General features: G+C 69.4%; 56 protein-coding genes (2 of these 56 running past the window's edge). 27 read left to right on the top strand and 29 right to left on the bottom strand.

Features of this window, described 5'->3' with window-relative positions; translation table 11 throughout:
• On the top strand, positions 1 to 1,354 hold the 3' portion of the coding sequence (locus ABEA43_RS53860; RefSeq protein WP_345574623.1) for a SpoIIE family protein phosphatase. The gene continues 707 nt to the left of window position 1, outside the view; the window shows 1,354 of its 2,061 coding nt (coding positions 708-2,061); its start codon lies off the left edge, out of view; the stop codon is at positions 1,352 to 1,354.
• A 492-nt stretch (positions 1,355 to 1,846) separates the two neighbouring features.
• Here the strand turns inward: ABEA43_RS53860 and ABEA43_RS53855 are convergent, their stop codons facing one another.
• Complete coding sequence (locus ABEA43_RS53855; RefSeq protein ID WP_345574621.1) at positions 1,847 to 2,248, bottom strand: STAS domain-containing protein; 402 nt, start codon at positions 2,246 to 2,248, stop codon at positions 1,847 to 1,849.
• Between the two features lie 638 nt (positions 2,249 to 2,886).
• Between ABEA43_RS53855 and ABEA43_RS53850 the strand changes: the two genes are divergently transcribed.
• Positions 2,887 to 3,312, top strand: a complete 426-nt coding sequence (locus ABEA43_RS53850) for an STAS domain-containing protein (RefSeq protein WP_345574619.1) — start codon at positions 2,887 to 2,889, stop codon at positions 3,310 to 3,312.
• Positions 3,313 to 3,319: 7 nt separating this feature from the next.
• Complete coding sequence (locus ABEA43_RS53845) at positions 3,320 to 3,679, top strand: STAS domain-containing protein (RefSeq protein ID WP_345574655.1); 360 nt, start codon at positions 3,320 to 3,322, stop codon at positions 3,677 to 3,679.
• 63 nt (positions 3,680 to 3,742) lie between these two features.
• On the opposite strand, the gene ABEA43_RS53840 is transcribed toward ABEA43_RS53845, so the two are convergent.
• The 4 genes from ABEA43_RS53840 to ABEA43_RS53825 form a co-directional block, all read right to left on the bottom strand.
• Complete coding sequence (locus ABEA43_RS53840) at positions 3,743 to 5,326, bottom strand: ATP-binding protein (RefSeq protein ID WP_345574617.1); 1,584 nt, start codon at positions 5,324 to 5,326, stop codon at positions 3,743 to 3,745.
• 208 nt (positions 5,327 to 5,534) lie between these two features.
• The gene (locus tag ABEA43_RS53835) at positions 5,535 to 5,978 is read right to left on the bottom strand and encodes a hypothetical protein (RefSeq protein WP_345574615.1); all 444 of its coding nucleotides are present in this window, start codon (positions 5,976 to 5,978) and stop codon (positions 5,535 to 5,537) included.
• A gap of 101 nt (positions 5,979 to 6,079) precedes the next feature.
• Complete coding sequence (locus ABEA43_RS53830; protein ID WP_345574613.1) at positions 6,080 to 6,487, bottom strand: hypothetical protein; 408 nt, start codon at positions 6,485 to 6,487, stop codon at positions 6,080 to 6,082.
• A 172-nt stretch (positions 6,488 to 6,659) separates the two neighbouring features.
• The gene (locus ABEA43_RS53825) at positions 6,660 to 6,785 is read right to left on the bottom strand and encodes a hypothetical protein (protein ID WP_345574610.1); all 126 of its coding nucleotides are present in this window, start codon (positions 6,783 to 6,785) and stop codon (positions 6,660 to 6,662) included.
• 421 nt (positions 6,786 to 7,206) lie between these two features.
• Between ABEA43_RS53825 and ABEA43_RS53820 the strand changes: the two genes are divergently transcribed.
• Complete coding sequence (locus ABEA43_RS53820; protein ID WP_345574608.1) at positions 7,207 to 8,094, top strand: hypothetical protein; 888 nt, start codon at positions 7,207 to 7,209, stop codon at positions 8,092 to 8,094.
• Between the two features lie 169 nt (positions 8,095 to 8,263).
• On the opposite strand, the gene ABEA43_RS53815 is transcribed toward ABEA43_RS53820, so the two are convergent.
• Entirely contained in the window at positions 8,264 to 8,815 is a 552-nt protein-coding gene (locus ABEA43_RS53815) for a TetR/AcrR family transcriptional regulator (RefSeq protein ID WP_345574606.1), read from the bottom strand.
• Between the two features lie 96 nt (positions 8,816 to 8,911).
• On the opposite strand from ABEA43_RS53815, the gene ABEA43_RS53810 reads away from it, so the two are divergent.
• A complete protein-coding gene (locus ABEA43_RS53810; RefSeq protein ID WP_345574604.1) occupies positions 8,912 to 9,619 on the top strand; it encodes an MBL fold metallo-hydrolase in 708 nt (235 codons plus the stop codon).
• A 205-nt stretch (positions 9,620 to 9,824) separates the two neighbouring features.
• On the opposite strand, the gene ABEA43_RS53800 is transcribed toward ABEA43_RS53810, so the two are convergent.
• Positions 9,825 to 10,532, bottom strand: a complete 708-nt coding sequence (locus ABEA43_RS53800; protein WP_345574602.1) for an STAS domain-containing protein — start codon at positions 10,530 to 10,532, stop codon at positions 9,825 to 9,827.
• Between the two features lie 779 nt (positions 10,533 to 11,311).
• On the bottom strand, positions 11,312 to 11,446 hold the full coding sequence (locus ABEA43_RS68415; RefSeq protein ID WP_425570603.1) for an RICIN domain-containing protein: 135 nt from the start codon (positions 11,444 to 11,446) through the stop codon (positions 11,312 to 11,314).
• A gap of 52 nt (positions 11,447 to 11,498) precedes the next feature.
• On the opposite strand from ABEA43_RS68415, the gene ABEA43_RS53795 reads away from it, so the two are divergent.
• The 3 genes from ABEA43_RS53795 (at position 11,499) to ABEA43_RS53785 (ending at position 12,879) form a co-directional block, all read left to right on the top strand.
• Complete coding sequence (locus tag ABEA43_RS53795; protein ID WP_345574600.1) at positions 11,499 to 11,633, top strand: hypothetical protein; 135 nt, start codon at positions 11,499 to 11,501, stop codon at positions 11,631 to 11,633.
• An 82-nt stretch (positions 11,634 to 11,715) separates the two neighbouring features.
• Entirely contained in the window at positions 11,716 to 12,306 is a 591-nt protein-coding gene (locus ABEA43_RS53790) for a TetR/AcrR family transcriptional regulator (protein ID WP_345574598.1), read from the top strand.
• Between the two features lie 9 nt (positions 12,307 to 12,315).
• Positions 12,316 to 12,879, top strand: coding sequence for a carboxymuconolactone decarboxylase family protein (locus tag ABEA43_RS53785; protein WP_345574596.1), 564 nt, complete (start codon positions 12,316 to 12,318; stop codon positions 12,877 to 12,879).
• A gap of 722 nt (positions 12,880 to 13,601) precedes the next feature.
• Here ABEA43_RS53785 and ABEA43_RS53780 read toward each other — a convergent pair.
• The 5 genes from ABEA43_RS53780 to ABEA43_RS53760 all read right to left on the bottom strand — a co-directional run bounded on the left by ABEA43_RS53780 (position 13,602) and on the right by ABEA43_RS53760 (position 17,241).
• Positions 13,602 to 13,988, bottom strand: coding sequence for a VOC family protein (locus tag ABEA43_RS53780; RefSeq protein WP_345574594.1), 387 nt, complete (start codon positions 13,986 to 13,988; stop codon positions 13,602 to 13,604).
• A gap of 347 nt (positions 13,989 to 14,335) precedes the next feature.
• Positions 14,336 to 14,989 (bottom strand): enoyl-CoA hydratase-related protein, encoded by a 654-nt coding sequence (locus ABEA43_RS53775; protein ID WP_345574592.1) that lies wholly within the window; start codon positions 14,987 to 14,989, stop codon positions 14,336 to 14,338.
• A gap of 185 nt (positions 14,990 to 15,174) precedes the next feature.
• Positions 15,175 to 16,215 (bottom strand): patatin-like phospholipase family protein, encoded by a 1,041-nt coding sequence (locus ABEA43_RS53770; RefSeq protein WP_345574590.1) that lies wholly within the window; start codon positions 16,213 to 16,215, stop codon positions 15,175 to 15,177.
• Between the two features lie 34 nt (positions 16,216 to 16,249).
• A complete protein-coding gene (locus ABEA43_RS53765; RefSeq protein ID WP_345574588.1) occupies positions 16,250 to 16,645 on the bottom strand; it encodes a hypothetical protein in 396 nt (131 codons plus the stop codon).
• The gene (locus ABEA43_RS53760; protein WP_345574586.1) at positions 16,639 to 17,241 is read right to left on the bottom strand and encodes a TIGR03086 family metal-binding protein; all 603 of its coding nucleotides are present in this window, start codon (positions 17,239 to 17,241) and stop codon (positions 16,639 to 16,641) included. Before ABEA43_RS53760 ends, ABEA43_RS53765 begins: the two co-directional genes overlap by 7 nt.
• A gap of 105 nt (positions 17,242 to 17,346) precedes the next feature.
• Here ABEA43_RS53760 and ABEA43_RS53755 point away from each other — a divergent pair, with 105 nt between their 5' ends.
• Positions 17,347 to 17,952, top strand: coding sequence for a TetR/AcrR family transcriptional regulator (locus tag ABEA43_RS53755; protein WP_345574584.1), 606 nt, complete (start codon positions 17,347 to 17,349; stop codon positions 17,950 to 17,952).
• A 12-nt stretch (positions 17,953 to 17,964) separates the two neighbouring features.
• On the opposite strand, the gene ABEA43_RS53750 is transcribed toward ABEA43_RS53755, so the two are convergent.
• From ABEA43_RS53750 to ABEA43_RS53720, 7 genes are read right to left on the bottom strand one after another with little or no spacing between them, the layout of a single operon-like run.
• Complete coding sequence (locus ABEA43_RS53750; protein ID WP_345574582.1) at positions 17,965 to 18,123, bottom strand: hypothetical protein; 159 nt, start codon at positions 18,121 to 18,123, stop codon at positions 17,965 to 17,967.
• Positions 18,124 to 18,166: 43 nt separating this feature from the next.
• Positions 18,167 to 19,018, bottom strand: coding sequence for a sugar phosphate isomerase/epimerase family protein (locus ABEA43_RS53745; RefSeq protein ID WP_345574580.1), 852 nt, complete (start codon positions 19,016 to 19,018; stop codon positions 18,167 to 18,169).
• A gap of 2 nt (positions 19,019 to 19,020) precedes the next feature.
• Entirely contained in the window at positions 19,021 to 19,941 is a 921-nt protein-coding gene (locus ABEA43_RS53740; RefSeq protein ID WP_345574578.1) for a nucleoside hydrolase, read from the bottom strand.
• Positions 19,942 to 19,990: 49 nt separating this feature from the next.
• Positions 19,991 to 21,172, bottom strand: a complete 1,182-nt coding sequence (locus tag ABEA43_RS53735) for an ABC transporter permease (protein ID WP_345574576.1) — start codon at positions 21,170 to 21,172, stop codon at positions 19,991 to 19,993.
• Positions 21,169 to 22,290 (bottom strand): ABC transporter permease, encoded by a 1,122-nt coding sequence (locus ABEA43_RS53730; protein WP_345574574.1) that lies wholly within the window; start codon positions 22,288 to 22,290, stop codon positions 21,169 to 21,171. Before ABEA43_RS53730 ends, ABEA43_RS53735 begins: the two co-directional genes overlap by 4 nt.
• Complete coding sequence (locus ABEA43_RS53725; protein WP_345574572.1) at positions 22,287 to 23,834, bottom strand: ABC transporter ATP-binding protein; 1,548 nt, start codon at positions 23,832 to 23,834, stop codon at positions 22,287 to 22,289. Before ABEA43_RS53725 ends, ABEA43_RS53730 begins: the two co-directional genes overlap by 4 nt.
• Complete coding sequence (locus ABEA43_RS53720; RefSeq protein WP_345574570.1) at positions 23,831 to 24,868, bottom strand: BMP family lipoprotein; 1,038 nt, start codon at positions 24,866 to 24,868, stop codon at positions 23,831 to 23,833. Before ABEA43_RS53720 ends, ABEA43_RS53725 begins: the two co-directional genes overlap by 4 nt.
• A 203-nt stretch (positions 24,869 to 25,071) precedes the next feature.
• On the opposite strand from ABEA43_RS53720, the gene ABEA43_RS53715 reads away from it, so the two are divergent.
• Positions 25,072 to 26,340, top strand: coding sequence for an amidohydrolase (locus ABEA43_RS53715; RefSeq protein ID WP_345574568.1), 1,269 nt, complete (start codon positions 25,072 to 25,074; stop codon positions 26,338 to 26,340).
• Here ABEA43_RS53715 and ABEA43_RS53710 read toward each other — a convergent pair.
• Complete coding sequence (locus tag ABEA43_RS53710) at positions 26,242 to 26,859, bottom strand: TetR/AcrR family transcriptional regulator (RefSeq protein ID WP_345574566.1); 618 nt, start codon at positions 26,857 to 26,859, stop codon at positions 26,242 to 26,244. The two genes, ABEA43_RS53715 and ABEA43_RS53710, sit on opposite strands and share 99 nt — an antisense overlap.
• Before the next feature lie 155 nt (positions 26,860 to 27,014).
• Here ABEA43_RS53710 and ABEA43_RS53705 point away from each other — a divergent pair, with 155 nt between their 5' ends.
• The 6 genes from ABEA43_RS53705 (at position 27,015) to ABEA43_RS53680 (ending at position 34,582) form a co-directional block, all read left to right on the top strand.
• Positions 27,015 to 27,932, top strand: a complete 918-nt coding sequence (locus ABEA43_RS53705; RefSeq protein ID WP_345574564.1) for a PfkB family carbohydrate kinase — start codon at positions 27,015 to 27,017, stop codon at positions 27,930 to 27,932.
• A 205-nt stretch (positions 27,933 to 28,137) separates the two neighbouring features.
• The gene (locus ABEA43_RS53700; protein ID WP_345574562.1) at positions 28,138 to 28,845 is read left to right on the top strand and encodes an ABC transporter ATP-binding protein; all 708 of its coding nucleotides are present in this window, start codon (positions 28,138 to 28,140) and stop codon (positions 28,843 to 28,845) included.
• A gap of 68 nt (positions 28,846 to 28,913) precedes the next feature.
• The gene (locus ABEA43_RS53695) at positions 28,914 to 31,181 is read left to right on the top strand and encodes an ABC transporter permease (protein ID WP_345574560.1); all 2,268 of its coding nucleotides are present in this window, start codon (positions 28,914 to 28,916) and stop codon (positions 31,179 to 31,181) included.
• 197 nt (positions 31,182 to 31,378) lie between these two features.
• Positions 31,379 to 32,293 carry an NAD-dependent epimerase/dehydratase family protein gene (locus tag ABEA43_RS53690; RefSeq protein WP_345574558.1) on the top strand — a complete coding sequence of 305 codons (915 nt, stop codon included), beginning with the start codon at positions 31,379 to 31,381 and terminating at the stop codon, positions 32,291 to 32,293.
• A gap of 610 nt (positions 32,294 to 32,903) precedes the next feature.
• Positions 32,904 to 33,443, top strand: a complete 540-nt coding sequence (locus ABEA43_RS53685) for a SigE family RNA polymerase sigma factor (RefSeq protein WP_345574556.1) — start codon at positions 32,904 to 32,906, stop codon at positions 33,441 to 33,443.
• Between the two features lie 128 nt (positions 33,444 to 33,571).
• On the top strand, positions 33,572 to 34,582 hold the full coding sequence (locus tag ABEA43_RS53680) for a hypothetical protein (protein WP_345574554.1): 1,011 nt from the start codon (positions 33,572 to 33,574) through the stop codon (positions 34,580 to 34,582).
• A gap of 239 nt (positions 34,583 to 34,821) precedes the next feature.
• Here the strand turns inward: ABEA43_RS53680 and ABEA43_RS53675 are convergent, their stop codons facing one another.
• Together ABEA43_RS53675 and ABEA43_RS53670 are read right to left on the bottom strand one after the other, a co-directional pair.
• Positions 34,822 to 36,018 (bottom strand): hypothetical protein, encoded by a 1,197-nt coding sequence (locus tag ABEA43_RS53675; protein WP_345574552.1) that lies wholly within the window; start codon positions 36,016 to 36,018, stop codon positions 34,822 to 34,824.
• A gap of 150 nt (positions 36,019 to 36,168) precedes the next feature.
• Positions 36,169 to 37,266 carry a HesA/MoeB/ThiF family protein gene (locus tag ABEA43_RS53670; protein WP_345574550.1) on the bottom strand — a complete coding sequence of 366 codons (1,098 nt, stop codon included), beginning with the start codon at positions 37,264 to 37,266 and terminating at the stop codon, positions 36,169 to 36,171.
• 123 nt (positions 37,267 to 37,389) lie between these two features.
• Between ABEA43_RS53670 and ABEA43_RS53665 the strand changes: the two genes are divergently transcribed.
• From ABEA43_RS53665 to ABEA43_RS53640, 6 genes are all read left to right on the top strand, one after another.
• Complete coding sequence (locus tag ABEA43_RS53665; RefSeq protein WP_345574547.1) at positions 37,390 to 40,614, top strand: AfsR/SARP family transcriptional regulator; 3,225 nt, start codon at positions 37,390 to 37,392, stop codon at positions 40,612 to 40,614.
• A gap of 140 nt (positions 40,615 to 40,754) precedes the next feature.
• A complete protein-coding gene (locus tag ABEA43_RS53660) occupies positions 40,755 to 40,904 on the top strand; it encodes a hypothetical protein (RefSeq protein ID WP_345574545.1) in 150 nt (49 codons plus the stop codon).
• A gap of 50 nt (positions 40,905 to 40,954) precedes the next feature.
• Positions 40,955 to 41,914, top strand: coding sequence for an MvdC/MvdD family ATP grasp protein (locus ABEA43_RS53655; protein WP_345574543.1), 960 nt, complete (start codon positions 40,955 to 40,957; stop codon positions 41,912 to 41,914).
• Complete coding sequence (locus ABEA43_RS53650; RefSeq protein WP_345574541.1) at positions 41,911 to 42,909, top strand: TIGR04500 family putative peptide maturation system protein; 999 nt, start codon at positions 41,911 to 41,913, stop codon at positions 42,907 to 42,909. The genes ABEA43_RS53655 and ABEA43_RS53650 overlap by 4 nt, the downstream gene beginning before the upstream one ends.
• Positions 42,906 to 43,091 carry a hypothetical protein gene (locus ABEA43_RS53645; protein ID WP_345574539.1) on the top strand — a complete coding sequence of 62 codons (186 nt, stop codon included), beginning with the start codon at positions 42,906 to 42,908 and terminating at the stop codon, positions 43,089 to 43,091. Before ABEA43_RS53650 ends, ABEA43_RS53645 begins: the two co-directional genes overlap by 4 nt.
• Complete coding sequence (locus ABEA43_RS53640) at positions 43,091 to 45,397, top strand: peptidase domain-containing ABC transporter (protein WP_345574537.1); 2,307 nt, start codon at positions 43,091 to 43,093, stop codon at positions 45,395 to 45,397. The genes ABEA43_RS53645 and ABEA43_RS53640 overlap by 1 nt, the downstream gene beginning before the upstream one ends.
• Positions 45,398 to 46,443: 1,046 nt before the next feature.
• Here the strand turns inward: ABEA43_RS53640 and ABEA43_RS53635 are convergent.
• The 3 genes from ABEA43_RS53635 to ABEA43_RS53625 all read right to left on the bottom strand — a co-directional run bounded on the left by ABEA43_RS53635 (position 46,444) and on the right by ABEA43_RS53625 (position 48,294).
• Positions 46,444 to 47,055, bottom strand: coding sequence for a hypothetical protein (locus ABEA43_RS53635; protein WP_345574535.1), 612 nt, complete (start codon positions 47,053 to 47,055; stop codon positions 46,444 to 46,446).
• 93 nt (positions 47,056 to 47,148) lie between these two features.
• Positions 47,149 to 47,460: a hypothetical protein gene (locus tag ABEA43_RS53630; protein ID WP_345574533.1), complete on the bottom strand. Its 312-nt coding sequence runs from the start codon at positions 47,458 to 47,460 to the stop codon at positions 47,149 to 47,151.
• Between the two features lie 348 nt (positions 47,461 to 47,808).
• On the bottom strand, positions 47,809 to 48,294 hold the full coding sequence (locus ABEA43_RS53625) for an endonuclease/exonuclease/phosphatase family protein (protein WP_345574530.1): 486 nt from the start codon (positions 48,292 to 48,294) through the stop codon (positions 47,809 to 47,811).
• 190 nt (positions 48,295 to 48,484) lie between these two features.
• Between ABEA43_RS53625 and ABEA43_RS53620 the strand changes: the two genes are divergently transcribed.
• Positions 48,485 to 49,771: a hypothetical protein gene (locus tag ABEA43_RS53620; protein WP_345574528.1), complete on the top strand. Its 1,287-nt coding sequence runs from the start codon at positions 48,485 to 48,487 to the stop codon at positions 49,769 to 49,771.
• A 70-nt stretch (positions 49,772 to 49,841) separates the two neighbouring features.
• Positions 49,842 to 50,201, top strand: coding sequence for a hypothetical protein (locus ABEA43_RS53615; RefSeq protein WP_345574526.1), 360 nt, complete (start codon positions 49,842 to 49,844; stop codon positions 50,199 to 50,201).
• Positions 50,202 to 50,310: 109 nt separating this feature from the next.
• On the opposite strand, the gene ABEA43_RS53610 is transcribed toward ABEA43_RS53615, so the two are convergent.
• Both ABEA43_RS53610 and ABEA43_RS53605 read right to left on the bottom strand, forming a co-directional pair.
• Positions 50,311 to 50,685 (bottom strand): DUF1801 domain-containing protein, encoded by a 375-nt coding sequence (locus ABEA43_RS53610; RefSeq protein ID WP_345574524.1) that lies wholly within the window; start codon positions 50,683 to 50,685, stop codon positions 50,311 to 50,313.
• Positions 50,686 to 50,716: 31 nt separating this feature from the next.
• On the bottom strand, positions 50,717 to 51,253 hold the full coding sequence (locus ABEA43_RS53605; RefSeq protein WP_345574522.1) for a dihydrofolate reductase family protein: 537 nt from the start codon (positions 51,251 to 51,253) through the stop codon (positions 50,717 to 50,719).
• 138 nt (positions 51,254 to 51,391) lie between these two features.
• Between ABEA43_RS53605 and ABEA43_RS53600 the strand changes: the two genes are divergently transcribed.
• Together ABEA43_RS53600 and ABEA43_RS53595 are read left to right on the top strand one after the other, a co-directional pair.
• Positions 51,392 to 51,721 carry a YciI family protein gene (locus ABEA43_RS53600; protein WP_345574520.1) on the top strand — a complete coding sequence of 110 codons (330 nt, stop codon included), beginning with the start codon at positions 51,392 to 51,394 and terminating at the stop codon, positions 51,719 to 51,721.
• A 13-nt stretch (positions 51,722 to 51,734) separates the two neighbouring features.
• Positions 51,735 to 53,033, top strand: coding sequence for an RNA polymerase sigma factor (locus ABEA43_RS53595; protein ID WP_345574518.1), 1,299 nt, complete (start codon positions 51,735 to 51,737; stop codon positions 53,031 to 53,033).
• Between the two features lie 196 nt (positions 53,034 to 53,229).
• Here the strand turns inward: ABEA43_RS53595 and ABEA43_RS53590 are convergent, their stop codons facing one another.
• Complete coding sequence (locus ABEA43_RS53590; RefSeq protein WP_345574516.1) at positions 53,230 to 54,690, bottom strand: endo-1,4-beta-xylanase; 1,461 nt, start codon at positions 54,688 to 54,690, stop codon at positions 53,230 to 53,232.
• A 480-nt stretch (positions 54,691 to 55,170) separates the two neighbouring features.
• Between ABEA43_RS53590 and ABEA43_RS53585 the strand changes: the two genes are divergently transcribed.
• Positions 55,171 to 55,293 carry the 5' portion of an extracellular catalytic domain type 1 short-chain-length polyhydroxyalkanoate depolymerase gene (locus ABEA43_RS53585; protein WP_345574514.1) on the top strand. 1,191 nt of this gene lie beyond the right edge of the window, so 123 of the gene's 1,314 nt are visible here — the first part of the coding sequence; the start codon lies at positions 55,171 to 55,173; its stop codon lies beyond the right edge, outside the window.

Raw genomic sequence — 55,293 nt, 5'->3', positions numbered from 1 at the left:
CGCGGTGCCGATCTGCGAGAACGATCAGGTGGTGGAGTGGGTCGGCACCTGCACCGACATCGAGCAGCTATGGCAGGAGCAGCGGCGCCAGGGCCTGCTCGACCGCGCGGCCAGAGCCACGGCCCAGCTGCGCAGCCTGGAGGAGATGCTCGGCGCGTTGGCCGACGTCATCGTGCCGGAGCTCGCCGACGGCTGCGGCGTCTACCTCGTCACCGACCTGACCGGCGAACGGCATGGCGGCGCCCCGTTCGTCATCGAACGGCTGGCCACCGCCGCACGTCCCGGCGTGAAGCGGCTGCCCCCCTACAGCGAGGAGCAGCTTCCCGCCGGCAACGCGTTCGTCAAAGCCGTACGGAGCCGGCGGCCTCTGCTGATGACGTTCCCCGCCGGCTCGCCGCCGCCGCAGGCCGCCCCCGCGGGCACACTGCCGTGGCTGGTGGCGAACGACGCCAACAGTGTGCTGATCCTCCCGGTTGTGGTCGACGGGTCGGTTCCCGCCGTGGTCTGCGTGGTGGCGTGTGGCGATCGCCCGGTGATCAGCCGCGACGACATCAGCATGCTGAGCCGCATGTTCGACCATGCGCATGACGCCTTGAGCAGGGCCATCCGCTTCCAGCGCTCGCAGCAGATCTCGCTCGCCCTGCAGTACAGCCTGCTCGCCGAGCCGCCACACCTGTCCGAGCTGCGGATCGTCGCCCGCTACCGGGCCAGCCCGTCCGCGGCGGAGGTGGGCGGCGACTGGTACGACTCCTTCGTCCTGCCCGACGGGGTCACCGCGCTGGTGATCGGCGACGTGTCCGGCCACGATCTGAACGCCGCCGTCGCGATGAGCCAACTGCGGAACATGCTGCGCGCGCTGGCGATGGACCGTTGCGAACCGCCAGGCGAAATCCTCACCCGGCTGAACGTCGCGATGGAGTCGCTGTCGGACGACGTCACCGCCACGTGCGTGTACTCCCGCGTGGAGGAGCTCGACGGCCATTATCGGCTGTGGTACGCGTCGGCGGGGCATCCGCCGCCGCTGCTGGTCTCGCCCGAGGGCGGGGCCCGTTTCCTTGAGGGCGGCGTCAGCCCGCTGCTCGGCTTCCCCCATACCGGGCCGCGCGTCTCGCAGGCGGAGCCGCTGCCGCCGGGCAGCACACTCCTGCTGTACACCGACGGTCTCGTCGAACGACCGGGCGAACATCTCGACCTCGGCCTGGAGCGGCTGCGCCGCCTGGCGGAGTCGGTCGCCGATGAGCCGGTGGACAGGTTCTGCGACTCGGTGGTCAGCGGGCTACCGACGAGCGGGCTGGACGACATCGCCGTGATAGCGCTCCGCCTGCCGCCGGCGTCCACCTCCGGCGGCCGCTGAGGAGCTCACAAGAGCGGGTTGGCCGCGCACAAACGATGAACCGGAACTGTCAGGCTGACGCACTCCCTTGCGCGGCGCGAACATGTTCATATCGTGTGACACGGCTTTCACCGTGGCGCTCGGTCGCCCGGCTGGTACGGGGACAAGCTGGAGTACATGCCCGTCCACCGGGTCGCAGGCCGGGAGCAGGCGCCTGCCGAGCGCGGTGTGCCCGTGGTGCCGGCAACAGCTCGTCACGCAGGTCGCGACCGATGACATGACCCGCGTGACACATCTGTTCGAACGCCTGCCCTCACGCGCCGGCCCGCGAACGATCCCGCCCCGTCTCGGCTTGGCCCGACGTTTCCGTGCTTGCCTCACCGATCTTGCGATGCGTCTCCTCCATCCGCAACGCGATCCCCATGGCGAAGAACGTGGCGCCCACTCGACGACGAAATTCCCCCAGCGATCGGCCCGCTCGATCGACACACCCCGAAGACTCAGCGCTTGGTGTCATTCGGCGAGGGCCGCTTCAGCGGCAGCCACACTGGGATACAACTCGAAGGCGGCGGTCAGACCGGTGCGCGTCAAAAGCTGGGTGAGACTGGCGGGGGCGTCGGCCAGCGCCAGCTGGCCGCCGCCGGCTCGTAGGCTCTGGCAGACGGTGACCAGCGTGCTGAGGCCGGAGGAGTCACAGAAGGTCAGCCGTGCGGCGTCCATGATGAGGTGGGGCGGGCTGGGCACGGCCGTGAGCCGAAGGAGCGTCCTGGTCAGCTGTGCCGCCGAGGTGTGGTCCAACGGGCCTGACAGGATCACCAGGAGGGTTGGCCGCGCGTGCGGCAGGCGCTGGACATGGACCTCCAGCTGTGGCGGGTCCTCGATCTTGCCGTCCGGATGCTGACAATCGTCTGGCACGCAGTTCTCCTGCCCGGGCCGCCTCCTACGATGCCTCGGCGGCCTGTATGGAAGTGGCAAAACGATGGGGATGCCGGCTGAGCCGCTGATGACGCTCCCGAGCGAGGTCAGTACGGAGATTTGGAGGCCGCTGATGGACAGCACAGAGCGATCTCCGCGGACCTGCGCTTTGTCAAGGCACGCTGGTCCTCGTGGGGCTGCACGTCGCACTCGCCGATAGCCGACGTTTTTTAAGCAATCGCCAGGGATATCGATGAGGTCCCCCCTGCAGGTGGTTCCGGGATCTTTGATAGACACGCGTCCATGAACCCGCTCACCTCTGGACTCAGGGCACGGTGATCGGTTTTACGGTGGTGCCACAGCCCACGGCTCGGACGTTCCCAGGATGCTGTCGGCGACCATCAAGCCGCTGACAGAGCCAGCGACCTCCGTGTTCGTGGCCTCGACTTCCCATGCCGACTTGGTTCTAGTTCCCCAGCAGAGAAGCCGGCAGGCCGTCACCTCCTGGAGGAAGCGGGACGCCAAACCTTTCTGGCCACAGCCATGGGCGTTCCATCCCGTGGGATTGGGGTACGCGACTGGCGGGTGGCGTGCCGGCGGGGGCCATCCCACCCGTTGCTTGCCGTCAAAGGAGCCCGATGTCACCGCTTCATCTGCATCATGAGCATCACGCCGGGGCAACCGTGATCACGCTGGCCGGAGAGATTGACCTGGCCAGCGCCCCTGCTTTGCGCCAGTTCATCGCTGATGTCCGCCAGAGGCCTGCTGATCAGCTGATTTTCGACATGGCCAACGTCAGTTTCGTCGACAGCAGCGGGCTGCGCGTGCTGCTGGACGCCTTCGCCGTTGCCCAGCAGCACGGCGGCGGCGTCCACCTGACCGCGCTGGCCGGCGCGCCGGCCCGTCTGATCGAGACCACTCAGCTCGGTGAACATTTGCGCCTGCACACCTCGACCGCGATCGCGCTGGCGGCCATTTTGACGGCGCCCGATCTGCCCGCCTCAGGGGACATCTCCACCGCCGAGATCTACCCTGAACAGAGTCCTGCCCAGTCAGTACGATGACCGTGTGATGATGCCGGACGGCCAAGCCCCGCCTCCTGCGGCGTTGCGCCTGACATCGTCATCCGTGGATGGCATCACCGTGACGGCCGTCGACGGATTGCTGGACGCCACCACGCGTGAGCAATTTGCCGACCATCTCTCCCACGCGAGCCCGTCCCTCATTCTGGATCTGGGCGAGGTGACGTTCATGGATTCACGGGCACTGGGGTTGATCGTCCACCACTGGAAGGCCAGTTGCGCGGCAGGTGGCAAGTTCGCCCTGGTCGGAGTCGAATACTCCCGGCTCCAGGTCATGTGGATCACCGGCCTCGTACAGATCTTGCCTCTGTACGGCACCCTTGATGAGGCGCTGGCTTCTTTAGCGTGAAGCTTGTCGCCTGTCCACCACCCCTACCACCCGGTGGGAGCGCCGCAGGAATGATGCGCGCCTTCAGCGGCCTGTGGGGCCGGTGCTCAACTTATGCTCTCGGCGAGAGCCGCGTCGGTCCAGGTACTCCTCCATGGTCCAGGGCACCTGCCATGCGTACGTGTGACGTCCCGTTTCGGCCGCCAGGCGGACGGTTGCCATGAGGGTCGCGTGTTCGGTCTCGAACCAGGAGATGGCGCCGGCATAGCCCGGGATCTCCGCGAGCACGACCCTGGGAGGCGGGTGGTCGGGGATGTCGATGAGCGGGCCGGCGCGCGGGTGGAGGAGCACCGCGGCTCTGAAGGCGCTGTGCAGATAGTGCGCGAGCAGCCGGTCGATCGCGCCCGTACGATCGTCACCCTGCTCGTGCGCCTCGGCCAGCTCGCCGGCGTAGGCCCGCAGCAGGTCGTGCAGGCTGTAGCGGCCGGCTGTCAGCTCGGCGACCAGATACGCCGCCGACAGGACGGAGAGTGCCCCGCGCGCGGCTCGCCGCCCGATGCCGGCGAAGCTCGCCACGGCGAGCACGGTGATCTCGTGTCCGGGGTGGAGGCCCAGCAGGCGGAACACTCTCGCGGCGGGATCGGCGAGGTGCCGGTACGACCACGAGAAGACGGTACGGAGATCCGTCGGCGCGTCCTCGCTGGGAAAGGCGTCGAGGCTCTGCTCGCTGTCGCGAATCTGGGTGACCAGGGCCGCGAGGGAGAACTGCGGATGAACTGCGCCGTGGGCGCCGACGATGGTCAATGCCAGGGGCAGGCCGGCGCACAAGGTGATGAGCGTGTCCACGGCCGCCGGCTCTGTGTCGATCCGTTCCCGGCCGAGCCGGTGGGTCAGGAGGTGGCGGGCCTCGGCGTCGGAGAGCACATCGAGGGTCAGCGGGTACGAGCCTTGCAGGGCCGTCAGGCTTGTCAGCCGGTTGCGGCTGGTCACCACGACGGCGCTGCCCGGGGAGCCGGGCACCAGCGGGCGTACCTGCTCCGCGTCTCTGGCGTTGTCCAGGACGATCAGCATGCGTCGCTCGCTCATGACGCTGCGGTAGAGCGCGGCCTGGGCCTCGGCGTCGGCTGGGATGCGCTCAGGAGGCACGTCGAGCGCGTCCAGGAATCCCCGCAGGGCGTCCTTCCAAGACACGGGATCGCCGGCGGGGTCGAAACCGCGCAAGTTCACGTACAGGTGGCCGTCCGGGAATCGGCCGGCCACCAAGTGAGCCCAGCGAATGGCGAGCGCGGTCTTCCCGATGCCAGCCATGCCGTCGATCGCCGAGATCACGATGAGACCCTCACCGCCGGGAGGGGCGCTGTCGAGCAGAGCCGTCAGGCTCTCCAGCTCGGCGGTTCGCCCGACGAAACCCGGCGGGATCGCGGGAAGCTGCCGTGGGACGATGGAGTGACGGGGCTCGTCGGGAGGAAGCGCGCCGGTGCCGGTGGGTTGCCTGCTCGCCCATACGCCGAGGGGCAGGGAGAGCACCGCTGTGGACAGCCCGGCCAGGGACAATGCGACGTCATCAGGAAGACCCGGCCTGATCAGCGCACACAGGCCCCATGTGGCGAAGAACGCGGCGACGAGGACGATCAGCACGAGGCTCCACCTGCTGCTGCGTCCGGCCACGGCGACTCCTCATCCCGTCAGGAAAGTATCCCCGCTCGCGAGATCCGGACAAGGCCGCACCGTGTTGAGGTCGTCAGCACCAGCGAGCAGCGCGGGCCCCCGTTCCTTGTCGAGCCTGTACGGCTCGATAATCGATCTATGTGCTGACTTGCGGCCCCTGGGCAGGTTTCTGGCGTCCGCGCCCGCAGAGCCGATCCTGCTCCCAAGGTCAGGAGTACAGGCGTACCTGCTCCGACTCCCGGCTGCTGTTGGCGCACATCGTGTGCGGGTTCACGTCATCGTCGCCCTGGCGGTCCTGGCACGACCAGGTCTGCCCGTCGACCTCCACGGTGAGGCCCGACATGCCGTCGGCCGGCCCGGGCAGGCTGCCTTCGATGGCCGCCTTGGCCACTTTCCCGGCGGTGTCGCACGCGCTCTCCTTGTCGTCCGCGCTCCTTGCCTCGACGGCCAGCCCGACCGTCCCGCACTGGTACGCCCGGCTCCCGGGCTCCTCAGGCGCGGAGGCCAGGGTGACGGAGTGGTGGGCTGCCGGCGAGGCGGCGCCCGGCTGAGTCTCGGGAGCGGATGACGCGGGCGGCAGGGCAGCGGCGACCGTGGCGAAGGCCCCTGCCGCCAGCAGGACGATGGAGTCACGAAGCGTGGCCTTGCTCATGTGGAACACTTCCCTCCGAAGATCTGGAGTCATGCGGGACGGCCTGGAGGAGGGGCGCGCCGTCTGGGACGTGGGCGCCGATCAGACTATGGAACGCCCCGTCAGCCCAAAGGCGTGAACGTGGACAGCGACAGCATTTCGTCCGCGTGGGAGCACTCGACGTAGGTCTCGTCCAGCTCCGCCTTCTGGACGCAGGCCCAGTTCGCGCCGTCGACGTTCACCGAGACGGCTCGCTCCGCGCTGGCCTTCTGAGCAGCAGCGGCGTAGGCGCCTGCGACCTCGCCGGCCTTGGCGCACGCCTGGGCCATCTCCTGGTTACTCTGCATCGACATCTTGAGCCCGCCGGGTCCCTGCCCGCAGGCGAAGTTGTCACGGATCGTGCCCTGGACGGACCGGCTCACCGGCCCTCCCCAGGACACCGCCTGGGCTGGGCCAGAGGTGACCACGATGGCTCCTGCGGCCAGGATGGCCGAGGAGGCCCGAATGATCATTCTCCGCGTGTTGAGCATGTGAAACACCTCTCCGAACGCTCGGAGTAGTTTCCGTCGCCTCCAGCATGACCTCCCGAGGCCGGATCTCAGGTCATGGGCGAGCGAGGACTGGCTCAAGCACCTGTCCAGCTACGTCGCCCACTGGCGATCCAAACTCAACCCGCCACCGGGGCACCGGCTGACGTGCCGGTCAGGAACACTGCTGTGCCAGAAGGGTCACCCTGCCGAGACCTTGCGCCTGCGCGAGGATTTGGCAGCCGCCGGCGAGCGCCTGAAGGAGGTGCTCGGCCAGCCCAGCATCGAAGCGCAGATCCACGCCGCCTACGGCAGGCGCCGCCCGGCCTGACACCTGGGCCGGTCGGTCTCACCGACCTGCGCTCGCCCGGGTTTGCTCCGCGTGACCAGGTGGACGATGTCCTGCACAGCCTCGAGCGCCGGCCGATCCGTGACGATCCGGTGAATCCGGGACCGGAGGACAGCGCCGCGCCCGGCGATGAGTGGTGACACCTCGTGGAAATCACCGGCGACTCACCCGCGGCCCTCTTATCGAGCGCACTTGAGGCGCCTGTGGACACGGGCCCGACCTGGGACTTAACGCCTGGCAAGATCGCCGAAGACGTAAAGGGGTCGCCTGGTGTACCTACCCGGGACGTGAGACCAGAGCAGACCACGCAGACCCACGCCAGCCCACAGCAGCCCCCGGCCTGGAGCCGCTGAAGGCGCTGCAGCGGCCCACGATGACCGTGCACGAGGCGGCCGCCGTGCTCGGCATCGACCGCGGCGTCCACCGCGGCGAGCTGCCCGCGCTGCGCATCGGCCGCAAGATCCTGGTACCCCACCGCGCCGATCCGGGCCATGCTCGGCATGGCGCCGCTGCGAGGCGAGCACCTCGAAGGCGGGCACTGAGGTGGGGGGATCCGGCTGCTGGTCGAGGTGATGGACCACGCCCCGGACACCCTGACCCACCGCGAGCACAAGCACTGGCAGGCGCCGCCGCCCTCGGCGCCGGCATCGCGTTCACACCTGCTCTTCCGCGCCCGCCCCGCCGGGCCGGGCCGCGCCTCGCGGCCCTGCCCGCCGTGCGCACCATCGGCGGCGCCTACCTCGCCTACTGGGTCTGCATGGGGGCGATGTGGGTGCTCCTGCCCGCCTTCGCTGCCCACGCCGGCGCCTCCCACCAGGCCGGGCTGCTGGTGGCGCTCTGGTCGGCCGGCAGCCTCGCCGGCGGCCTGGCGCTGGCGGTACGCGGACCACGCGGCGCTTACCGTGATCGCTACCTGTGGCTGCTCGGCACGCTCGCCGCGACCTCGCTGCCGCTGACTCTGCCGGCCACGGTCGCGACGATGGCCGTCGCGATCGCCCTGTTCGGTATCGCGCTCGCGCCCTGGCTGGCCACCAGCGACCAGCTCGTCGCCGTGATCGCCGGGCCGCGCAGCAGCGAACTGTACGGCTGGCTGACCACCCTCGGGCAGATCGGCAGCGCCATCGGAGCCGCGCTCGCCGGCCCGCTCGGCGACCGGTACGGCGGCGGCCCGGCCTTCCTCCTGGTGACCACTGCCCTGGCAGCAGGCCTCGCCATCGCCCTCACCCGGAGGCGCACACTGCCTCAGGACGGCCGGCCGTGAACGCATCCCGCCACGGACCAACTGAGAAACAACCCCAGAGTTTGTCGACCGGCTGGGTGGTGTCAGAGCCGCAGAACTCGGGCTTGCTTCCTTGGACCCCGCGTTCTTCCGAGATTCCGGGACGACGAGGCCGAGGCCCAGGATCTTCCGTATGGCCGGCCGGCCTCGGTCAAGGGGTCGTTCCAGCGCTCTGGTGACCGGTTGTCAGTGCGCGGCGTATGCCGGCCAGGCCGTACTCGAAGGCGCGGTCGATATCGCCCCCGAACCGGAAGGCGCCGATGAGTTCCATCCCGAGGAAGCCGCTGGCCCAGGCCGTCACCAGGCGCGCGGCGTCAAGCGCCTCCTGTTCGCCCACGAGTTCCCGTGAGGCGCGCAGCACCGGGGCGGCCACGCGGGCGAGAGCCTCGGGAGGTGCCTGCGCGGAGTGCATCAGCCGGAATCCCTCCGGCCACGTCCTGGCGAACTGCCGGAAGCCGTGCACCAACGCCTCGAGCGATCCGTCGGTCGACGTCAGCCGTGCCAGCAGGTCGTCGATGGTGGCTTCGGCGACGGCGGTCAGTAAAGCCGCGCGGTTGTCGATGTGCTTGTACAGGGACGGGGCGCGCACGCCCACCCTTTCGGCGACGCTCTGCATCGTCAGTCCCTGCGGGCCTCCCGCCTCGAGCAGATCGCGTCCCGCCGCGATGATCCTTTCTCGCGAGGTCTTCTCAGGAGTCGGCATCGTTGTCCTCTCAGAGTGAAGGCTATTGACGTTAGCCATCATAGCTAAGTATCTTAGCTATCGCACGACTTCGTCTAGGCCCCCGGGAGGAAACCCATGAAAATCGCGCCCCATCTGCACCGCCTCGGTAACGATGTCGTGTCGTGCTACCTCGTCGACACCGATGAGGGCATCACCCTGATCGACGCCGGGCTACCCGGCCACTGGCAGGACCTGCAGGCCGAACTCCGTTCCCTCGGCAAGTCCGTCGACGACATCCGCGGACTCGTGCTGACCCACGGCGACTCCGACCACATCGGATTCGCCGAACGCCTGCGCAGCGAACACGGCGTTCCGGTGTTCGTGCACGCCGCCGACGCGGTCCGCACCCGCACGGGAGAAAAGCCCAAGACCGCGCTCGGCCCCATGCGCCTGGGCCCGACGCTCGGCTTCTTCGGATACTCCATCCGCAAGAACGGCCTGCGCACCCGCTACGTCAGCGAGGTCGTCGAGATCGGGGACGGCGACGTCTTGGACCTGCCAGGCAAGCCGATGATCGTGGGCATGCCCGGGCACTCGCCGGGCAGCGTGGCGGTGCACATCCCGCTCGCCGACGCAGTCTTCGTCGGGGACGCCCTGACCACGCGGCACGTCCTCACCGGGCGCACAGGCCCGCAGCCCGCGCCCTTCACCGACGAGCCCGCCACAGCACTGGCCTCGCTGGACCGGCTCGCCGGACTGTCGGCATCCTGGGTACTTCCAGGTCACGGCGCCCCCTGGCGGACCTCGCCAGCCCAGGTGAGCGAGGCGGTCAAGAGGGGCTAGGGATCGGAACGAGCCTCTCACGGTGAGTGACGGCGCTCATGCGAGAGGAACGCTCGCGGCGGACCACGTCCGCCGCGAGCGCCGCTGGGTCAGCCCGGAGGCCGGGACACGATCAGGAGGGTGAGGCCGAGGAAGTCACGAGCCCAGATCATCAGGGCGCCGGCGTAGTCGCTGTCGGCCCAGGCCAAGGTGAGCTCGGAATGCGTCAGCCGGACCCCGCCACAGGATGTTCGGCGGCCATGGCCGCACGCGCGTCCCGCAGGGAGGCGCGCAGCGCCGCCAAGCTGTCGCCGCATCGCCGGCGGGCCTCGCGCAGCCGCGTCACGGTGTCCTGCGCGGCGCTGAGCCGGTCGGCAAGGGTGTGCTGACGCTCGGCGGCCTGTTCGCGTAAGGCCTGGGCCCGGCCGATGGCCGGGGTGGCCGGCGGCAGGTCGGCCGGTTCGGGGCATGGCCGGGCCGCTGGCGGGCGCCGGGCGGGCAGGTGGACGCGGTGCAGCTCGCGTACGCGCGGCAGGTGCCGGGGGATCGGCGCGGGTGGGGTGTTGAGCTGGTAGGCCTCGACGTCGGTGGCTGACAGGGCCGCGGCCGTGCTGGGATGTACCGCGATGGCAGGTCGGGCGTCGTGCTGGGCCATCAGGCCGATCAGCCGGCTCAGCGACGGTGGGGGTGCGGCGACGGCCAGCCGGCCGCCCTTGGCCTGCAGGGCCTGGTGAGTTCGGGCGAGTTGGTGGAGCCCGTTCAGGTCACAGAATCTCAGATCTGCGGCGGCCACGACCATGTAGATGACCGCCGACCGCGGGATCGGGTCGAGGAAAGCGGCCAAGATGGGCCGGGTGGTGAGGTCGAGCTCCCCGGTCAGGACGGTCACCAGTGTGGTGTCTCCGACGGGAACCAGCCGTATCGACAGCCGCATGACGCTGGTGCACCTCCCGCTCTGCTCAGGCGTCTCCGTGGGCAAAAGTCCCGCCCTCATTGTCCTCCCATTCCCCGGACCAGCCGGTCATACGTTCGGGGGCTCAGTCGAGGACGGATCGGGGAGCGTCGCCTTCCTGGGCGGGCAGCCGCAGCAGGCCTCCGTCGAAGGCCAGATGGAACATGGCGCCGCACGGTCGCGAAGTCGGGGTCGATGGCGGCGGGTGTCGGAGCGTCCGGACGTACCGCGGCCTCCAGCAGGCAGGCCAGCACGGCGTGGGTGTGGCCCAGCAGGCAGTAGGTCGGGGCCGTCTTGTCGGTGAGCAGCTTGGCCATCCGCGGCCCCTCGTGCTTCAGGTCCTGCCGGATCTCCGCCGCGAGCGCGCTGAAGGCCGCATCTGGACCGCTGTAGGGCCGCGGCGGGCAGTAGGTTGTGGCGCGCTACATGCCACACAACGACCGCTCGATTGAGGTGTACCTGGACGGAGCGCACCTGTGCACCGCCCACCCGGCCGACCAGCAAGGGGCTTACCGCGTGCACGCCCGCGCTGAGGCGGCCGCCAGCGGCGCCGGGCGGCCGAGCGGGCTCGCGTCGTGCTGGCCCCGCTCACCGGAGCCGGACGGTATCGCTGGACACCACGCTGGTACGCGCTCTGCTGGTGCCGGCGATCATGCAGGTGATGGGCGCGGCCAGCTGGTGGTCGCCCTGGTCACCCGTACGCGCCGAAAAGAGTCCTCCGCTGAGCTCTCCGCAACCCGAGGGCGACACTCCCTGACATTTCACCATCCGAGTACGGGCACCTCCGACCAGCCCTGGTTGAGCTTCCCGTCACAGGGGAACTGTGCGGCCCGCGCGCCATCCTCGATGGAGGCGCTGGAAATGCCCAGGCACATCGAACTCTTGCGGTTGACCAGTGTGAAGACGCCTGCCGGGTAGCGGCTGTCGGTACGCTCCAGCCAGTCCTGGTTGATGTCGCCGGCCGGGTTCGCCAGGATCTTCCCGGACTTGAAGTTCCTGTACGCGAAGGACCGAGAGCTCTACAAGATCTTCCTGGACATCGTTGAGGCGAACTTCCCGCCCGAATTCTGCCACATCTTGTGACATGAGGGATCTATCACCAGCTTGCTCTTTATTGCCGCAAACCCCTATCTTGGACCGTACGTTCCAAGATAGGGGTTTGCGGATGCCAGACGTCAAGCACTTCGACCCGGACGCGGTGTTGGACCAGGTCGTGCGGCTGTTCTGGGAGCGCGGGGCCGAGGTCACCGGCATCGCCGAGGTCGTGCAGGCCACCGGGCTCAGCCGCTCCAGCCTGTATGCCACCTACGGCGGCAAGGGCCAGCTGCAGGCGGCCGCGCTGGCCCGCTATCTGCAACGGCAGTCACGGCCGGTGTTCGACGAGCTGGCCGCCGACACCCGGGGCCTGCCGGCCATCGCCGGATTCTTCGAGCGGCTGGTGGCCGCGCGCTGCACAGGCGAGCATGCCCGCTGGGGCTGCCTGATCACTAATACGCACGCCACGGGCGTCCAGGACCCCGAAGTCCGGCGGGTCTTGGACGCCCACCACGACGCGCTATGCGCGGCGATGCACACAGTGCTGCAGGCAGCCCGCGCGCACGACCAGCTACGGCCCGGCGTGGATGTGGAGGCGGCCGCGCAGACGCTCGCGCTGCTGGCCTACGGCGTCAACCTGCGCTCGCGAGCCGGAGCCGAGCCGACCGGCCTGCTCGCCGGCGTGCAGGCCGTCCTGGACGGTTTCACCACCGCACACTGAGGAGAGAAGATGATCGATTTCCGCGTCTACGACGAGAGCGACGCCCCCGAGGCGGCACGCCCGATGCTGGAAGCCGCCAAAAAGCGCATGGGCTTCGTGACCACGCTGAACGGGGTGATGGCCGAATCACCCGAGCTGCTGGCCGGCTACAACGCGCTGGCCGAGCAGTTCGGCAGGTCCTCGCTGCCCGGGCCGGCCAAGCACGTGGTGTGGATCACCGCCAGCGTGGCCAACGGCTGCGACTACTGCGTGGCCGCCCACTCCACCCTCGCGCTGCGCTCGCGCGTCCCGGCCGAGGTGATCGAGGCCCTGCGGGCGGGCAAGCCCCTCCCGGACGCGGGACTGGAGGCCGCCCGCCGCCTCACCCTGGCGATGGTCACCCAGCGCGGCTGGGTCGACGACTCCGAGATCCAGGCGTTCCTGGCAGCCGGCTACACCCGCCGCCACGTGCTGGACATCGTGCTCGGCGTCGGGATGAAGACGCTGTCGAACTACACCAACCACATCGCCCACACCCCACTGGACCCTGCCTGGCAGGACCAGGAATGGACCCGTGAGCAAGCAACGATCTGATCAGCTCGCCTCGGGCCGGCCGCCTCTACCTTGACCACGCCTTGCCTGAGCTGGTGAAAGATCCCTCATGTCACAAGGTGTGGCAGCAAACCCGGTTTGCCGTTCCACTCCTACCAGCAGGCCAAGGAGCTCGGCGAGCGGCTGCCGCAAGGCAGCCGGGCACCGAGCTGCCCCACCCTATCCGCAGGTCGCCTACACCGGGCAGGTCGTCCACGCCCTGGTCAACACCGCCGACCCTGCAGGACGTGGTCGTCGACCCCGACGTCGCCCAACCGGAGAAGGTGGCATGGGTGCGGTGCGCCTCCTGCTGGGAACCCCTGGCCGACGGGCCGCGCCGGCCCGGCTCCCCCGCGCGCCGAGCGGCGAGCCCTACGACTACGACCTGGCTGACGACGATGCCTGACCCCCGCGCCTCGTGCACGTGCACCGCGTGCACGATTCCCTCCCTGGCGCGCAGGCGCGCACATGCACGACGGGCAAGCGAACGCGGCCCCCGCTTCGAGAGCTGGCGGGCATCTGTCATCGTGGGGATGACAGATGCGTCGTCATCGCGGTGACGCTCCCGGCGCATCTGAAGGGGACGTGACATGCGGCCGCCTCGCACCGTGGAGAAGGCGCTGGCCTCGGTTCTGGCCCGAGCCGCGCAAGCCGTTGCCGCCACAGTGGATGAGGAGGGCGTGTAGAAGGCGCTTGGCTGACCGCGTCACCGCCGGGCGCCGGCTCTACGCCTGCTCCTTGTAGACCGCCTCGATGTTGTTGCCGTCCGGGTCATCCACGAACGCGCAATAGGCGCCATACTCCGGCCAAAGCCGGGGTTCGTACCGGGACTTGCCGCCGGCCGCCAGCGCGGCCGCGTAGAAGGCGTCGACCGAGGCCTGGTCGCGGGCCGTGAACGCGATGTGCGCGCCCCGTGTCACCGTGGCATCCCCCGCGGGGTACAGCCCGAAGGACGGGGTGTCCAGCTCTTCCTCCCAGAACTCCGCTCCACCGTCAGCCGCCTCCCCGACGACACCGAGAGGCTTCAGTGCGGCGGTGTAGAAGCGTGTACTCGCCTCAAGGTCCGATGCGATGAAGGTCACGTGGTGGATGAAGGGCCATCGTCCTGTCATGACCGCGAAGTCTACGAGACTCCGGCGCCGACACCTCGTGCCGGGGTGGCTCGCCGAGCACAGCGCGGCCCGGGAGCAAGTCGATCACGACAGATACCGATCCAAGAATCACGACCTCAAGCGACCCGAGTCACAATCTCGGGTTCGGGGTACAGCTGCGCACCCTGCGGAGCACCGCAAGCACGCCGCGTAAAGAGTGCCGGTCAAGGTGCCTGTCAGGCGCACCGGGAACTGCGCGGTGCCGTGCCATCCGGCCGTCTCGAACCACCGCCGACCACGCCGCCCTGCTGCGCGACCTGATCGACTGGAGCGCGGCCCTGCCCGCGCACGGCATCGCCGCGCTGGGGTCAGCCGCGCAGCCGGGCCAGGACTGGGGCGTACATACCGCTCTTGATGGCTGCGAGGGTGTCGCCGGCTCTGGCCGCCTGTGCCTGGGCGATCTGCACGGCCGTGGCGCGGACGGCGTCCTCCGGGGTCGCCCGGTCGATGATGGCGGCGCTCTCGGCGTCGGCGCCGCCATAACGCCGGCCGGTGACCATGACCTCGTGCGCGGTCTGCGGTGTCAGCCGGGCCTGGATGAGGGCAGCCATGCCAGGCGTGAAGACCATGTTGATGTCCACTTCGGGCAGGCACCAGTAACCGCGGTCGGCGCGCATCACCCGGAAGTCGTGGGCGAGGCAGAACATGGCGCCGGCCGCGAAGGCGTGCCCCTGGACGGCCGCTACGGTGATCACCGGCAGGGACAGCATCCGTGCCAACAGTTCATGGACGGAGGCGATGCAGTCCTGGCCCTGGTCAGGGTGGGCGGACAACCACTCCAGGTCCAGGCCGTTGGAGTAGAACTTGCCCGTGGCGGCGGTCACCAGGGCCCGCGGACCGCTGCTCTTTTCCACCTCGTCCAAGGCGGCGTTGACGGAGGCGATCCAAGCGGGGTTCAAGCGGTTCTCGTCGTCGCCGAGGTCCAGGACGAAGACGTTGTCGTGGCGGTCGAGCGTGGCCATGGCGACTCCTTGGCGGTACGGATCAGTGGGGGTGAGGATCACGGCTGGGGCCGGTCTTGGGCCGGCTGCCGGAAAGCGTGGACCAGCAGGTCGTGGATCTCATGCGCTCATCGGGGGCGAATAGCGCGAAACAGCCGGATCCTGGTGGACGGCTGGGGGCTGGAGCGTGGCGGTGCCGGCCGCGCCTACGGCATGGCGGCCAGCCGGCCGAGCGGCTGCAGCAGACGATTGACGGCCGTGTGGCCGGCTTCGAGCCCGGCTTTGAGCGGTTTGCCGTTGCGGGTGAGGCGGCCGATGCGCGGGGTATCAGGCCCGGGACGTACGGACAACACCGCTGGGATCTGGCCGTCGGCGGGCAAGCGGGTCGTCGGCGGCACGGCTTGGTCGTACTGCGCGAGCAGCGCGTCGTCGTGCAGCGAGCGGTGGCCGCGGGTGAAGAGACTTCGGTGCAGTGCCTCCGGATGATGCCGTAGAACGGTCGCGGCGATCAAGCGTGCTCCGCAGGACGGTCGAGCGCCGGGTCCGGCGGCCGGTGTTCCGGTCCCGGCCGGAGGCGCGGGACGGGACCGCAGGACAAGGACATGGCTGGCGCCTTGTGCCAGGGCGGTGCGGTAGGGGATGGACTCGGCGAGTCCTGCGTCGTAGTAGTGCCGCCCGGCCAGTTCGATGGGCGGGCCGGCGAGGAACGGCAGTGCGGCACTGGCCCGCAGGGCCAGCCGCAGTTCGGCGGGCCCGGTCAGATACGGGCGTAGGTCGGTGGAACGCCCGGTGCGGACGTCGGTGGCGAGCGGATGATATTCGATGGGGTTGGTCAGGACGGCGTCGAAGTCCATCCGGGTCACCTCGCGGTACAGGTATTCGACGAGGTTGCGCACATCGACCATCGGTTGGCCGCGCAGCAGGTTGGATGGGCGGATCATCGCTTTCGCGTAGACGGGTTCGGCCCAGCCGGTCAGGTGCTCGGGAGTTCCGCTGAGCAGCCAGGCCGCTGTGATGGCCCCTGCCGACGCTCCATAGACCGCGTCGAAGGCGTGCGTCACTCCGTTTTCGTACAGGGCGAGGGCCATGCCCGCGGAGACCGTGCCGCGCATGCCGCCGCCCTCGATGGCCAGGGCCACCCGGTGGTCGTCCTGGCGCTCACCTGGGCGGCTGCCCCGGCGGACCCGGTCGTCCAGGACGCGCAGCACCTCATGCCGGCCGGGCTCGGTCATCGGTTCGCGTTGCATATGACCTTCTCGTTTCGTGGCGCTGCGCGGCTGGTCATGGTGTTCGAGTTCCGTCGCCGGACAGGTAGGAGCGGGCCCGTGTCCAGATGTCGCGGTCGGAGTGGGCGGCTGTCCAGGTGACGGACCTGAGTCGTCCCCGCCCTCGGTAGCGGCGCACGATGGTGACGTGGTCCGGCCAGGCGACGAAATTGCGCAGGGCTTGTTCGTCCTGCCAGATCGACACCGAGCCGCACCTGCCCCGTAGCGGCTCCGTCCACAGCCACATGCCGATCGCTCCGGGCAGACGGGGCCAGTCACGGCGCAGGCTGAGCCCGGCCTGGTAGACGCCGGGCAGGTCGTATAGCCGGCTGACCTGGAAGTCTGTGACGCTGACCAGCACCGAGCCGGATACGTCGGCCGCCGGTCCAGGAGTCCAGTGTGTTTTCAGCATGGCGCATCCCATGACGGGGTGCGGCCCAGCAGACCGAGCAACCGCTCGAAGTCCGGCGCGTCACCGGGCACTGGAACGCGCGTGCCGAACGCGGCCCCCGGACCGCGGGTCTTGGAGGTGTCCGGCCACCGGGCGGCTATCGCCAGCGCGGATTCGGCCAGCTCGTGGTCGGGCCGGTAGGGCACGCCGATGCTCGCGGCGATGTCCCATCCGTGCATGAGGAAGTCAACGAAGTGCATGCTGATGGCGATCCGGCCGGGGAAGGCACCGAACTCGCCGACCTCGATCTGGCGGTCGTAGATGTCCGGGGCGGCGAACGCCGTCGTGGCCGCGGCAGCGGAGTCGTGGTAGGCGCGGAGCGGGTCGGTTTCGAGATCGCCGCTGTCTTCGTTGGGCCGGTGCGCTGGTATACCCGCGGCGGTGGCGAAGGCGCGGTTTTCGCTGACCATGTGCCGCAACAGGTCGCCCAGGTTCCACGCCGCGCACGGTGTGGGCCGATCGAGGTCCGCTGCAGTGACTTGGGCGGTCACTTCTCCGGCGAGGTCCAAGGCCCGCCGGTCCAGGACCCGGAGATCAACAGCCGGGATGACAGTCATCGGCAATCCTCCTTTGTACGAACGTTCGTGCCAGTATTAGGTGCGCGCTATGACAACGTCAAGCCGCTATCCTGAACCGAACGTTCGTACATCGAGAGGGTTGAGATGGTGGGAAGGCCGCGGGACGAGCGAGCACGCAACGTGATCCTGCGCCGGGCGGCGGACATCGCCTCGCAGGACGGGCTGGAAGGACTGTCCATCGGCCGGCTGGCCACCGATCTCGGCCTGAGCAAGAGCGGCCTGTTCGGCTTCTTCGGATCCAAGGAAGAGCTTCAGCTCGCCACCATCCGCGCCGCGATGGGCGTGTACGTCAACGAGGTCGTTCAGCCCGCTTTGACCGTGCCGCCGGGCCTGGGGCGGGTGCGCCGGCTCTGCGAGAACTGGTTGAGCTACTCACAGCGGCGGGTCTTTCCGGGTGGCTGCTTCTTCTTCGCCGTCACCGCGGAGTTCGATGCCCGCCCGGGCCGTGTGCGAGATGCCATCGCCGCGGCCGGCCTCGACTGGGCCGCCTTCGTGGCGCGCGCCATCGATGACGCCCGCCAGCTCGGCGAGCTCGCCGACGACACAGACGCCGATCAGCTCGCCTTCGAGCTGATCGCTTTCCTGGAGGCCGCCAACGTCACCTCCTTGCTGCACGACGACGCGAACGCCTACGAGCGAGCCAGAACCGCCATCCGCAAACGCCTCGACACCGCGATGACCGGCCCATAAAGATGATTCTGCCTACTGGGTGGTTGGTGACCGGCCGGCAGCCGAAGAGGCGAAGACCACCGCCCCGAAGATCAGCATCGCACCCGCGTCATCCTTGCTGGGCAGGCGATCGCCCTGGATTCCTGCGTGGCCGCGGAGATTCTTGCCGTCAAGCAGGACGAGCCGCGGCATGGGAGCCGTTTGATCGGTGGCTCCCATACCAGCCCCGCCAGGGTCAGCCGTTCAGCGCTTGGGTGATGAAGTCACGGGCCGCCGTGGCGGTCTTGTCAGGGTCGTCCCAGGTGTCACGCCAGATCGCCAGGGTGCTGGAGAGCCCGGGAGAGACGACCTGTGAAGAGAAGCTCTCGAAGGTCACGATCTGCTCATAGTGGATGGCGTGGAGCGCCTCAAAGATCGAAGGGAAATCGACGGTCCCCGTCCCCAGTGGCCCACGGTGGCTTTCGCCGATGTGCACATACCCCAGATAACGGCGGCTCCGCAGGATCGCGTCCGTGACGTCGTGCTCTTCGATGTTCATGTGGTAGGTGTCCAGGTGCAGCCGGACGTTGGCGGCGTCCACCTCGTCGATGAACGCCCGCGTCTGCTCAGCGGTGTTGAGCAGGTTGGATTCGTACCTGTTCACGGTTTCCAGGCCGAGCGTGACACCGTGGCCGGCGGCGCGGGCGGCCACCCGGCGGATGGCGGCGACCGCGTTGCGCCGGCCGGCGGGGGAGACCGGCTCGGCGTGCTTGCCGAAGGCTCCGTAGATCACGCCGCCGAGGTAGGAGCTCCCGATCGCCGCGGCGAAGTCCAGTGCGGTGGTCAGATACTCCTCACCCGCTGCGCTGACGGCTGCGTCCTCGGCGGCCAAGTCCGCCTCAAAGGGCAGCCCAAGTGAGCAGGTGGCCTCCATTCCGTGCCGCCGCAGCGCCTGAAGAGTCGCGGTGGACGACAAGGTCTCCGGTTCGAACACCGGGATCTCGATGACGTCGAATCCGCAGGCGCTCGCCTTCGCCACGGCCGTGTCGCAGTCGGCCGGGGACCAGCCGCCGACGAATACCCCTGCGTGCACACCCAGCTTGTTCATGATCATTTACCTCTCGTGATGGTCTTGACGAAGTGAGAGACGACGCCGGTGTCGTCCAGGTCCCACACCACGTCGACGAAGGGCCACTGGTCGGCGTGGTCGCCGTGCGGCGGCCTGGTCTCGCGCCGGTCCACGATGGTCGCCCCGCGCGTGTATCGGCCGTGCAGCTCGACGGCGACCTTGAGCCGGCGGATATCGGCCAGCGCCCGCTCGGTGGCGATCACGGCGACACCCGCGTCGCCGAGGAACGCGCCGCGCGTGGCGAATCGCGCGGCCAGGTCGCGCAGGATGCGGGCGGCGAGCCCGCCTCCTGGCCCGGGCGTGTTCTCCAGCTCGGCGATGTCCGCTTCCGAAGCCTTGACGCGGGTGAAGACGTCGAGCCCGTAGAGGACGACCGGCAGCCCGCTGCGGAGCACGATGTCGGTGGCTTCGGGGTCGTACAGGACGTTGGACTCGGCCGCCGGCGTCTCGTTGCCTCCGGCGACGGCCGAGCCGCCCATCACGTAGACCGCCTCGACCTGGTGGACCACCTCGGGATAAGCCCTGAGCAGCAGCGCGACGTTGGTCAGCGGGCCGGTGCAGACCAAGGTCGTGCGAGGGCCGGGCTGCGCCAACGTCCGGCGCATCACCTCCAGCGCGGGCGGCAGGTCCGCGGGGTCCGCCGCGCCGGAGAGTTCGACGTCGCCCATGCCACCCGGCCCGAACACCCACTCGGCCGGCGCGCCCGCGGCGGTGAGGGGCCGGGCGCTGCCCCGGCCCACCGGGACGTCTGGCCTGCCCAGCGTCGCCAGCACGGCCGTGGTGTTACGAGAGACCGTGTCGACGTCGACACAGCCGCTCACACAGGTGACGGCGCAGAGCGTGACATCGCGACGGTGCGCCAGATAGGTCAGGGCGAGGGCGTCGTCCAGCCCGGTATCCATATCCGCAAGGATGCGCAATTGCGACAACCTCATTCTGTGAAGGGCTTCCTCAGGAGGAAGCGATGTCGTGACGTTTGCCGAGTGCCGCCGGCGGTCTGAGCCGCTGGCCCGACAGCACCAGCGCGACCAGGACCGCCACGTAGGGCGCCACGAAGGCCACCTGTTCCGGAACCGAGTCGGTCAGGGCCGTGACGGTCGCGAGCAGGATCGCGGCCAGCGCGGGGAAGGCCAGCCTGCGCAGCCCGCCACGCCGGAGGATCACCAGCACGGCGAGGAGTCCGCACACCAGCGCGGCGACCACGAGAACCGTGCGGACGGCCGAGCCGCCGCCGCGCAACTGCAGGGCGTCCATGTAGCCGTACAGCAACGACCCGGCGAACGCGCCGGACGGCGTCCAGTTGCCGAACACCGTGGCGGCCAGTCCCATGTATCCCCGGCCCGCCGTCTGCCCATCCCGGTAGAGGCCAGAGCTGGCCAGCACCAGCAGCGCTCCGCCGAGGCCGGCGAGCGCGCCGGAGGAGACGACGGCGCCGTAACGCAGCACGGTCACCCGAATGCCGAGGCTGGTGGCGGCGACGGGGTTCTCTCCGCAGAAGCGCAGCCGGAGCCCGTACGGTGTGCGCCACAGCAGCCACCACGACAGCGGAAACAGGACCAGACCGAGAACGATCCCCGTCGAGAGGCCGCCGAGCCCGAAGGGCAGGGGCAACACCGGCAGTGCCGGAACAGGTGGTGACTGCGTCGTGCCGCCGCCGGGCATGGCGGCGAAGGTGAGCGAGGACAGGTACTTGGCGACGCCGGGCGCCAGGATGTTGATGGCCACACCGGCGACGATGTGGTCCACCTTGAAGGTCACGGTGACGACCGCGTGCACGAGGCCGCCCAGCGCACCGCAGGCCATGCCGAATACCAGGCCGAGGGCGGGTCCCCACTGGAGGGCGCCGAATCCGGCCCCCCAGGTGCCGAGGATCATCGTTCCCTCGAGTCCGATGTTGACGACGCCCGCGCGCTCGGCCCACACGCCTCCGAGCGCCGCGAGGGCCACCGGGCAGGTGAGCACCAGTGCGGTGCTGAACGTGTTCCCCGATACCAGGTCGGTGGCATGTGGTACCAGCGCGACGGCGAGCGCGATCGCGCACAGGATCGCGAGGAGCGATTGCCGCCGGTTCCCCCGGCTGCGCCCGGCCGGGGCATGCGGCTCGTTCCGGGCCGTGATGGTGGGAGTCGTCACGCGCCGCCCCCCGTGTTCGCCCCGGCGGGCGCGGCGGACATGGCCGGCACGTCCTTGAGCCGATCTGGCCGTGCCCGGCCCGTGCGCCATCGAGAGGTCAGCCGGTTGGTGATGACCACGGCCAAGATGATCAGGCCTTCCATGATGCGGACGACTTCGTTGCTGACGTCCATGAGCTGGAGCACGTTGGAGGAGTTGTCCAGGAACGAGAAGAGCAGCGCGCCTATCGCCATCCCGGCGGCGCGGTTACCCCCGAACAGGGCCACGGCGATGCCGATGAAGCCGAGCCCGGAAGGGAAGCTCAGTGAGAAGCTTCCGGAGTCGCCGAGCAGCGACGGCATACCGATCAGCCCGGCGGTGGCGCCCGAAAGGACCATGGCGATGACGATGGTCCTGCCCATGGGCACGCCCCCGCTGCGGGCCGCGTCCGCGGAGCGGCCCGCGGCGCGCAGGTCGAAACCGAAGACCGTACGCTCGATCAGCAGGTAGAAGCCGATGCCGGCGACCACGGCCAGGAGCGAGGACCAGTGCAGCCTCGCGCCCTCGGCGGCGATGTCGATCCCCGGGTCCCGCAGGCCGTCCGGAATCGGTGCCGTGCCCATGTTGCTGCCGCTTCCGCTGCCCAGACGTCCAGGAGCCAGCAGATAGGAGATCAGTCCGATCGCGATGAAGTTCAGTGCGATCGTGGAGATCACCTCGTTGACGCCCTTGAGCGTTTTCAGGAGCGCCGGGACGGCGGCCCATGCCGCGCCCGCGATCATCGCGGCGGCCACGATGACCACCTGACCGAGCGGGGCGGGAAGGCTGAGTCCCGCGCCTACGGCCGCGGCACACAGGGCGGAGATCCGGTACTGGCCCTCGGTGCCGATGTTGAACAGGTTGAGGCGAAAGGTGAAGGCGACCGCGACGGCGGACAGGTAGTAGGCGGCGGCCGAGTTCAGGATGATCGCGGAGCTGGTGTCGCTGAGGCCGTTCAGGACCATGGCCCGCGCGGCCTCGATCGGGGAGGCACCCGTCGCGACGAGGATCAGCGAGGCCGCCACGGCGGCGAGCACGACCGCGGCTCCCGACGAGAGCAGCCCGACGGCCGCGCCGCGCAGGTGCGGGATCAGCTTCACGGTGTGGCCTCCGTCGCGCCGGACATGGCCATCCCGAGCCGGGCGGCGTCGATCTCCCGCGGGTCCGCCTCGGCGACCAGACGGCCGCGCAGCATCACCAGGAGGCGGTCCGACCTGGTCAGCAACTCGTCGAGGTCGGCGGAGATCAGCAGCACCGACATGCCCCGGGACACTGCCCGTTCGATGTGCTGCCAGATGCTCTGCTGGGCGGCGATGTCGACGCCGCGGGTCGGGTGCGCGGCGAGGAGTACCTGAGGATCGTGGGAGAGCTCGCGCCCGATGATGAGCTTCTGCTGGTTGCCGCCGGACAGCGCGGAAGCCGCGACGTCCGGATGGTGGGCGCGCACGTCGTAATCACCGAGCAGGCGCTCGGTGTCGCGACGGGCGGCCTTTCTGCGCAGCCAGCCCTTCCTGCTGTTCGGGGTGTGGGTCTGCCAGCCCAGCATGCGGTTCTCCCAGAGCGGGGCCTCCAGGAGCAAGGCCTGCCGGTGGCGGTCTTCGGGCACCACCGCCATCCCGGCCGACCGGCGGCGCCGGGTGTCCATCGCGGTGATGTCCTGGCCGAAGAGCGTGAGCCGCCCGGAGTCCGGGCGGCGGACACCGGAGGCGCATTCGATCAGTTCGGTCTGCCCGTTGCCCTCCACACCGGCGATGCCGACGATCTCGCCTTCCCGCAGTTCGAGGGTCACCTCGTGCAGGGCCTGCCGCCCGGGGACCGGGTTCAGGCCGACGTTTTCCAGGCGCAGGCTGGTACGGTCACCCGACCGCTCGCGGGAGCGCGCCGGGCCGGGCGCGGTGAGCTCCGCTCCGATCATGAGGTGGGCGAGTTCGCGGGCGGACACCTGCTCCGCGCGGAGCGAGTCGGCTACGGTGACCCCGCGCCGGATCACGGTCACATCGTCGGCGACGGACAGGACCTCGTCCAGTTTGTGCGAGATGAACAGGATCGACAGCCCGCGATCGGTCAGCCGGGTGAGGTTGGCGAACAGCCGGTCGACCTCCTGTGGCACCAGCACGGCGGTCGGCTCGTCGAGGATCAGGATCCTGGCTCCCCGGTAGAGCACTTTGACGATCTCGACCCGCTGGCGGTCGGCGACGCTCAGGTCCCCGACCGGGGCGTGCGGGTCGAGCTTCACCCCGAGGTCGGCGCAGATGGCCTCGATCCCGCGCACGGCCGACGAGACATCTGTCGACCCCGCCTTGCGCGGCTCGGCGCCGAGGATGACGTTCTCCAGCACCGACAGGTTGTCGGCGAGCATGAAGTGCTGGTGGACCATGCCGAGCCCGGCTGCCAGCGCGTCCTTCGGCGAGGCGAAGGAGACCCGCTCGCCGTTCACGTGGATCTCCCCGGCATCCGGCCGGTGGATCCCGTACAGCAGCTTCATCAGGGTGGACTTGCCGGCGCCGTTCTCTCCCACGACGGCGTGGATCGTTCCCGCGCGCAGGGTCAGGCTGACGTCCTGGTTGGCGACGACGCCGGGGAACTGTTTGCGCAGGTTCGTCGCGGTCAGGGCGGCGGCGGGTGTGGTGACGACCATCGTCATGCCTTCGGAGTGGTCGGCACGACGATGGTGCCGTCGACGATGGCCTGGCGCATCTGCTCCAGCCGGGGCTTGACGTCGTCGACGAAACCGCCGGAGGTGGCGTACGTGACGCCGTTCTGCTTCAGTCCGTACAGGTGCTCGCCGGCCACGAACCGGTTCTGCTCGACGTCGGCGACGAAGTCCAGGACCGCCCGGTCGACGCGCTTGACCATGGAGGTGAGAATGGCGTCCTTGGCCGAGGCGAGTGCCGGCTGGAGGTACTGATCGGAGTCCACGCCGATCACCCGCTTGCCGCTCTGGTGGGCGGCCTGCACGATCCCGGTACTGGACCCGCCCGCGGCGGAGAAGACGATGTCGGCGCCGCGCTGGTACATGCCGTCAGCGGCGACCCTGCCCTTGTCAGGCGAGCTGAAGCCGGAGAAGTCGGGCGCCTGGCTGAGGTACTGCACCAGCACTTTCTTCTTCGGGGAGACCGCGGTCACGCCCGCCTCGAAGCCGGCGAGGAACTTGCCGATGATCGGGGTGTTGGCGCCGCCGATGAAGCCGACGGTCTCGGTCTTGCTCTTCAGTGCTGCGGCGGCTCCGACGAGATAGGAGCCTTCCTGCTCGGCGAAGACCAGGTTGGCGACATTGGGCGCGTGCGCGTCCAGGCTGTCGATCAGCGCGAAGCGGGTGCCGGGGAACTGGCCCGCGATCTTCTGCAGCGGCCCGGCATAGGCGAAGCCGACCGCGATGATGGGGTTGAATCCCTGCTGGGCGAGCAGGCGGAGCCGCTGTTCCTTGGCTTGGTCCGACTCTCCCGCGGTCGCTTCGAGCTCTTGGGTCTTGGCCACGCGCAGCTTCGCCTTGGCCTCGTCGAGCCCCCGGGCCGCCGCGTCGTTGAACGACTGGTCGCCGCGTCCGCCGATGTCGTAGGCCAGGCCGACGCGCAGCCCGTCCTCGGCCGGGCCGTTCGGTGCCTGGTTGCCGCACGCAGCCGCCACCAGGGCCGTAGCGACCAGCGCGGGCGTGAGCCACTTGAGTCTATTACGCATGTGTTTCTCCTGCCGTGGACGGACAGTGAGCTCAGGCTGTGCGTCCACGCACGATCTCGGCGCGGAGGCCGCGCCGTGCTGAAAGGGGGAAGGTCAGGTTCCGGTGCAGAGGGTTGACTTACCGCTCGGCAAAGTGAACCATTTGATTCAACCTAACGCTTCAGCCCTCTGGGCGGAAGCCTCAAATTTGGAAGGGCCGCAGTTTGAGCCACGAACCCCCTGCATTCGACCTGGTCATCCGCCATGGGCGGCTGCTGACGATGAGCGCGGCGGACGCTACGTTCGACGATGGCTTCCTCGGTGTCCGTGACGGCCGGATCGCCGCTGTCGGCAAGGACAGCGAGCAGCCTGCGTACACGGCGGCCCGCGAGATCGACGCGACCGGCTGCGCGGTCCTGCCCGGAATGATCAACGCCCACAGCCACCTGGCGATGGCGCAGTTCCGCGGGATCGCCGACGATGTGACGCTGGAGGAGTTCGTCTCCCGCCTCACCACCGAGGAGGCCAAGGTCCTCACCCGGGACGCCGTCCGTCGCGGTGTCGCGTCGGCCTCGGCCGAGTCCATCCTGGCCGGAACCACCGCCGCGCTGGACATGTACTGGTTCGACGAGGAGACGGCGGCCGCGGCCGCGCCGTACGGACTGCGGATCGTCACCGGCCCCACATTCGCCGGCTTCGCCAACCCCGACCCGCGCTCGTTCGCGGAGACCCTCAGGGACGCCGAGGTCAGGCTGGCCGCCCACCCTCCCGGCGCGACCGCGGCGCCCGTCCTCATGCCGCACAGCACCTACGCTCTGACCCGGCACCAGTTACAGGAGGTCGCCGCGCTGGCCAGGCGATACGCCTGCCGCGTCCACGTGCACGCCAGCGAGAGCCCCAAGGAGGTGGCCGACGTCCGCCAGGCGCACGGCGCCTCGCCCATCCAGGTGCTGGAGCAGACCGGCCTGCTGGGGCCGGGCACGGTGGTGGCGCACGCGGTCGTCCTCGATGACGCCGACATCGAGACCCTGGCCGCCACGGGCACGTCCGTCGCGCACTGTCCGTGGTCGAACCTCAAGCTGGCCTGTGGCGTGGCCCCCGTGGGCGAGCTCCTGGCGGCCGGCGTGACGGTGGCCCTGGGCACCGACAGCGCGGCGAGCAGCAACGGGCTGGACCTCTGGTCGGCCGTCAAACTGGCCGCCACCCTGCACAAGGGAGTGTCCGGCGACCCCCGGCTGATCACGGCACGGCAGGCCGTGGAGCTGGCCACCGTCCACGGCGCGAAAGCACTGGGACTGGACGGGGAGATCGGCACGCTCGAAACCGGCAAACGCGCCACACTGCAGGTGGTCGACCTCACACGGCCGCACTTCGCCGGCTGCCAGGACGTGTGGTCAGCCCTGACCTACTCCGCGCGCCCCTCCGACGTCCGCGACGTCGTCGTGGACGGCGTCGAGCGGGTCCGCGCCGGCGCCTTGGTGAGCCCGCAGTGACGCGGCCCGCAGGGAGATCGCGGCGGCCGCCCGATCATGCACGGCGGTCACCCCGTCCACGTCACCGGTGGCGAGGAGGTCCAGCTGCAGACCACGCCACAATGCGACGATCTCCCTGGCCAGCGCGTTCGCGTCGCCGTGCGCCAGGCCGTCGTTCTGCAGCGCCGCGGTGGCCGTGGTGACCCAGTCGTGGCCGAAATGCCGTAGAAGACCGGGAATGCGCTCGGGCTGGTGCACCGCCAGCCCCACGGATTCGAACAGCAATCTCAGGTAGGGCAGGTTCTCCTCCCGGCATACGGCTCGCCAGGTCTCCCGCAACCGCTCGTCGAGCGGGATGTCCAGGCGGCTGATGTGCCGATCGAGATCCTTCATCGACGGGTACTGCAGCAGCGCCGCATCGAGAGCTTCCTTGACCAGGTTCTCGGTCGATCCGAAGTAGTACAGCAGCATGCGGTTGTTCGACCCCGCCGCCTTGGCGAGCTCGCGCAGCGTCGCGGCCGCGGAGCCATTCTGCAACATGTACCCGACGATCCGGCTCAACAGCTTTTCCCTGCCGCGGGCTTCGTTGTCCCCGGCTGTACCCGTGCGTGCCACGGTGCCGAGGCTACTCCGGATCTCACTGCCCCACACACGACCGAGTGCGTCATCCCGGCGCGCTCAGTGCAGGAGGACACATGACCTTTCTCGTGGTCGGCGAAAGCATCGCCGATCTCATCGGCTCGCCGGAGGACTGGCGATTCACCGCGGTTCCGGGAGGAAGCCCGCTCAACGTCGCGGTCACGCTCGCCGGCCTGGGCCAGCCGACCAGGTACGTCAGCGAGACCGGCGAGGACATGTTCGGCGCATTGCTGCGCGACCATCTCACCCGGCACGGGGTTCGCACCGACGAGTTGCGTAACACGCAGGCGACCAACCTGGCCATCGCCCGGATCGGCGGGGACGGATCGGCGACCTACGATTTCAGGTTCGGCTGGCGGCTCGCGGGGAGCGTGCCGCTCTCTGGGGTCACATGCCTGCACACCGGCTCCCTCGCCACGCTCGTTGGCCAGGGAGCTGAAGAGGTGCGACGGCTTATGAGGTCGGCCGTGACGGCCGGGGTGCCCGTGTCGTACGACCCGAACATCCGCCCGGCGCTGCTCGGCCCCCGGTCGAACGCATTGCCGCTGGTGGAGGAGTGCACACGGCTGGCCCGGCTGGTCAAGGTGAGCGCGGATGACCTCGGGTGGCTGTACCCGGGCGAACCCGACCTCGACGCCGCACGCCGCTGGTCCCGGCTGCCGGGCGAGCGCCTGGTCGTGGTGACCCGAGGCGGAGACGGCGCGATCGCGATCTCCGGCGATCACGTCATCACCTGTGCGGCCCCTGCTGTCCAGGTCGCCGACACCGTGGGCGCGGGCGACACCTTCGCCGCCGCGTTCCTCGCCGTAGCCGGCGCGGCGCTCACCTCACCCGCCCTCGCACCCAAGCAGATCGCGCACGCGCTGAGGCGCGCGATCGCCGCAGCCGCAGTGGTCTGTACGAGGCGGGGCGCCGCGCCTCCCACCCCTGCGGAGATCGACGCGATGCTCCCACACGTGCCCGAGGCGGCTTGACGACGCCATGGAAGGCAGCGTGATCCTCCTTCGCCGATCGGCCGGCCGGGCAGAAGCATCACACGGATGCGCCGGACGATCGGACGCCCCTGTGGTGGGCGCCGGCATCGGACCTTGGAGGTACATCTGCGGTATGACCGGTGGCGTGCGAAGGCAACCGCGGTCCGATGCGGGGCTTGAAGCGCACGCTTTAGGTTCACCTGTCATGACGACGGATCACCTCGGCCATCCACCCACGGTCGTGCGGTTGGACGAGGTTCACAGGCAGTACGGCGATGTCCTGGCGCTGGACCGGGTGCAGGTGGAAGTCCGCGCCGGTGAGGCGGTCGCGGTGATGGGGCCGTCCGGGTGCGGCAAGTCCACGCTGCTCAACGTGGTGGCCGGCCTGGATCGCCCCACCTCGGGCAGGGTCGAGGTCTGCGGTCAGGACCTGGGCGGGTTGAGCGAGGCCGGGCTGGCATTGTTCCGGCGGCAGCGCATCGGCATGGTCTTTCAGTTCTTCAATCTGCTCGACGACCTGTCCGTGGTGGACAACGTGACGCTGGCCGCGCAGTTGGCCGGGACGCCGGCCCGCCGTGCGCGTCGGCGTGCCCTGGAGCTGCTGGACGAACTCGGCGTCGCCGGACGCGGCAACCACTACCCGGCGACCCTCAGCGGTGGCGAGCGTCAGCGGGTGGCCGTGGCCAGGGCCTTGATGAACCGGCCGGAGCTGCTGCTGGCCGATGAACCCACCGGCGCTCTGGACAGCCACTCGGGCGAGCAGGTGATGGATCTGCTCAGCGACCTCAACCGCATCGGCCAGACCCTGCTGATCGTCACCCATGATCCGCAGGTGGCCGCCACCTGCAGTCGCCTGATCACGATGACCGACGGCCGGGTGGCGGCCGACAGCGCGCCGGGAGCGGCCGCATGAGCGGCTTGGCGGGCACCTTTCGGGGCACCGGGTGGAGCAGCAGCGTATGGAGCACGGCTCGCGCGGCCATGAGGCGCCGCAGATTCCAGAGCGCCGCCATCGGCTTCGTGGTGCTGATCGCGACCACGGCCGTCCTGATGACACTGGCGCTGCTGGTCGCCGCCTCAGCGCCCTTCGACCAAGCGTTCGCCCGGCAACGCGGCGCTCACGCCGTGGTGACCTTCGATGCCGCGAAGGTCACCGACGAGCAGGTGGCGCGGACGGCAACGCGGGCCGGTGTCGAGGACACCGCCGGGCCCTTCGGCCAGGCGGTCCTGGACGTCACCAAGGACTGGTATCAGCAGGCGGCCGGTCCTTTGACGGTGGTGGGCCGGGCGGATCCGGGCGGGCCGGTGGACCGCGTGGACATCCGCATCGGCCGCTGGGCCACCGCCCCCGGTGAGATCGTCGTCAACTTCGCCGACCAGGGCACCCCGGACCCGGACCTGCTGGGCGCTGAGGTCGTGGCCGAAGGCGCCCGGCCGTTCACCGTCGTTGGCTTCGCCACCAGCATGAGCCAGTCCGCCGGCGCCTGGGTCACACCCGAGCAGATGACCGCGCTGCGCCCGCAGGCCAGGCAGATGCTCTACCGCTTCACCTCGGCATCGACGGACCAGCAGATCCGGGCCGGCCTGGCCGAGGCAGGCCAAGGACTGCCCGCGGGCGTGACCACGACCGTTCAGTCGTATCTGGCGCTCAAGCTGGCATTCTCCAACGTGGCCGGCGCTTACCTTCCGCTCCTGACGGTGTTCGGCGTTCTTGCCCTGGGGGTCTGCGTGCTGATCGTCGTCAATGTGGTCAGCGGGGCCGTCGTGTCCGGATACCGGCACATCGGGGTGCTCAAGGCCCTGGGCTTCACCCCCAACCAGGTCATGGCGGTCTATCTCATGATGATCGGCGTGCCCGCGGTCGGCGGATGCGTGCTCGGCACCCTGAGCGGCATCATGCTGGCACCGCCGATTCTCACCGTGGCGTTCTCCGGAGTCCAGGCCGGTAACGCGGTGGTCGGCGTCAGCCCGTGGGTGTCCGTCGCCTGTCCGCCGGCCATGTGCGCCCTCGTCGCCCTCGCCGCGCTGGTGCCCGCGCTGCGCGCACGCCGGCTGCCCGCGGCCCAGGCGATCAGCGCGGGCAGCGCCCCGAAAGCCGGGCGCGGGTTGCGCACGCAACGGTGGCTCGCCGCCGCTCCGCTGCCGCGCTCGGTGAGTCTGGGACTGGGGCTGCCGTTCGCCCGTCCGGGTCGCACCGCTCTCACCGCGGCGGCCGTGATGCTCGGGGTCGCCACGGCGACGTTGGCGACCGGTGCTTCCAGCACCATGATCGCCGCAGGCAATCTGGGCCGGACCGGCGGGGCCGTGATCAATGTCCAGGTCGGTGGCAGGCCCGAGACCGGCCGGCCCGCCCCGAAGCTGAGCGACCCCCGCATCGAGGCGCGGCTGCGCGCCCTCCCCGGTGCGAAGGGGGTGACGGCTCGCGCCTTCGTCCAGGTGCAACTCGCCGGATACACCCTGAGTCGATTCGCCAATTTCTATCGCGGGGACAGGCCACCGGCCTTCCTGTCCCAGATTGTCGAAGGACGCTGGCCGAAGGGACCTCGGGAGATCGTGGCGGGGCCGAGGTTCCTCACCCAGCACGGACTGAGGGTCGGCGACCGCGTCACCTTGCGGCGAGACGGCCGCCACGTATCGGCGATCATCGTCGGCTCGCTCGTCGACAGCGACTCCCGAACGGTGGGCGCCACCTGGCCCACCGCGGCCGAGCTCGCTCCGGACGCCAAGCCCGCCGAGTACTACGTCCAGCTCGCGCCTGATGCCGACCCCCAGGCCTACATGGATGCCGTCCGGGCGGCCGATGCGGGCCTGAATCCGTCGCTGGTGAGTTCGGGCAGCTTCGCCACCACGGCGGTCGTCGGCATGTCGTCGGTGTTCACCGCGTTACTGGCCATCGTCGCGGCGCTCGGCGTCTTCAACACCGTGCTGCTCAACGTCCGGGAACGCCGCCGCGACCTGGGCATACTCAAGGCGATCGGGATGACACCGCGCCAGGTCACGGTGATGACGGTGACGTCCGCGGCCTGGCCCGGCGCGGTCGGTGGCTTGCTCGGGATTCCCTTCGGGATGGTGGCGCACCGCCTGCTCGTGGACAGCGTCACCGTGGTCGTCTTCCCTGAGCCCATGAAGGATGTCTGGCACGCACCGTACCTGGCGGCGCTTGCCCTGACCGGGATCGTCATCGCGGTCCTCGGCGCGCTGATCCCCGCGCGGTCCGCGGCGCGCTCCACCGTGCTGCGGAACGAGTAGGCCCGGCCATTGTCACGTCCAGTGGGCCAGCTCATGCGCCTAAGTCCCGAACAGATCGTTTTACCAGTTCAGAGGCACTCGTCGCGCCGTCGGCTAGATCGGTGTCCTGAATTGAGAGCAGTGCTCTTGACTTGTACGACCCGTTGAGAGAGCATTGCTCTCATAAGAGAGCGGCAGTATCCACGAGAGGAACCACCATGGGCAAGCACGTCATCGCAGGTGCAGGGCAGGTCGGCAGGCACCTTGCCGAGCATCTGCGCACGCAAGGGCACGAGGTCGTCGTGATCACCAGATCCGGCACCGCCCTCGCCGGGGTGGAGTCCGTCGCGGCCGACCTCAACGACCGCGAGCAGCTCATCCGGATCGTCAAGGGCGCCGACGCCCTGCACAACTGCGCAGGCCCCGCCTACACCCGCTGGGCCCAAGACTGGCCGCCGCTGGCCGCCGCGCTACTCGCTACCGCCGAAGCCACCGGCGCGGTGCTCGTCACCGCCGGCAACCTCTACGCCTACGGCCCCGTCAACACACCGATGACCGAAAAGCACCCCCTGAACCCCGCCGGCGTCAAAGCCCGTGTCCGCACCCAGATGTGGACCGACGCGCTGGCCGCGCATCAGGCGGGCCGCGCTCGCGTCACCGAGATCCGCAGCTCCGACTACTTCGGCCCCGGCGCCAGCGACCAGACCCCCGTCGGCACCCGCTTCGTGCCTTCGCTGCTCGCCGGCAAGCGCACCTCCTTCCTCGGCGACGCCGACCAACCCCACTCCTGGACCTACCTGCCCGACGTCGCCGCCGCGATGGCCGTCGCCGCCACCGACGAGCGCGCCTGGGGCCGCGCCTGGCACACCCCCACCAACCCCGCGCTGACCGCCCGCGCCCTGGCCGGGCGGCTGTGCGAACTCGCCGGCGCAGCGGCCCCACGCCTCAACCGCCCCCCGGCGCCGATCCTGCTCGCCCTCGAGCTGACCAACCCCGTCATCCGCGAGCTGAAAGAGACCCGCTACCAGTTCGACCGCCCCTTCGTCGTCGACTCCTCAGCGTTCGAGAACACCTTCGGCCTGACCGCCACCCCCCTGGACACCGCACTCCAGGCCACCATCGCCGCCACCTGACGGTTGATCCCCCGGACGACCTCGGCGGGACAGCGGACCTGCTCCGCATGGTGCCGCCGCCGCTCTCGCGCCGATCGCCCCTAATGCCATCGAGCCCGACTCGATGGGCGGTCCATCGGCTACATGGTCGCCGGCCGGGCTGCGCGGGCGCCGGCGATGGGGCCGGGATGACCCGATCAAGCGTGGCGAGGGATGTCGAGTAGTGGCGCAGCAGCAGGTCGCCGATCTCCCCGGCGGCTTATGCTGCGGCCTTCAGCAGGCGGGCGGCCAGTTCCGTAAAGCCGGCAGGTCCGGGCCGGGTGGCTGGTGTTGCGTACCAGCGGGTGCGGCCGCGCGACCGGCAGCGCGTCCAGCCCGGCCGCGAAGTGCCAAGTCAACTTGACACTTCCTCCCGTCGCCGGTCATCGCCGGCTGTGGCGAGGGTGCCGGTTCGTGGGAGCCGTGGACGGTCACCGGCGCCGCGCGCCATCCGCTCCTCGGCCTCCGGCTCGTCGCCCGCCCTCTCGTTTCGAGCGACCTGGCCTGCAACGGGGTCGAGGAACCGAGCTCCGCCGGAGAAGAAGGTGGTGGCGGGACGCAACCTCCTCGATGGCTTATGCATGTAGAAGACATGAAATCCGAGATCGTCCACGATCCACCCGGTCCCCCGGGTGCCGAGGCATCGGCCGATACGGTCGTGACCGAGTTATTCGTCGTCCACCGGCTCGCCCTTGTGCGGTTGGCCTTCCTGCTGCTGGGTGACCAGGCAATCGCTGAGGACGTTGTCCAGGACGCGTTCGCCGCGGTGTATCGCAGGTGGAGCAAGCTGGCCGACCGAGGGCAGGTGCTGCCGTACCTGCGCACTGCCGTGGTCAATGGGTGCCGGATGATCCTGCGGCGCAGAGCGATCATCGGGCGTTTCCACGGTCGACCTGAGGTTCCCTTCTGGTCGGCAGAGGCGGCGGCGTTGCTCGGGGAGACCAGGCGACAGGTGTTCCTGGCCGTCCGGGCTCTGCCGCGACGCCAGCGCGAGGTGCTGGTGCTGCGTTTCTACCTCGACCTGTCGGAGGCAGAGATCGCCCAGGTGATGGGGGTCAGCCGCGGAACGGTCAAATCGACAGCATCCCGGGCGCTGAAGGTGCTCGCCGTGAAATTGCAGGAGGAGCGATGACTCGAAGCGTTGAAGACCGACTCCGCGACGCTTTCTCCGCCGGCGCGGAACTGGTGTCCCCGGAGAACCTGGGGCCTGTCGCAGATCCTTTTGCAATCCGTCCGCGTCGAGGCTTTCGGGGGCTACCGATGTTGACGGCCGCGGCGGTCGTCGTCATCCTCGCTGTGGTCGCGCTGGTCTCGAAAATGATCGCCGTGCCCGCCCCCGTGCCTCCTCCCGTGCTGGTGCCCTCTGCGGGGAACCAGGCACTGCGCCAGCTGGCCGCCCAGGTCGTGCGGTTGCCCGACGACCGGGGCGCGTACTGGCACAGGTCGCTGGAGAACGACTATCTGATACGGGTGCAGGCCGGGGGGCGCGCCTTCAACGCGGTGGCCTCGTCGCGGACAGAAGTCTGGCTGCCGCGCGATCTCAAGAACCCTGTGCAGACACAGGGCGGGGAACCGAGCCTGCGCCCGGCGACTCCGGCCGACGAACGCGTCTGGCGGGCCGGGGGATCGCCCGCCAAGGTTCAGCGTGTGTGCACCCCCGGCACGAAAGCGGCCGACTGTGTGAAGCTGCCGATACGTGCGGAGAGCAGGGACTGCCAGTACACCCACGAGGTCATGCCAGAGCACGGGCCCGGCGCTCACCCGCTCCGTCCGTACACGCTGGCCGAGATCTCGGCGCTGCCCGCCGATGACAAGGGACTGCGCGCGTGGTTGCGTGCCCGCTGGGAGACCAACCGGGCCAAGGCAGAGACGACGCAGACGCTGGAGGATGCCATCGCCAATTCCGACGCCCTGCTGGCGACACCCCTCACCCCGGCGGCCCGGGCCGCCGTCCTCCGCCTGCTCGCCGACCTGCCCACGACCAATGTTCGAGGGCCGGTCAAAGACCCGCTGGGCCGCAGCGGCCTCGCCGTGGACTTCGACAAGGGCAGCGAGTACTTCAGGGAGTTCGGTGAGGACGACGAGGTGGCCGAGGACCACACGACCATCCTGGACCCCCTGACCGGTGAGATCCTGGCCAAGGTCACGAAGGCGGGAGAGAGCACCGTGGGCCTCGCCAAGGGCGGGACCATGGACTCCGAGATCTGGACCTCCGTAACCGGTTGGACCGACAACCGCCCGAAGCGGCCCGGAAACTGCCGCCGCCTCTAGCGGGCCATCTGGGGGCGTTAGTTAAAAACGGACAAGATGGGTCCTGTCACTCACCACCGAAAGTCACACTCCGTCCCGACCACCAGGAAGTCGCAGGCGATGATCGCGTGGGCTTGGACGGTCGGGAACCGCCGCCAGGTCGGCCTGGCCGGGCGAGGCGCCGCATCGATACCAGCGGCGTGCAGAATCTCCCACGCCATCCGCACGACCAGTGCCGGCGGGCCGCCCGGCATGGCGCCTCAGAGGAGTGCGCCGGCCCGGCGCAACCGGCGCTCGCGAAGGGCCAGCAGCGGTGGCAGACCCACCTGCACGATGATGTACACGGCCACGGCGAGCGCCTCCCAGAACCCCGCCGAGCCGATCGTGCTGCCACCGAGCTGCGTCATGGCCCAGCGCCCCAGCGAGACGACCAACGGCAGCACGCCCGTGACGAATATCCAGACCATGCCCGCGATCCCCGCGACGTACGGCACCACGAACCACCGGGCGACCTGGCGATCACGCGCGCTCATCTCGGACAGCTCGGCCGTCTCGGCCCGGGTGAGCCGGAACAGCGTGATCTTGGCGGTCAGCCAGGTCGTCCGGTAGAGGTTGTGGCACCGCAGCAGGTTCGCGAGCAGGGCGTACGAATCGCTGCGCAGCGGCAGGGCGGCCCACTGCCAGATGATGCCGACGACCTGGGAGAGCACCAAGACGGCGAGGAGATCGTCGAGGACGCCGGGCGGGTCGAGCAGCCGCAGCCCCAGCGCGACGGCCAGGATCACGGTGTCGATGGCCATTCCGGCCAGGTAGACGCCGTGGCGGCGGTTGCGCGGCAGCGTGACGATCTGGGTGAGATCGGTCTCGAAGACGACGTATATGCCGCGATAGCTGACCCGGAAGATCGCCGGCACGCCGATCGCCCGTCCCGCGAGCCAGTGCCACGCCTCGTGCAAGGCGCCGAACGCGATGCCGATCAGCAGCCAGCCGAACGCGGACAGGCCGGGGCTGGGCAGGAACCAGGCGTCCTCCCAGGAGGGACGCAGATCGGGCCGGATCAGCAGGAGTGAGACGGCGACGACCGCGGCGGCCGCGTAACACGACCAGGCGACGGGCCCGAACAGCCGGGCCGCCGATCGGGAGCTGACCCCTTCGATCCATTTGAGCTGCCCGCGCGTCCCACCCGCCGCGGCCGGCGGGTCGAGCAGGCCCGCAGCGGTGAGGCCGTCGACGAAGTCCGTGCCGTCCACCTGCTCGCCCGCGACCTCGCCGGCCCGCGCGGTGGCCTCGTCGAGCGAGCCGGTCTCCTGCAGCGTGGTGACGAAGACCGCGCCCGGCTCCGGCACCGCGACGAAAATGCCCAGCTCGGGGCGGCCGAGAATCCATGCCTCGCCGTCGAAGGCGACCGTCAGCCGGGCGGCCCGCTCGCGCAGCTCCTCATCCAGGGACCTGGCCATTCTTCTCATCTCTCCACGGTCGGCAGGAAGCGGGAGGGGCCGCATCCCGATAAATCAGGAGTGCGGCCCCTTGGCCGATTTTTTAGGAGTCGGTGCCGTTCTGCGTGAGCCGGGCGTTCTCGACTCGTACGATCTCGATCTTCATGTTGATCACCTCCCTCCGCATACCGCACACGCTGGGTCACGGGGCCACTCGGCCTGACTGGTCGCACAGCCGTGCGCGAAGTCGATGTCGAGCGGCCGACCGGCATACGCCGGCGGCTCGAAGCCGGTCAGGTAACGCAGCACCTCGAAGGCGCCGAATGCCCCCAGCAGGCCGGCGACCGGCCCGATCCCGCGGTTGGGCTGCGGCCTGCTGACGAAGAGGCGAGTGGCGGCGATGGCGCCGGCGATGGCCGGATCGTCGGGGTCGGGGAAGTCAGCCGGGTTCGAGGGGTCGGCCGGTACGCAGGCGCGGCACGCGCTGACGCCCGGGTTCACCGACCAGACCGTGCCGGTGGTGACCGACATGCCGCCACGGACGAACGGCACGCCGTTGCGTACGCACGCCTCGTTGACCCAGAGGTCGATCATTTTCGGCCGGTCGATGCCCGAGGCCACCACATCGGGCCGGACCCGGCGGATGAGCTCGACGAGCTGCTCCGGTCCGGCGATGTCGGTCTCGACCCACTCGACCTGGATGGCGGGGTCGAAGGCCCGCACCCACGCGGCGGCGCGCTCGACCTTGCGCGCGCCGATGTCGTCCGTGCGGTAGAGGTACTGCCGGGCGAAGTTGCGCGGTTCCACGGTGTCCCGGTCGAGCAGCGTCATCGCGCCGACGCCGAGCCCGGCGAGGTGCGGGATGGTGTTGGAGTTGAGGCCGCCGGTGCCGAGCACCAGGACGTGAGACTCGCGCAGGCGGCGCTGCAGGTCTTCTTGGCTGAGGCGGAGGGTGCTGAACGACTCGAAGAAGGCCAAGTTGCTGAAGTACCGCTCGGCGTCGGCAGGCTCCAGCCGGCCGAGGCGGTCGCCGTCCTCCAGCAGCCGTTCGGCGTCGAACGCCGTGACGGCGCCCTGTACGTCGGCCACGTCCAGCGAGAGCTCGTCCGCGATCTCGGCGACGGTCCTGCCACCCTCGATGAGGAGGCCCAGGAGCTTTTCCACTCTCCCGTCGGGGTCGGCCAGGATCAGCTGATCGCGTGGGTCATAGACCAGCCGCAGCTCATCCCCGACCCGCTCCCAGGAGATGCCTTTGAGCCGTGGCCTCATCGGTGCATTCCCCAATCGCCGAGATGGGATTTGGCAGCACTGTGACAGTCGCGTGCATGGACGCCGCATGGATCTCGCACGGAAGCAATTGCTCCTGTCAGAGAGGTGGATTAGCCTCGAACCGTGATCTTCCCCGGTGTCCGATTCCTCCTCCTCGGCCCTCTGGAGATCACCGTCGAAGGCCGGGCCGTCCACCTGACCGGCAGGCAGCGGGCGCTGCTCTCGGCCCTGCTCCTGGATGCCGGCGGTGTGGTGTCCGCGGAACGGCTGGCCGACCGCCTCTGGGGCGACGACCTGCCGCCCTCCGCCCCGGCACGGCTGCGCGCGCTGATCGCCGAACTGCGCAGGGCGCTCAGTCCCCATGGACGGGACGTCATTCTCACCCGGAGCCCGGGATACATGATCCGCGCCGGAGCGGCCGCGGTGGACGCCGAGGAGTTCGCCTCTCTGATAGAGAGCGCACGGCACGTGGCTGGGGACGACCGGCACCAGGCCGCGCTGGATCTGTACGATCAGGCGCTCGCACTGTGGCGCGGCGACCCCTTTGCCGATCTCGCCGGCCCTGTCGCCCATGCGGAGCGGTACCGGCTCGAGGAGCTCAGACGCGAGGCGGCCGAGGGCCACGCCGCGGCGCTGCTCGGGATGGGGCGGAGCAGGGCGGCCGTCCCCGGCCTGACCCGGCTCCTCGCCGAACAACCGCTCCGGGAGCGGCCCCACGCCCTGCTCATGCAGGCGCTGCGCGACGACTACCGTGTCCCCGACGCCCTGGAGATCTACCGGGAGTTCAGGACGAGGCTCGTACGCGAGGTCGGGGTGGAACCGAGCGGAGAGCTGCAGCGGCTGCACCAGAGCATGCTCGAAGGGGAGCCTGCGGCCGAGACGGTCAGGCCGGCGCTGGTGCCGCGCCAGCTGCCGCCCGTCACCAGCCGCTTCGTGGGCCGCTCCGCGGAGCTCCAGCGGATGGACGCCGGCCGGGTGACGCTCGTGGTCGGCCCCGCCGGCGTGGGGAAGACCGCGCTGGCGATCCGGTGGGCACGCCGCGTGAGCGATCTCTTTCCCGACGGGCAGTTGTTCCTCGACCTGCGGGGCTTCGACCAGCGGAAGCCGATGTCCTTACCTGAGGCGCTGCAACTGCTGATACAGGGGCTCGGCGCGGCGGCAACGGATATACCGGTCGAGCTGGACGCTCAGATCGCGCTCTATCGCTCGCTCCTGGCGGGGCGGCGCGTGCTGGTGGTCCTGGACGACGTCGCCGACCCGGAGCAGGTACGCGCGTTGCTGCCAGGGGACCTCGGATGCCGGGCCGTCGTCACGAGCCGTAACCGGCTGGGCGGCCTGGTGGCCACGGACGGGATCGAGCGCCTCACGCTGGACGTGCTGGACCACGAGGAGGCCTACCAACTGCTCGTCCAGGGCATAGGCGAGGACCGCCTGCTCAGGGAACCGGACGCCGCCGAAGAGCTGGTGACGCTCTGTGGCCGGCTGCCGCTGGCGCTGTCCATAGCCGTGTCCTGGATCGGCGATCACGGGCACCGGATGATCGGCCATTACGTCCGCCAGCTCGCGGACCGGGGGCGGCTGGTGAGGTTACGCGTGGAGGGCGACGAGAGCGTGGCCGTACAGGCGGCTCTCGACCTGTCGCACAAGGCGCTGCCGCCGGCGGCGCAGCGGATGTTCCGCCTGCTCGGCCTGGCGGGGGGCGGTGGCATCTCCCCGGCGGCGGCAGCCGCCCTGACGGGGACCAGCCGCGACCGCGCGGAGGACCTTCTCAGTACGGTGGCGCGGATCCACCTGATCAAGGAAACGGGGCCGCACCGTTTCGCCGCTCATGACCTGGTGCTGGAGTACGCCGTACAGCGGAGCCTCGCCGAGGACTCCGCGAGCGAGCGGTGGGCCGCTGTGCGGGGGCTGCTCGACCACTACCTGTGCACGGTCGTCGGCGCCGCCGCGGTGGCCGGCTTCGAAGTCGCGGAGCTCGACTACGACAGGGTTCGGCCGGAGGTCACGCCGACGACCTTCGACGCCGCGGCGGACGCCCTGGCCTGGCTCGACATCGAGTGGGACAACCTCGTAGCAGCCGTGTCGTACGCCGCCGCGCACGGGTTGCGGCCGTACGCGTGGCTGCTGGTCGAGGCCCTGACGGACGTCCTGCACCACCGGCGGACCCGGGGGGAGTGGCTGCGTCTCGCGGAGATCGCGCTGGCCGCCGCCGAGGACGAGCGGAACCTCAGAGCGCAGGCCGCGATGCACCACTCGCTCGGACTCGCCCGATGGCGCATGGCCGATCTCAAGAGGGCCATGGACCACTACGAGCGCGCGCTGGCGCTGTCTCGCCGGGCGGGCTGGCCGCTGGGCGAGGCCAGAGCGCTCCAAGGCTCCGGCGTGGTGCTCAAACAGCTGGGAGAGCCGCACAAGGCCATCCCGCGGTACCGGCGATCGGTGAAGATCCATCACACCCTCGGGTCGGGGCGCGGCGAAGCAGGCGGGCTGAACAACCTGGCCTCGGCCTACCTCATGCTCGCCCGTCTGGACCGTGCGGAGGAATGCCTGCAGGCCTGCCTCCCCTTGATCAGGGAGTCCGGCGATCGACATCTCCAGACGCTGACCCTGGTCAATCTGGCCCTCGTGCGCAGGAGGCAGGCCCGCTTCCCCGAAGCGCTGGAATCTCTTCATGAGGCGCTGGACGTGGCCCAGACCGGCGGGTTGCGGTACGCCGAGGCGGTGACGTACGAAACGTTCGGCTGGGTGCACCGCGACGTCGGCCACCACGAGCGGGCGATCGACGTCTTCGGCCGGAGTCTGGCCATCGCCGAGGAAGTCGGGAACCGGCGGTGCCAGATCGCCTCGCTGACCGGCCTGGCGGGAGCGGAGCTGGAGCTCGGCAGGGCGGACAGCACGCTCGCCCACCTCGACGGCGCGCTGGAGCTGGCCGAGCACACGGGCATCGACCTGGACGAGGTGCTGCTCGGCCGCGCGGAGTTCCACTATCGCCAGGGCCGGTACGGAGACGCGCGTGACGAGGCGGACCGGTCGCTGAAGCTGGCGCTCACGTCCAATCTTCTCAACCTGCCACGGCTGCACGGCCTGCTCGCCGCCATCCACCTGGCGGTGGGCGACGGCGAGCAGTGTGTCGAGGCGTGCGAGCAAGCCCTGGAACACGCACGGCGATCCGGGCAGCGGCTGGATCATGCTCGCGCCCTGATGACGCTCGGCCATGCCGTGCAGGGTACGGCTGGTGAGCAGGCCCGTCGCCTTTGGGGACAGGCCCACGCGTTGTTCACGATCATCGGCGCACCGGAGCGGTCGACGTCCGCGGCGCTGCTGGGTCAGGCCCCGGAGGTCCGCTGAGGCAGCGGGCCGCTGCTCCACCTCCAGGATGACACCTGATCATCCACTCGGCGGACGACGCCCTGTGCACCGCCTCTCTAACGTCATCCATGCGATGGGGGCGCATTCGGCTCCCCATGCGGACAAAAGGGTGAGTGAATATGGGGAAGACGCGTACCAGTCTCGACAACATCGCGGCCTTGGGCGCTGAGCTCGACGAGGGCCAGCTGCTCCAGGTGAGCGGCGGCGTCAAGAGCCAGGTCATCGTGATCCACGGCAACCACTCGCACACCTCCGGCGACAGCAACTAGTGAGCCGCGGGGGCGCGATCCAGGTCGCGCCCCCGACCGGAACCACGCTGATGATCCTCATACTGACCTGCGCCGGAGACGAGCACGCCGAACGTGTCGTGGGGGCGCTCGCCGGGGCGGATGTCACCGTCTTCGATCCCGCGCGGTTCCCCGCCGCGGCCACCTTGGAGATCGGCCATCCGGGAGACGGCTCGACCGTCCGGACCCTCGGCCGTGGCGGACGCCGTCTCGCCCTCGACGAGCTGACCGCGATCTGGTATCGCCGCCCGGGGAATCCGGTGGCCCACCCACTGACCGTCGCCCGCGACCACGTCGAAGAGGAGTGCCGCGTCATGGTCGAAAGCGTGTGGGACGGTCTGGGATGCCTCAAGGTCCCCGCCTCCAGATCGGTCATCGACCGCGCGGGGCGCAAGGCGTACCAGCTCGAAGTCGCCAGGCAGCTGGGCTTTCACCTGCCCGCGACGCTGATCACGAACGATCCCGAGTGCTTTCTCGACTTCTACGACCGGCACGAAGGCCAAGTGATCACCAAGCCCGTCCACGGCAATCGGCTGGAGGCGGACGGTGAGCGGTTCGGGCGGTTCGCGGCGCCCGTGACTCCGGCGGACCTCGGTCATGCCGGCGCCCTGCGCCTATGCCCGATCATCGTCCAGGCGTACGTTCCCAAGCGGGTCGAGGTGCGGGTGACGGTGGTGGGCGGCGAGATCTTCGCGGCGGAGATCCACTCGCAGGTCAGCAACCACACACGATACGACTGGCGGCACTACGACCCGGGCGCCACTCCCATGCTGGCGCACGACCTGCCCGGAGAGGTCTCCCGGCGCTGCTTGGAGCTGGTCGAGCGGCTCGGGTTGTCCTACGGCGCGATCGACCTGATCCTCACGCCGGACGGCCGCCACGTCTTCCTGGAGATCAACCCGAACGGTCAGTTCCTGTGGATCGAGGACGCGACCGGGCTGCCGATCAGCGCGGCGATCGGCGAACTGCTCAAGAGCGGAGTGAAACGATGACGTACGGACCGATACTCGCCGACGCGGTCGATCTGCTCAGCTCGGGCACGCCCGAGCACGGCCTGGAGGGATTCCGCGCGACGTACCCGCAGGCCCGGACGCGACTGGTCGCCCAGCGCGAGGAGTTCGACGGATCGCTGCACCACGCCCTGCTCATCAAGGACGGCGACGGCGCCACGATCTCGCTGTCCTGGTGCGCGGACCGGGCCCTGCCGTGGCCGTTGCGCGGCGTGCACCGTGCGGGCGAGCACCTGCTGCTTCGGGTGAACGGCATCCAGACGCCGGTGGCCAGGGCGATCGCCTGCCTGGACTTCATCTGGGACGAGTCCGCGCTGGCCGATCGGCTGGTCGCCGACAGCCTCGTACGTGAGGAACTGGAGGAGACGCGGGAACCGCTGAGCGACGCCGCGCTGCAGGAGGCGATGGACGCCTTCCGCCGCGCTCGCGCTCTGCTGACCGGGGAGGCGACCCGGGCCTGGATGGAGCGCAACCGCATCTCCCACCAGGAGCTGGAGGAGCTGGTCGCTCTTGAGGCCGCCGTCGCCGCGCTCCGCTCGCGGGTGGCCGCGGGACGGGTGGCGGAGTGGTTCGCCGAACACGGCCGCGAGCTCGACGTCGCCCGCGTCGCGCGGGCGGTGTTCGTCGCCGAACCGGCTGTGCCCGACGCGGCCGGGTTCCTCGACACGGTCGAGCGGGCCTTCGCCGACGGCAGCGCCCGTCCGGGCGAGGTGTTCGCCACCCTCCGCCGGGGCGACCTCGATGGGGCGATGGCGGAGCGGATCTTCGAGGCCCCTCCGGGGACGATCGCCGGGCCGTTTCCCGTGGAGCATGGGCACCTGCTGGTCAAGGTCTTGGCGGTGGAGCCGGCCGTGCTCGACGAGACCGTACGCGACCTCGCCGAACGCCGGATCTTCAGCGACTGGATCGAGGAGCGCAGGAACTCGGCCAAGATCGAGTGGTTCTGGGGAGTCGCAGAACGGACGGCGAGCAGGTGAAGCCGCTTCCGTACCGGGAAAAGGCGGTCCACCACCATCAGGGCGTCCGGCGGCACGTCGAGCGGCCCTATCGCGTCTCCAGGACACTCGTGGCCTGGCTGTGGATCTACGTGGGCCTGCTCGCGCTGGCGCTCGCGATCGTGGTGCTGCTCGGCGTCCTTCCCGCGCTCGGTGGCGCGTGATGAGACGGGCCAGGGTTCCCGTGCTGAGGCAGAACACGATGGCAGACTGCGGCGCGGCGTGCCTGGCGATGGTGCTCGGGCACCACGGGCGCCGCGCGAGCGTGCGTGAGGTCGCCGCGGATGTCCAGGTGTCCAGGGACGGGCTGACCGCCTTCGCGATCGTCGAGGCCGCCAAGTCGTACGGCTTGCGCGCCAAGGCGTTCTCGATCGCGCCCGAGCGGCTCGGCTCGGTGCCGGGGCCGTTCGTCGTGCACTGGGAGTTCAACCACTTCCTGGTCGTCGAACGCTGGCGCCCGGAGGCCGTCGAGGTCGTCGATCCGGCCTCCGGGCGGCGCCGGCTCACGCCGGAGGAGTTCGACCTCGGGTTCACCGGGGTCGTGCTGGCCTTCGAGCCGGGCCCGGACTTCAGCGTCCAGGGGCCCGAGCGGCGCCCGTGGCGCGCGAACCTGCTGCGCGCCCTGCTCATCCGCCACCGTGGCCTGCTGATCCAGGCGCTGCTCGCCTCACTGCTCCTGCAGGTGGCCGCGCTCGTGCTGCCTCTGCTCTCCGGGCTTGTCGTCGATGAGGTGCTGCCCGGCGGCGACCGATATCTGCTGCGCGTCCTCATCGTCGGCCTGCCGATCGTGGTGCTGGTCCAGGCGATCCTCAATTACCTGCGTACGGCCGTGCTCCTCATGCTGCGGGCACGGGCCGACACGGAGTTCACGGGCGGGGTGATCGGACGGCTGTTCGCGGTGCCTTACGGGTATTTCACCCTGCGCGGGACGAGCGACCTGGTCATGAGCACACAGAGCGCGGCCAGCCTGAGAGCCATGCTGTCCGGCCAGGTGCTGTCAGCGCTCCTCGACGGCCCGCTGGCCGTGGTGCTCATGAGCCTCGTGCTGGCCGGCGACCCCGCACTCGGCGGGTGCCTGGCCGCGATGGCGACCATCCAGGTCGTCCTGCTGCTCCTCACCCGAAGACGGATCGCCGACCTCACCGGGCGCGGGCTGACCGCCGCCGCCACGACCCAGGGCCACCTCATCGAGTCCCTCCGGGGCATCGAGTCGATCAAGGCGTCCAGCTCGGAACGGCGTGCCGTCGAGCGGTGGTCAGCGATGTTCACCGCCCAGATGAACGCCGACCTGCGCCTGGGCCTGACCCGCGGGCTCCTGGACGCGGCCCTGTCCGGCATCAGGATCCTCGCCCCCGCGCTGCTGCTGCTCGTGGGCGCGGGCCGGGTGCTCGACGGAGGGCTGAGCCTGGGAACGATGCTCGCGCTCAACGCGCTCGCCGTCTCCGCGCTCACCCCGCTGACCTCCCTGCTGACCAGCCTTCAGGAGCTCCAGGAGGCCGGAGCCCACGTCGAGCGGCTCGCCGACATCGTCGAGGCCGAGCCGGAACGCAGCGGCGGCGCGCGGCCACGGCTGCGCGGGGAGGTGGCGCTGAGCGGCATCGGGTTCCGCTTCGATCCACGTTCCCCCTGGACGCTCAGAGGCGTCACACTCAGGATCGATCCAGGACAGAAGGTCGCGTTGGTGGGTAGCTCGGGGTCGGGCAAGAGCACGCTGGGCAGGATCCTGCTCGGCCTGTACGAGCCGGTCGAGGGCGAGGTCCGCTACGACGGGACGTCCGCGCGCGACATGGACCCGGGCTGGCTACGCGGCCGATTCGGCGTGGTCACCCAGGACCCGCACCTTTTCACCGGGACCATCAGGGAGAACATCGCCCTGGCCGTCCCCGGCGCCGCGCTGGAGCGGATAGTGGCCGCCGCCAGGCTGGCGCACGTCCACGACGACATCATGGCCATGCCCATGGGGTACGAGACGATGCTCACGGAAGGCGGCGGCCTGTCCGGCGGCCAGCGGCAGCGGATCGCCCTCGCGCGGGCACTGCTGCCCGAGCCGCGGATCCTGCTGCTCGACGAGGCCACCAGCCACCTGGACACCGTGGCCGAGGCGGCCATCGAGCACAACCTCGCGGCCCTGCCGCTGACGCGCGTCGTGATCGCCCACCGGCTGAGCACCGTGCGCGACGCGGACCAGATCCTCGTCATCGAGGGAGGCCAGGTGGCCGAGCGGGGAACCCACGACGAGCTGATGCGATCCGGCGGCCGGTACGCGGCCCTATCCGACCAGGTGGCGTTCGTTGAGGATCAGGATCCGGTCGAGGAGTTCGCGGCGCAGGGTGCCGATGACCCGTTCGCAGATGGCGTTCATCCTTGGCGTTCGCGGCAGCGTGGTGACCAGCCGCAGCCTTTCAGCTGTGAAGACCTCCCTGAACGCCGGGGCGAAGAGCGGGTCTCGGTCGTGGATCAGGAACCGTAGCCCGGTGCTGCGGTCACCCAGATCTATGGCTAGGTTGCGGGCCTGCTGCGCAGTCCATGCGCCGGTGGGGTGTGCGGTTGGTCCGGCCAGTTGCAGTTTCCGGGTGCCGTGCTCGATGAAGACCATCACGTACAGCCCTTTGAGCATTATCGTCTCGACCACGAGGAAGTCGCAGGCGATGATCGAGTGGGCTTGCGCGGTGAGGAACTGCCGCCAGGTCGGGCTGGCGGCCCGGCGGGGTGCGGGATCGCTACCGGCGGCGTGGAGGATTTCCCACACCGTGGAGGTGGCGATGGTGTAGCCCAGGTGGGCCAGCTCGCCCTGGATTCTCCGGTGCGCCCAGTTCGGGTTCTCCCGTGCCATCCGCACGATCAGTGCTTGGACCGGCCGGCGGGTGCGGGGGCGTCCCGGGCGCCGCCTGTCGGTGAAGGTCCATTTACGCGCTACCAGGTGGTGGTGCCAGCGCAGGATCGTCGCTGGGGTGGCCGGGAACACCTCCGCCCACCGGCGGCGGCGGCGCACCAGTCGCGACAACGCTGCAAGCCAGAGCCGATCGGCGTGATCCCATCGCGGCCGGCTACCGAGCTGCCGGCGGAGCACTTGGTTCTCCTGACGCAGCACCAGCAGCTCAACGTTCTTCGACAGATCAGAGCGGATCAGCACGGTCAGCAGGCGGAACAAGCCCCTCACCAACCCGTAAGCCAGCGACACCACCACCTCGAGATGGTCGCAGCCACCGCCCTGATCAGCAGCAAAACACCAGCTCACAGCACGAAACCGTATTTCCGAGCGGGACACCACCCCAACGAAGCCCTAGCAATCAACCACTGAAGTCTCCATCAAAGCCAGGACGGTTCAGGCCCTGCGCGGTGTGGAGGAAGGCTTCGCGCTGGAGGTGATTTGAGTTCTTGAGCCCCGCACCGGCAGACAGAACGAACGAGGAAAAGAATCCGGCCAGGTCTGTGCGCTTCGCCGAAGGACCTGGCCGCGATCAGGATGGGAAGCGGCCGGCGTGGGTCACGCGAGGCCGAGCCGCGGATTCAGGCTCAGGCCGAACGGGACGGGACGCCATAGGCGCGGCCCAGAGTATGGAACCAGTCCTCGTCGAGGAAGCGGCCTGTCATCCGTCCCACGACGGTGAGAAAAGCGTGCGCCAGCTTCTCCTCACCCGCGTTCAGGTCTCCGCCACGGGGGAGACCATGGGCATAGGGCTCGAATTCCGGCCCGGGCATGAACTCACCGGAGGGAAATGCCGGGATCTCGGCGACCAAGTTTCCGTCCCGGTAGTAGGCGAGGTCGGAGAGGCCGTCGATTTCCCGGTCCCAGTCGACCATGAACATTGCGCGGTCTCCTGAGCTGAGCCACCATCCACCCGTTTCCGGACCGCTGACGCCGATCACTACGGACCAGCCGGGACTGTGGGGTCCGATCCAGAGACTGTCTTTCTCATCGATCGAGACGGACCAGTCTGTCATCGTGGCCGCTTCTTGGATCAACCGCACATCGCGCCTGGATTGCGGGTCGAGGCGCATCAGCCCGGCGAGCTCGTCGAGATCGTCCCGTTCTATCCAGAGCCCGAAGAAGGTTGTGTCGAACCCGTGCGCCGTCAGCAGTTCATATTGGTCGCGCTCTGGCAGTGCGGTTCGAATGTCGGTCATCTCGTCGTCTCCATGTGGTCGGGCGCCCGTGTTCGGAGTGCCGCCTTGACGGCACTCCGAATACGGCGTCCACAGATCAGGGCAATTCTGGGATCAGTTGACGATCCAGACCCAGAACTTGTCGTCGGGCAGGACCCGGTTGCGGTCGTAGAAGCTCTTCAGGACCACCTTGAACGACCGGGAGAAGACGTTCCGGTTCTTCGGCTGGTTACCGGACTTGTCCTTGGTGAGGGGATCGCCCGGCTCCACCCGGTTCGGGTCGGTGCCCTTGGGAGCCGCCCAGTTGCCCGGGATGATCTTAGGCTTCTCGGTGCCGAGAACACCCTTGACCGGTGGGTCCTGCGCTTCGTTGTCGCGCAGCGGCGGCACCGTGTACCTGTTGTCGCTGGTACCCGTGTGCTTCAACGCAGGATGAGGGCCTTGACCGCAGCTGTCGTGGGCGGTCGTCCGGGACGGCGCCGTCCGCGGTAGTCCCACTTCTTGGCCACGAGTTTGCAATGCCAGGCCAGCAGGGTGACCAGAGTGATCGGGAAGATCTTCCCCCAGTGATGGCGGGGCACCAAGTGCGAGAGAGCCGCCAGCCACAAGCGGTCAGCTGGCTCTGCGAGTGCCGAAAATCACGTCCGATGGTCTCACCTGCAAGTGCTTAATGAGCGAAGATCATCTTTTAAGCAGGCGTTCAATCGAGTTGAGCGACTGCACACGTGTTCTGAGCGATCGCTTAGACGGCGGCGCTCAAGATCCGCCCGCTTGTTAAGAGCTGCGGGTCACCATGTGAGTCGGGTATTCGAGCCCCACAGGTAGCAGCTGTCGTACATGCGGGTCCATCTTGGAGCTGGTGGGGATGATGTTGAAGTCGCCGCCGAGGATCACCCGGTAGCCCCTGTCCCTGAACGCCCGCGCCCGGTCGGCGACGGCCCTGATCTGCGCGGCCTGGTCCCTGGCACCCCACGGAATGTGGGTGGCGCAGGCGCTGCCGTCCTTGCAATACACCCCGGTACGGTCGTGCCAGGCGCGGTAGCCGGCGGCGGACAGCTTGCTCTTGATGTAGTCGAACTGGGTGCGCAGACTTCGTTGAGCGTCACGACGTATGGCTGCTTGGCGGTCACCTGCCGCACCACCTCCCTGGCGGGGTTCGGTGCCGCCCTTGTGCATCGAGCTGCCCGCGATGTTGAGCTGCAGGTACGCCTTCGTCTTGCCCGCGCCGGCCGGTGATGGCGCGCGCACCAGTGCGGTCACGCAGGCTGCCGTTACCGCGGCGGTGGTCGACATTCTCATGGTCAGCGCAGTTCTCGTCGTCGGTCCTGGCCAGTAGTAATGGCTCGTGATTTATCTCGGATATAGCGGCTTCCAGGAGGAAAGGCGTGGCGGATAAATCGGAGCACATTAGGATCTTCGCGGGGGCTTGGGCGGGCGACGGAGGAGACACATGGCTCAGGATCAGGGGAAGCCGACGCTCGTGACGCGGATGGCCGCCGCGTTCAGGGGCGAGGCGCGGGCGGACGAGCTGGAGGCCTACCGGCGGGCGGGCGGTCTGGTCTACACGCAGCTGGAACGAGCCGAGGAGCTGCGCGGCCGGCTTGCCCAGGAGGGCGTGGACCTGTGGTACAGCCCGCGATCCGGAGCTGGGCAGCTGCTGTGCACCTGGAGCGCGTTCGTCCTGCAGAGCATCGGTGAGCACCTGCTCGACGCCGACTACGCCGCCGACCCCAGCACCGTCGGATACGTACCCGAGGTCACCTACAGGCAGGTGGCCGCCTGCTTCGCCCAGGTCGAGGGGTGGGTCTCCCGTGCCCGCCAGGCCGAGAGCAATCCCGGCTACCAGGTGGAGAGGGAGCTCGAACTGCCCGCCGGCCTGCCCGCGTGGGCCGAGGCCACCCCGTGCCCGCTGCCGCACCTGCGCGGCATGCTGGCGGCGGCCCGCGCCGTACGGGAGCACGCCGAAGTGGCGCTCGGCGTCTTCGAGCAGACGGTCGCGCACCCCGACCGGCACCAGCCGGACCTGCGGCGGCTGCGCCAGCTCATGGCCGAGGCGGCGACCGCGGCCGACTACGGGGAGGGCCTGCTGGACGCCGATCCGGGGCCGCGCATGCACGAGGAGGTCGAGGAGCGGCTGCAACGAGCGCTGGAAAGCTACTACCACCTCGGCCAGTTGATCGCGATGCCCCAGTTGATCGCCGGATATCGGGGACGCACGACCCGCCCGGCCCCACCACCAGCCTCCCAGCCTGCCCCAAGATCGGTCCCACCATCGGCCTCCCGCACGGCCCCGCCACCGGTCCCGCCTGCTCCGCCGCCTCCTCCTGACCGACGTCGTCCCTTCGACCCCTGGTGCCTGACCGGCCGGCCGCAGCGGGCCGTGTTGCAGGCGAACCTCCGTGCCCAGCAGGCCATCAAGGAGCTGTGGCGCAGCGACCCCGATCCCGCCGCGACCCTCCGCATCCAGATGGAGATCGACGCGGCGTTCAGGGCGAGCGCCATCACGTACGCGACCGACGCCCAGGGCAGGCAGCTCGGCAGCTACAACCGCTGTCCGTGGGGGGCGATCTACGTCGCGCGCAGGGCGGTGGTGATCGGCGGCCGGGTGATGGAGGCGTTGCAGCAGTTCACGTACGAGGTGTCGGCCGAGGACCTGCCGAGGACCGGGCGGTTCACGCGGGAGATCGTCGTGTCGAACTTCTCTCACACCAGCAAGATCGTGTACACCACTTCTTGAGCAGGCGGGCCATACAAGGCGGCAAATCGCATCCATAACGGATGGAATGTGATTCCACACGAAGATCGCGATGGCGACCGGCGGGCTCGCGCTGATCGGCACGAGCCTGCTGGTGTCGTCTCCGGCACAGGCGCAGGCGCAGGTTATGGCCCAGGCTCACGGGAACCCGCCGTGCTACGCCAGGAGCGGCCACCTGTACTGCGGGAACAAGGCCTGCGCGCGCCCGCACGTCACCCGGCCGGTGCTGGCGTACCAGGACATTCGCGATTCGGCGGTCAAGTACGTCGATTGCCGCGCCCGGGACTGCGCGCAGCACGTCACGGTCACGCTGTCCGGCGAGTCGTACGCCCCGCCGGTGCCGGTGATCGATCGGGCCTACGTCTCCAGGTCACCGTCCTGGAACGCCAACTCGGCGCCGACACCAGGGTGAGACTCGCCGCTCTCCTGACCTCGCTGCCCCGCGAGGCCCTACGCCGGCTGCGGCTTCTCTTCCGGCCGGACACCGTCCTGCGCCGGCACCGCGATCTGATGCGACGGCGTCATCGGTGTTGCGGTGCGGAGCGCTCCAGGTCGCGGGCCTGCATCAGCCAGGCGGTGAACAGCTCGGCGTCGATGTCCGCCGCGGTCCGGATCTTTATGTGCGCCATGCCACCTGTGGTGTCCATCCGGCCGGAGTCGTCGACGAGCTCCCGGCCCTTCCAGAAACCGAACGTCACATAGGACGTGTACGCCTTGATCAGGCAGACCGGATTCTTGCCCGGTGCCGCGCCGAGACTCCACACCGGATGCCCCTGCCACAGCGCGCCGGCTCCGGGCAGCACCGCGTCGATGATGGGCAGCAGTTTCTCGGCGATGGCCCGCAGCGGCTCGGGCTGGGCGGCCAGATACTCGTCGACGGTCGTGAATTTCGCCATGTTGATCGTTCCTTCCGAGCGGTTGAACCGGTCAGGCCTGCTGATAGGTGAGGTGGACGACGCCGGTCGTGAAGGCCTCCGAGCCGGCCAGCTTCAACGGCACCCGCCCGCCGCTCTCGTCGAAGAGGCGCTTGCCGCTGCCCAGCACGATCGGGCAGACCAAGAGGTGCAGTTCGTCGAGCATTCCGGCGTGGACCAGCGACCGGACCAGGGTGGCGCTGCCGGTGATCGTGATGTTCCTGCCAGGCTGCTGCTTGAGTGCGGTCAGGGCCGCCACGACGTCCCCGTCGATCAGGGTGGTGCCCGCCCAGTCGAGTGAGGTCAGCGTCGTCGACGCCACCAGTTTCGGCGTGTTGTTCATGAAGTCGGCGACCTCCCCGCTCTGTCCGGGCCAGATCGCGGCGAACTCCTGGTACATGGTCCGGCCGAGCAGCAGCGTGTCGGTGGCGTCGCGGCGGGACTTGATCGACTGCCCGATCTCGTCGCAGTAGTAGTCGAAGCTCCACTTCTCCGGCGACTCGATGACGCCGTCCAGCGACATGTGCAGCCCGGCAACGATCTTCCGCATGTTGTTTCTCCTTCGGCTAAGTCGTCCTCTACTGGTGCAGCGAACGACCTCGGCCCGGATCGACACGGTCGGCGAAATGATTCGAAGATTCTTTGTGCGACGATGGGGAGGGTTCGGCGGCCGAGCGATAGGACTGTCATGCGGTTTCTGATGACGACCAACGGTGGCGGTCCCGCCGCCACCCCCGAGCTGTTCGCCGAGATGGGGCGCTTCGTGGAGGAGCTCACCCAGGCCGGCGTCCTGCTGGCCAGCGGCGGGCTCGATCCCAAGGGCACCCACTTCTCAGCAAAGAGCGGCCAGGTCACCCTGACCGACGGCCCGTATGCCGAGGCGAAGGAGTCGATCGTCAGCTTCGCCCTGATCGAGGCGCGCACCGAGGACGAGGCGATCGAGCTGGCCAAGCGTTTCTGGACGGTCGTCGGTGACGGCGAGGGCGACGTCCGCCGGGTCTACGGCCCCGAGGATTGAGATCTCCGGGCCGGTGACCGACGCCGTATCTGAAGCCGAAGCTCGCCGCACCGTGGAAACGGTGTGGCGGCTGGAGTCGGCCCGCATCGTGGCCGGCCTGACCCGGCTCGTCCGCGACGTCGGCCTGGCCGAGGAGCTGGCCCAGGACGCGCTGGTCGCCGCGTTGCAGGACTGGCCGCGGACGGGCGTTCCCGACAACCCGGGCGGCTGGCTGACGGTCACCGCCAAGCATCGGGCAGTCGACCGGCTGCGCCGTAACGACCGGCTCGACGACAAGGTCGCGCAGCTCGGTCACACCTTCGCCGACCAGCAACGTTCGGCGATCCACGATGGGACGGCCGACTTCGACGCGGTGATCGACGACGAGGACCTCACCGACGACGTCCTGCGGCTGATCTTCATCGCCTGCCATCCGGTGCTGCCGACCCCGTCCCGCGTCGCACTGACGCTGCGGCTGCTCGGGGGCCTGAGCACCGAGGAGATCGCCCGTGCGTTCATGGTCGCCGAGCCGACCATCGCGCAACGGATCGTGCGGGCCAAGCGGACTCTCGGCGAGAAGCGCATTCCCTTCGAAGTGCCGCCGGCGCCGGAACGCGCCGCGCGCCTCGCCTCGGTGCTCGAAGTCGTCTACCTGGTCTTCAACGAGGGCTACTCGGCCACGGTGGGCGACGACTGGCTGCGGCCCGAGCTGTGCCGGGAGGCGCTGCGGCTGGGCCGCATGCTCGCCGAGCTCGCACCGGAGGAGCCCGAGGTGCACGGCCTGGTGGCGCTCATGGAGATCCAGGCATCCCGATTCCGGGCTCGGGTGGATCCGGACGGCAGGCCCGTCACGCTGGCGGAGCAGAACCGCGGCCGCTGGGACCAGCTGCTCATCCGGCGCGGCTTCACCGCCCTGCTGCGCGCCGGCGATCTGGACCGCCCGGTCGGGCCGTACGTGCTGCAGGCGGCCATCGCGGCCTGCCACGCCCAGGCGCGGCGGGCCGAGGACACCGACTGGGGACAGATCGCGGTCCTCTACGAGACGCTCCTCCACGTGGCTCCTTCACCGGTGGTGCGGCTCAATCACGCCGTGGCGGTGTCGATGACGCGTGGCCCGGCGGCCGGGCTGGGCATCGTCGACGAGCTGACCTCACATCCGGCGTTGCGGGACTACCATCTGCTGCCCGCGGTGCGCGGCGACCTGCTCGCCAAGCTCGGGCGGATGGACGAGGCCCGGGTCGAATTCGAGCGGGCCGCGCAGCTGACCCGGAATGCGCCGGAGCGCGAGGTGCTGCTCCGAAGGGCGTACGCGTGCGCGGCGGGCGCGGTATAGACGTGCGGGCTTTGGCGGTGGGGGCCTCCGAACGGATCGAGGGCACGCTGGACGGCCGGCACGGTATCTTCGTCATCCAGCACGGCGCGCTTCGGACGGGCGTGGCTCACCCTCCCCGGCCCTCATCAGGGCCGGGGAAGGGTCGCACCGGAGGTGCGGTCAGCAGACCAGGCGCAGCGCGACTACTCGGTGAAGCTCACGCGGTGCCCGCGGTGTAGGTCCACTTCTGGTTGCTGCCGCCCCAGCAGCTGTACAGCTGCAGCCCCGTGCCGTTGCCGGTGCCGCCGCCGACGGCGTCAAGGCACAGCCCGGACTGTACGCCGACGATCGTGCCGTCGGAGTTGACGCGCCACTTCTGGTTGTCGCCGCCCCAGCAGGAGTAGATCTGGATCTTGGCGCCGTTGCCTGTGCCCCCGGCGTCCAGGCACTTGCTGCCGTAGACCTTCAGCTCTCCTGCGGAGGTCTGCGTCCACTGCTGGTTGGTCTGGCCGTTGCAGTCCCACAGCTGGACCGCGGTGCCGTCAGTGGTGCTGGAGCTGGGCACGTCCACGCAGCGGCCGGAGGCCGTGTTCTTGACCTGGCCCGCGTCGCCTCCGCCGGGCGGCGGCGTCGTGCTGCCGCCGTTGAGCGCGCTGAGCACCGCAGTGTAGGCGGCCTTCTTGTTGCCGTTGCCGTCGAAGAGCAGCGGGGCGGCGCCGGCCCCGAGCCAGGAGTCGCTGTCCCGGACGCCCCAGGTGGTGATGCCGGTGCAGCGGGCGACGGCCAGGCAGTCGTTGACGACGTTGGCGTACGTGGTGGCCGAGCCGCCCTGGATGTCCAGCTCGGTAATCTGCACGTCGACCCCCAGCGCGGCGAAGCTCTGGATGGTCGTGCGGTAGTTGCTGTTGTAGGGGCTGTTGCCGTTGAAGTGCGACTGCAGGCCGACGCAGTCGATCGGGACGCCGCGGGCCTTGAAGTCCCTGACCATGTTGTAGACGCCCTGCGTCTTGGCCCAGGTCCAGTTGTCGATGTTGTAGTCGTTGTAGCAGAGCTTGGCGGCCGGGTCGGCGGTGCGCGCGGTGCGGAAGGCGACCTCGATCCAGTCGTTGCCGGTGCGCTGGAGGTTGGAGTCACGCCGTCCGCCGCCGCTGTCGGCGTAGGCCTCGTTGACCACGTCCCAGGCGTAGATCTTGCCCTTGTAGTGGCCCATGACGCCGTTGATGTGGTCGATCATCGCCTGGCGCAGCGAGCTGCCCGACAGCGACTGCATCCAGCCCGGCTGCTGGGAGTGCCAGGCCAGCGTGTGCCCGCGCACCCGCTTGCCGTTCTGCGCGGCCCAGTTGTAGACCCGGTCCCCGCTGGAGAAGCTGAACTGCCCCCGGTTGGGCTCGGTGGCGTCGATCTTCATCTCGTTCTCGGCCGTCACCATGTTGAACTCGCGGTTGGCGATGGTCGTGTAGGCGGAGTCGCCGAGCTTGCCCGAGGCGATGGCGGTGCCGAAGTAGCGGCCGCTCTGCGCGGCGGCCGCGCCGAGCGTGCTCGCCGCGGCATCGGCGGGAATCGCCGTCGCCAGTGCTGTGATCAGGCCGAGTGCGCCGAGCGCGCCGGTGATCAGCGTCCGGCGGCGCGCGCCGAGCGGCCGTCGGGCGGCAGGCGGGGACATGGCGTTGACACGCATGCTTGAGCCTCCATATGCGAACTCATGGGGAAGGGATCGTGCGGGATCGACGCCGCGCCCCGGTGGGGACGCACACCACAGGCGTCGGGACGGCGGGCCCCTGCTGAGCGCCACCGAGCCGGCAGGGGATCGCCTCGGGCACTCAGTGTGGGAATGTCGCCGAAAATTGTCAAGGATTCAGTGAAAACTTTCGGCGCTGCTTGTCTCTACACCTGCTGGTTTCCTGACCTCATGTGCGAGCCATGGCGCTGAAACTTTCGGCCGGACTCGCCAGTCACAGCTCAGGTGAAAGTTTCATGGGCGGCCATCACGCTGATCGGTGCGGCCTGACTCGATAATTCGAGGTGAGCGCGCCCGGCCACACTCTCCTCCGGTCCGCTGAAAGCTAAGGCTCTCTTGACAGTACGTTTCTGTCTCGTATTTGCTCCGGTCCGCCACCAGTAAGCGGCCTGTTAGCGCTAACAACGGAGAGGCGGGACAATGAAGCGAGGCGAACCGCGTACGAGAAGGTACGCGGGCATCGGAGCCGCCCTGGCGGCTGTGATCACGGCGGCCGCTCTTTCGGTGTTCCTCACGGCTGCGCCGGGAGCGTCGGCGGCGGTC

The organism is Nonomuraea rosea (genome assembly GCF_039539705.1).
GTDB lineage: Bacteria > Actinomycetota > Actinomycetes > Streptosporangiales > Streptosporangiaceae > Nonomuraea > Nonomuraea rosea.
The sequence above is the reverse complement of the archived record's forward strand: the minus strand, read 5'-3'. Positions and strand labels throughout refer to the sequence as shown.

Coding starts and splice junctions, on each gene's coding strand:
- ABEA43_RS53790 (WP_345574598.1), top strand. CDS start 11,716: ATGCCAGACGTCAAGCACTTCGACCCGGACGCGGTGTTGGACCAGGTC.
- ABEA43_RS53740 (WP_345574578.1), bottom strand. CDS start 19,941: ATGGATACCGGGCTGGACGACGCCCTCGCCCTGACCTATCTGGCGCAC.
- ABEA43_RS53700 (WP_345574562.1), top strand. CDS start 28,138: ATGACGACGGATCACCTCGGCCATCCACCCACGGTCGTGCGGTTGGAC.
- ABEA43_RS53770 (WP_345574590.1), bottom strand. CDS start 16,215: ATGCAACGCGAACCGATGACCGAGCCCGGCCGGCATGAGGTGCTGCGC.
- ABEA43_RS53615 (WP_345574526.1), top strand. CDS start 49,842: ATGGCGACCGGCGGGCTCGCGCTGATCGGCACGAGCCTGCTGGTGTCG.
- ABEA43_RS53590 (WP_345574516.1), bottom strand. CDS start 54,690: ATGCGTGTCAACGCCATGTCCCCGCCTGCCGCCCGACGGCCGCTCGGC.
- ABEA43_RS53660 (WP_345574545.1), top strand. CDS start 40,755: ATGGGGAAGACGCGTACCAGTCTCGACAACATCGCGGCCTTGGGCGCT.
- ABEA43_RS53830 (WP_345574613.1), bottom strand. CDS start 6,487: ATGCTCAACACGCGGAGAATGATCATTCGGGCCTCCTCGGCCATCCTG.
- ABEA43_RS53810 (WP_345574604.1), top strand. CDS start 8,912: ATGAAAATCGCGCCCCATCTGCACCGCCTCGGTAACGATGTCGTGTCG.
- ABEA43_RS53705 (WP_345574564.1), top strand. CDS start 27,015: ATGACCTTTCTCGTGGTCGGCGAAAGCATCGCCGATCTCATCGGCTCG.
- ABEA43_RS53620 (WP_345574528.1), top strand. CDS start 48,485: ATGGCTCAGGATCAGGGGAAGCCGACGCTCGTGACGCGGATGGCCGCC.
- ABEA43_RS53755 (WP_345574584.1), top strand. CDS start 17,347: ATGGTGGGAAGGCCGCGGGACGAGCGAGCACGCAACGTGATCCTGCGC.
- ABEA43_RS53655 (WP_345574543.1), top strand. CDS start 40,955: ATGATCCTCATACTGACCTGCGCCGGAGACGAGCACGCCGAACGTGTC.
- ABEA43_RS53685 (WP_345574556.1), top strand. CDS start 32,904: ATGAAATCCGAGATCGTCCACGATCCACCCGGTCCCCCGGGTGCCGAG.
- ABEA43_RS53785 (WP_345574596.1), top strand. CDS start 12,316: ATGATCGATTTCCGCGTCTACGACGAGAGCGACGCCCCCGAGGCGGCA.
- ABEA43_RS53750 (WP_345574582.1), bottom strand. CDS start 18,123: ATGCCGCGGCTCGTCCTGCTTGACGGCAAGAATCTCCGCGGCCACGCA.
- ABEA43_RS53695 (WP_345574560.1), top strand. CDS start 28,914: ATGAGGCGCCGCAGATTCCAGAGCGCCGCCATCGGCTTCGTGGTGCTG.
- ABEA43_RS53650 (WP_345574541.1), top strand. CDS start 41,911: ATGACGTACGGACCGATACTCGCCGACGCGGTCGATCTGCTCAGCTCG.
- ABEA43_RS53775 (WP_345574592.1), bottom strand. CDS start 14,989: ATGGCCACGCTCGACCGCCACGACAACGTCTTCGTCCTGGACCTCGGC.
- ABEA43_RS53605 (WP_345574522.1), bottom strand. CDS start 51,253: ATGCGGAAGATCGTTGCCGGGCTGCACATGTCGCTGGACGGCGTCATC.
- ABEA43_RS53820 (WP_345574608.1), top strand. CDS start 7,207: ATGACCGTGCACGAGGCGGCCGCCGTGCTCGGCATCGACCGCGGCGTC.
- ABEA43_RS53635 (WP_345574535.1), bottom strand. CDS start 47,055: ATGACCGACATTCGAACCGCACTGCCAGAGCGCGACCAATATGAACTG.
- ABEA43_RS53680 (WP_345574554.1), top strand. CDS start 33,572: ATGTTGACGGCCGCGGCGGTCGTCGTCATCCTCGCTGTGGTCGCGCTG.
- ABEA43_RS53610 (WP_345574524.1), bottom strand. CDS start 50,685: ATGGCGAAATTCACGACCGTCGACGAGTATCTGGCCGCCCAGCCCGAG.
- ABEA43_RS53690 (WP_345574558.1), top strand. CDS start 31,379: ATGGGCAAGCACGTCATCGCAGGTGCAGGGCAGGTCGGCAGGCACCTT.
- ABEA43_RS53745 (WP_345574580.1), bottom strand. CDS start 19,018: ATGAACAAGCTGGGTGTGCACGCAGGGGTATTCGTCGGCGGCTGGTCC.
- ABEA43_RS53640 (WP_345574537.1), top strand. CDS start 43,091: ATGAGACGGGCCAGGGTTCCCGTGCTGAGGCAGAACACGATGGCAGAC.
- ABEA43_RS53760 (WP_345574586.1), bottom strand. CDS start 17,241: ATGACTGTCATCCCGGCTGTTGATCTCCGGGTCCTGGACCGGCGGGCC.
- ABEA43_RS53815 (WP_345574606.1), bottom strand. CDS start 8,815: ATGCCGACTCCTGAGAAGACCTCGCGAGAAAGGATCATCGCGGCGGGA.
- ABEA43_RS53710 (WP_345574566.1), bottom strand. CDS start 26,859: ATGTTGCAGAATGGCTCCGCGGCCGCGACGCTGCGCGAGCTCGCCAAG.
- ABEA43_RS53845 (WP_345574655.1), top strand. CDS start 3,320: ATGATGCCGGACGGCCAAGCCCCGCCTCCTGCGGCGTTGCGCCTGACA.
- ABEA43_RS53765 (WP_345574588.1), bottom strand. CDS start 16,645: ATGCTGAAAACACACTGGACTCCTGGACCGGCGGCCGACGTATCCGGC.
- ABEA43_RS53600 (WP_345574520.1), top strand. CDS start 51,392: ATGCGGTTTCTGATGACGACCAACGGTGGCGGTCCCGCCGCCACCCCC.
- ABEA43_RS53850 (WP_345574619.1), top strand. CDS start 2,887: ATGTCACCGCTTCATCTGCATCATGAGCATCACGCCGGGGCAACCGTG.
- ABEA43_RS53725 (WP_345574572.1), bottom strand. CDS start 23,834: ATGACGATGGTCGTCACCACACCCGCCGCCGCCCTGACCGCGACGAAC.
- ABEA43_RS53780 (WP_345574594.1), bottom strand. CDS start 13,988: ATGACAGGACGATGGCCCTTCATCCACCACGTGACCTTCATCGCATCG.
- ABEA43_RS53670 (WP_345574550.1), bottom strand. CDS start 37,266: ATGAGGCCACGGCTCAAAGGCATCTCCTGGGAGCGGGTCGGGGATGAG.
- ABEA43_RS53720 (WP_345574570.1), bottom strand. CDS start 24,868: ATGCGTAATAGACTCAAGTGGCTCACGCCCGCGCTGGTCGCTACGGCC.
- ABEA43_RS53675 (WP_345574552.1), bottom strand. CDS start 36,018: ATGGCCAGGTCCCTGGATGAGGAGCTGCGCGAGCGGGCCGCCCGGCTG.
- ABEA43_RS53835 (WP_345574615.1), bottom strand. CDS start 5,978: ATGAGCAAGGCCACGCTTCGTGACTCCATCGTCCTGCTGGCGGCAGGG.
- ABEA43_RS53800 (WP_345574602.1), bottom strand. CDS start 10,532: ATGCGGCTGTCGATACGGCTGGTTCCCGTCGGAGACACCACACTGGTG.